This window comes from Mesorhizobium sp. M0715 (assembly GCF_040320355.1).
Classification (GTDB): Bacteria; Pseudomonadota; Alphaproteobacteria; order Rhizobiales; family Rhizobiaceae; genus Mesorhizobium.
Map to the genome: position 1 here is coordinate 1 of NZ_JAMYPL010000020.1, position 53290 is coordinate 53290.

The 53290-nt window shown below is 63.4% G+C and carries 63 protein-coding genes, 1 tRNA gene and 1 pseudogene (1 of these 65 cut by a window edge); 34 read left to right on the forward strand and 31 right to left on the reverse strand.

Features of this window, described 5'->3' with window-relative positions:
- Positions 1-82 precede the first annotated feature (82 nt).
- The 10 genes from NKI21_RS22040 to NKI21_RS22085 all read right to left on the reverse strand — a co-directional run bounded on the left by NKI21_RS22040 (position 83) and on the right by NKI21_RS22085 (position 8203).
- A complete protein-coding gene (locus tag NKI21_RS22040; protein WP_352867313.1) occupies positions 83-469 on the reverse strand; it encodes an ABC transporter permease family protein in 387 nt (128 codons plus the stop codon).
- Between the two features lie 82 nt (positions 470-551).
- Entirely contained in the window at positions 552-1586 is a 1035-nt protein-coding gene (locus NKI21_RS22045; RefSeq protein ID WP_023810153.1) for an amino acid ABC transporter substrate-binding protein, read from the reverse strand.
- A gap of 86 nt (positions 1587-1672) precedes the next feature.
- On the reverse strand, positions 1673-2623 hold the full coding sequence (locus tag NKI21_RS22050; protein ID WP_352867316.1) for a LysR substrate-binding domain-containing protein: 951 nt from the start codon (positions 2621-2623) through the stop codon (positions 1673-1675).
- Positions 2624-2718: 95 nt separating this feature from the next.
- A complete protein-coding gene (locus NKI21_RS22055) occupies positions 2719-3468 on the reverse strand; it encodes an SDR family NAD(P)-dependent oxidoreductase (protein ID WP_127271850.1) in 750 nt (249 codons plus the stop codon).
- Positions 3469-3479: 11 nt separating this feature from the next.
- Positions 3480-4190 (reverse strand): SDR family oxidoreductase, encoded by a 711-nt coding sequence (locus NKI21_RS22060; protein WP_352793502.1) that lies wholly within the window; start codon positions 4188-4190, stop codon positions 3480-3482.
- A gap of 289 nt (positions 4191-4479) precedes the next feature.
- Entirely contained in the window at positions 4480-5268 is a 789-nt protein-coding gene (locus NKI21_RS22065; protein WP_164761873.1) for a FadR/GntR family transcriptional regulator, read from the reverse strand.
- A gap of 50 nt (positions 5269-5318) precedes the next feature.
- A complete protein-coding gene (locus NKI21_RS22070; protein ID WP_023810158.1) occupies positions 5319-5666 on the reverse strand; it encodes a RidA family protein in 348 nt (115 codons plus the stop codon).
- 31 nt (positions 5667-5697) lie between these two features.
- Positions 5698-6504 (reverse strand): SDR family NAD(P)-dependent oxidoreductase, encoded by an 807-nt coding sequence (locus NKI21_RS22075; RefSeq protein ID WP_128303177.1) that lies wholly within the window; start codon positions 6502-6504, stop codon positions 5698-5700.
- On the reverse strand, positions 6497-7309 hold the full coding sequence (locus NKI21_RS22080) for a shikimate dehydrogenase family protein (RefSeq protein WP_127290682.1): 813 nt from the start codon (positions 7307-7309) through the stop codon (positions 6497-6499). The genes NKI21_RS22075 and NKI21_RS22080 overlap by 8 nt, the downstream gene beginning before the upstream one ends.
- Positions 7310-7312: 3 nt before the next feature.
- Positions 7313-8203 (reverse strand): 2-hydroxy-3-oxopropionate reductase, encoded by an 891-nt coding sequence (locus tag NKI21_RS22085; RefSeq protein WP_023810161.1) that lies wholly within the window; start codon positions 8201-8203, stop codon positions 7313-7315.
- Positions 8204-8313: 110 nt separating this feature from the next.
- Here NKI21_RS22085 and NKI21_RS22090 point away from each other — a divergent pair, with 110 nt between their 5' ends.
- Complete coding sequence (locus NKI21_RS22090; protein ID WP_128303178.1) at positions 8314-9078, forward strand: HpcH/HpaI aldolase family protein; 765 nt, start codon at positions 8314-8316, stop codon at positions 9076-9078.
- A gap of 15 nt (positions 9079-9093) precedes the next feature.
- Positions 9094-10311 (forward strand): NAD(P)/FAD-dependent oxidoreductase, encoded by a 1218-nt coding sequence (locus NKI21_RS22095; RefSeq protein ID WP_352440886.1) that lies wholly within the window; start codon positions 9094-9096, stop codon positions 10309-10311.
- Here NKI21_RS22095 and NKI21_RS22100 read toward each other — a convergent pair.
- From NKI21_RS22100 to NKI21_RS22110, 3 genes and pseudogenes are all read right to left on the reverse strand, one after another.
- Positions 10308-11073: pseudogene (locus NKI21_RS22100) on the reverse strand (IS5 family transposase). The gene NKI21_RS22095 and the pseudogene NKI21_RS22100 sit on opposite strands and share 4 nt — an antisense overlap.
- Before the next feature lie 194 nt (positions 11074-11267).
- Positions 11268-12110, reverse strand: a complete 843-nt coding sequence (locus NKI21_RS22105; RefSeq protein ID WP_128303180.1) for an SDR family oxidoreductase — start codon at positions 12108-12110, stop codon at positions 11268-11270.
- 105 nt (positions 12111-12215) lie between these two features.
- Complete coding sequence (locus tag NKI21_RS22110; protein WP_127290690.1) at positions 12216-12599, reverse strand: DUF1330 domain-containing protein; 384 nt, start codon at positions 12597-12599, stop codon at positions 12216-12218.
- Positions 12600-12747: 148 nt separating this feature from the next.
- Here NKI21_RS22110 and NKI21_RS22115 point away from each other — a divergent pair, with 148 nt between their 5' ends.
- Positions 12748-13638, forward strand: a complete 891-nt coding sequence (locus NKI21_RS22115; protein ID WP_128303181.1) for a LysR family transcriptional regulator — start codon at positions 12748-12750, stop codon at positions 13636-13638.
- Between the two features lie 213 nt (positions 13639-13851).
- On the opposite strand, the gene NKI21_RS22120 is transcribed toward NKI21_RS22115, so the two are convergent.
- Together NKI21_RS22120 and NKI21_RS22125 are read right to left on the reverse strand one after the other, a co-directional pair.
- A complete protein-coding gene (locus NKI21_RS22120) occupies positions 13852-14298 on the reverse strand; it encodes an alcohol dehydrogenase catalytic domain-containing protein (protein WP_128303255.1) in 447 nt (148 codons plus the stop codon).
- Positions 14250-14339: transfer RNA gene (locus NKI21_RS22125), tRNA-Ser, on the reverse strand. The genes NKI21_RS22120 and NKI21_RS22125 overlap by 49 nt, the downstream gene beginning before the upstream one ends.
- Before the next feature lie 359 nt (positions 14340-14698).
- Between NKI21_RS22125 and NKI21_RS22130 the strand changes: the two genes are divergently transcribed.
- The 5 genes from NKI21_RS22130 to NKI21_RS22150 all read left to right on the forward strand — a co-directional run bounded on the left by NKI21_RS22130 (position 14699) and on the right by NKI21_RS22150 (position 18577).
- Positions 14699-15403: a hypothetical protein gene (locus tag NKI21_RS22130; RefSeq protein WP_352867325.1), complete on the forward strand. Its 705-nt coding sequence runs from the start codon at positions 14699-14701 to the stop codon at positions 15401-15403.
- A 307-nt stretch (positions 15404-15710) separates the two neighbouring features.
- The gene (locus tag NKI21_RS22135; RefSeq protein ID WP_127290698.1) at positions 15711-16034 is read left to right on the forward strand and encodes a hypothetical protein; all 324 of its coding nucleotides are present in this window, start codon (positions 15711-15713) and stop codon (positions 16032-16034) included.
- Positions 16035-16135: 101 nt separating this feature from the next.
- On the forward strand, positions 16136-16801 hold the full coding sequence (gene msrA, locus NKI21_RS22140; RefSeq protein WP_128303184.1) for a peptide-methionine (S)-S-oxide reductase MsrA: 666 nt from the start codon (positions 16136-16138) through the stop codon (positions 16799-16801).
- A gap of 208 nt (positions 16802-17009) precedes the next feature.
- Positions 17010-17999 carry a BMP family lipoprotein gene (locus tag NKI21_RS22145; protein WP_128303185.1) on the forward strand — a complete coding sequence of 330 codons (990 nt, stop codon included), beginning with the start codon at positions 17010-17012 and terminating at the stop codon, positions 17997-17999.
- 116 nt (positions 18000-18115) lie between these two features.
- Positions 18116-18577, forward strand: coding sequence for a GNAT family N-acetyltransferase (locus tag NKI21_RS22150; protein WP_128303186.1), 462 nt, complete (start codon positions 18116-18118; stop codon positions 18575-18577).
- Here the strand turns inward: NKI21_RS22150 and NKI21_RS22155 are convergent.
- Complete coding sequence (locus tag NKI21_RS22155) at positions 18572-18979, reverse strand: hypothetical protein (protein ID WP_128303256.1); 408 nt, start codon at positions 18977-18979, stop codon at positions 18572-18574. The two genes, NKI21_RS22150 and NKI21_RS22155, sit on opposite strands and share 6 nt — an antisense overlap.
- 22 nt (positions 18980-19001) lie before the next feature.
- Positions 19002-19208, reverse strand: a complete 207-nt coding sequence (locus tag NKI21_RS22160; RefSeq protein ID WP_206517192.1) for a SlyX family protein — start codon at positions 19206-19208, stop codon at positions 19002-19004.
- Between the two features lie 229 nt (positions 19209-19437).
- On the opposite strand from NKI21_RS22160, the gene NKI21_RS22165 reads away from it, so the two are divergent.
- Genes NKI21_RS22165 through deoA form a run of 6 tightly spaced genes read left to right on the forward strand, consistent with a single transcriptional unit; the run spans position 19438 to position 25687 of the window.
- Positions 19438-20970, forward strand: coding sequence for an ABC transporter ATP-binding protein (locus NKI21_RS22165; RefSeq protein ID WP_128303187.1), 1533 nt, complete (start codon positions 19438-19440; stop codon positions 20968-20970).
- On the forward strand, positions 20967-22106 hold the full coding sequence (locus NKI21_RS22170) for an ABC transporter permease (protein ID WP_127266923.1): 1140 nt from the start codon (positions 20967-20969) through the stop codon (positions 22104-22106). Before NKI21_RS22165 ends, NKI21_RS22170 begins: the two co-directional genes overlap by 4 nt.
- A gap of 1 nt (position 22107) precedes the next feature.
- Positions 22108-23079 (forward strand): ABC transporter permease, encoded by a 972-nt coding sequence (locus NKI21_RS22175; protein WP_127266924.1) that lies wholly within the window; start codon positions 22108-22110, stop codon positions 23077-23079.
- A 56-nt stretch (positions 23080-23135) separates the two neighbouring features.
- Positions 23136-23528, forward strand: a complete 393-nt coding sequence (cdd, locus tag NKI21_RS22180; RefSeq protein WP_023812575.1) for a cytidine deaminase — start codon at positions 23136-23138, stop codon at positions 23526-23528.
- Positions 23529-23558: 30 nt separating this feature from the next.
- Entirely contained in the window at positions 23559-24368 is an 810-nt protein-coding gene (locus NKI21_RS22185) for a purine-nucleoside phosphorylase (protein WP_127259901.1), read from the forward strand.
- On the forward strand, positions 24368-25687 hold the full coding sequence (deoA, locus tag NKI21_RS22190; protein ID WP_352440883.1) for a thymidine phosphorylase: 1320 nt from the start codon (positions 24368-24370) through the stop codon (positions 25685-25687). Before NKI21_RS22185 ends, deoA begins: the two co-directional genes overlap by 1 nt.
- A gap of 83 nt (positions 25688-25770) precedes the next feature.
- Here the strand turns inward: deoA and NKI21_RS22195 are convergent, their stop codons facing one another.
- The 3 genes from NKI21_RS22195 to NKI21_RS22205 all read right to left on the reverse strand — a co-directional run bounded on the left by NKI21_RS22195 (position 25771) and on the right by NKI21_RS22205 (position 28309).
- Complete coding sequence (locus NKI21_RS22195) at positions 25771-26334, reverse strand: TIGR02281 family clan AA aspartic protease (protein ID WP_352440882.1); 564 nt, start codon at positions 26332-26334, stop codon at positions 25771-25773.
- A 224-nt stretch (positions 26335-26558) separates the two neighbouring features.
- Positions 26559-27188 carry a uracil phosphoribosyltransferase gene (gene upp, locus NKI21_RS22200; RefSeq protein ID WP_023812571.1) on the reverse strand — a complete coding sequence of 210 codons (630 nt, stop codon included), beginning with the start codon at positions 27186-27188 and terminating at the stop codon, positions 26559-26561.
- Between the two features lie 146 nt (positions 27189-27334).
- A complete protein-coding gene (locus tag NKI21_RS22205; RefSeq protein ID WP_352440881.1) occupies positions 27335-28309 on the reverse strand; it encodes an adenosine deaminase in 975 nt (324 codons plus the stop codon).
- A gap of 134 nt (positions 28310-28443) precedes the next feature.
- Between NKI21_RS22205 and ubiE the strand changes: the two genes are divergently transcribed.
- From ubiE to coaBC, 5 genes are all read left to right on the forward strand, one after another.
- Complete coding sequence (ubiE, locus tag NKI21_RS22210; protein WP_127328341.1) at positions 28444-29220, forward strand: bifunctional demethylmenaquinone methyltransferase/2-methoxy-6-polyprenyl-1,4-benzoquinol methylase UbiE; 777 nt, start codon at positions 28444-28446, stop codon at positions 29218-29220.
- A gap of 70 nt (positions 29221-29290) precedes the next feature.
- The gene (gene ubiB, locus NKI21_RS22215; RefSeq protein ID WP_352440880.1) at positions 29291-30865 is read left to right on the forward strand and encodes a 2-polyprenylphenol 6-hydroxylase; all 1575 of its coding nucleotides are present in this window, start codon (positions 29291-29293) and stop codon (positions 30863-30865) included.
- Between the two features lie 76 nt (positions 30866-30941).
- Positions 30942-31202 carry a FitA-like ribbon-helix-helix domain-containing protein gene (locus tag NKI21_RS22220; protein ID WP_023812567.1) on the forward strand — a complete coding sequence of 87 codons (261 nt, stop codon included), beginning with the start codon at positions 30942-30944 and terminating at the stop codon, positions 31200-31202.
- Positions 31199-31606, forward strand: a complete 408-nt coding sequence (locus NKI21_RS22225) for a type II toxin-antitoxin system VapC family toxin (RefSeq protein ID WP_127290735.1) — start codon at positions 31199-31201, stop codon at positions 31604-31606. The genes NKI21_RS22220 and NKI21_RS22225 overlap by 4 nt, the downstream gene beginning before the upstream one ends.
- Before the next feature lie 25 nt (positions 31607-31631).
- A complete protein-coding gene (coaBC, locus tag NKI21_RS22230) occupies positions 31632-32864 on the forward strand; it encodes a bifunctional phosphopantothenoylcysteine decarboxylase/phosphopantothenate--cysteine ligase CoaBC (protein ID WP_128303195.1) in 1233 nt (410 codons plus the stop codon).
- A gap of 85 nt (positions 32865-32949) precedes the next feature.
- Here coaBC and NKI21_RS22235 read toward each other — a convergent pair whose 3' ends face one another.
- From NKI21_RS22235 to NKI21_RS22245, 3 genes are all read right to left on the reverse strand, one after another.
- On the reverse strand, positions 32950-33528 hold the full coding sequence (locus NKI21_RS22235; RefSeq protein WP_128303196.1) for an invasion associated locus B family protein: 579 nt from the start codon (positions 33526-33528) through the stop codon (positions 32950-32952).
- A gap of 35 nt (positions 33529-33563) precedes the next feature.
- Entirely contained in the window at positions 33564-33719 is a 156-nt protein-coding gene (locus NKI21_RS22240; RefSeq protein WP_164892878.1) for a hypothetical protein, read from the reverse strand.
- A gap of 170 nt (positions 33720-33889) precedes the next feature.
- Positions 33890-34198, reverse strand: a complete 309-nt coding sequence (locus tag NKI21_RS22245) for a hypothetical protein (protein ID WP_164892879.1) — start codon at positions 34196-34198, stop codon at positions 33890-33892.
- A gap of 130 nt (positions 34199-34328) precedes the next feature.
- Between NKI21_RS22245 and NKI21_RS22250 the strand changes: the two genes are divergently transcribed.
- Positions 34329-34805 carry an NUDIX hydrolase gene (locus NKI21_RS22250; RefSeq protein ID WP_023812561.1) on the forward strand — a complete coding sequence of 159 codons (477 nt, stop codon included), beginning with the start codon at positions 34329-34331 and terminating at the stop codon, positions 34803-34805.
- Positions 34806-34809: 4 nt separating this feature from the next.
- Here the strand turns inward: NKI21_RS22250 and NKI21_RS22255 are convergent, their stop codons facing one another.
- The 5 genes from NKI21_RS22255 to NKI21_RS22275 all read right to left on the reverse strand — a co-directional run bounded on the left by NKI21_RS22255 (position 34810) and on the right by NKI21_RS22275 (position 40019).
- Complete coding sequence (locus NKI21_RS22255; RefSeq protein WP_352867338.1) at positions 34810-35661, reverse strand: citryl-CoA lyase; 852 nt, start codon at positions 35659-35661, stop codon at positions 34810-34812.
- Positions 35658-36842 (reverse strand): CaiB/BaiF CoA transferase family protein, encoded by a 1185-nt coding sequence (locus tag NKI21_RS22260; protein ID WP_023812559.1) that lies wholly within the window; start codon positions 36840-36842, stop codon positions 35658-35660. The genes NKI21_RS22255 and NKI21_RS22260 overlap by 4 nt, the downstream gene beginning before the upstream one ends.
- 15 nt (positions 36843-36857) lie before the next feature.
- On the reverse strand, positions 36858-38381 hold the full coding sequence (locus tag NKI21_RS22265) for a tripartite tricarboxylate transporter permease (protein WP_023812558.1): 1524 nt from the start codon (positions 38379-38381) through the stop codon (positions 36858-36860).
- Positions 38382-38385: 4 nt separating this feature from the next.
- Positions 38386-38922 (reverse strand): tripartite tricarboxylate transporter TctB family protein, encoded by a 537-nt coding sequence (locus NKI21_RS22270; RefSeq protein ID WP_023812557.1) that lies wholly within the window; start codon positions 38920-38922, stop codon positions 38386-38388.
- A 122-nt stretch (positions 38923-39044) separates the two neighbouring features.
- Positions 39045-40019: a Bug family tripartite tricarboxylate transporter substrate binding protein gene (locus NKI21_RS22275; protein ID WP_128303197.1), complete on the reverse strand. Its 975-nt coding sequence runs from the start codon at positions 40017-40019 to the stop codon at positions 39045-39047.
- A gap of 183 nt (positions 40020-40202) precedes the next feature.
- On the opposite strand from NKI21_RS22275, the gene NKI21_RS22280 reads away from it, so the two are divergent.
- Entirely contained in the window at positions 40203-40973 is a 771-nt protein-coding gene (locus NKI21_RS22280) for an IclR family transcriptional regulator (RefSeq protein WP_023812555.1), read from the forward strand.
- 141 nt (positions 40974-41114) lie between these two features.
- Here NKI21_RS22280 and NKI21_RS22285 read toward each other — a convergent pair whose 3' ends face one another.
- Positions 41115-41648 (reverse strand): GNAT family N-acetyltransferase, encoded by a 534-nt coding sequence (locus NKI21_RS22285; protein ID WP_352440876.1) that lies wholly within the window; start codon positions 41646-41648, stop codon positions 41115-41117.
- 197 nt (positions 41649-41845) lie between these two features.
- Here NKI21_RS22285 and NKI21_RS22290 point away from each other — a divergent pair, with 197 nt between their 5' ends.
- The 4 genes from NKI21_RS22290 to NKI21_RS22305 all read left to right on the forward strand — a co-directional run bounded on the left by NKI21_RS22290 (position 41846) and on the right by NKI21_RS22305 (position 45484).
- Positions 41846-42301, forward strand: coding sequence for a DUF2214 family protein (locus NKI21_RS22290; RefSeq protein WP_352867344.1), 456 nt, complete (start codon positions 41846-41848; stop codon positions 42299-42301).
- Between the two features lie 135 nt (positions 42302-42436).
- Positions 42437-43414 (forward strand): tripartite tricarboxylate transporter substrate-binding protein, encoded by a 978-nt coding sequence (locus NKI21_RS22295; RefSeq protein ID WP_352440873.1) that lies wholly within the window; start codon positions 42437-42439, stop codon positions 43412-43414.
- A 77-nt stretch (positions 43415-43491) separates the two neighbouring features.
- On the forward strand, positions 43492-43965 hold the full coding sequence (locus NKI21_RS22300) for a tripartite tricarboxylate transporter TctB family protein (RefSeq protein ID WP_352867347.1): 474 nt from the start codon (positions 43492-43494) through the stop codon (positions 43963-43965).
- Between the two features lie 10 nt (positions 43966-43975).
- Complete coding sequence (locus NKI21_RS22305; RefSeq protein WP_023812550.1) at positions 43976-45484, forward strand: tripartite tricarboxylate transporter permease; 1509 nt, start codon at positions 43976-43978, stop codon at positions 45482-45484.
- 1 nt (position 45485) lies between these two features.
- On the opposite strand, the gene nth is transcribed toward NKI21_RS22305, so the two are convergent.
- The gene (nth, locus tag NKI21_RS22310; RefSeq protein WP_128303201.1) at positions 45486-46310 is read right to left on the reverse strand and encodes an endonuclease III; all 825 of its coding nucleotides are present in this window, start codon (positions 46308-46310) and stop codon (positions 45486-45488) included.
- 22 nt (positions 46311-46332) lie between these two features.
- Between nth and NKI21_RS22315 the strand changes: the two genes are divergently transcribed.
- The 9 genes from NKI21_RS22315 (at position 46333) to NKI21_RS22355 (ending at position 53103) form a co-directional block, all read left to right on the forward strand.
- On the forward strand, positions 46333-46827 hold the full coding sequence (locus tag NKI21_RS22315) for a DUF2244 domain-containing protein (RefSeq protein WP_352440870.1): 495 nt from the start codon (positions 46333-46335) through the stop codon (positions 46825-46827).
- Between the two features lie 124 nt (positions 46828-46951).
- Positions 46952-47827, forward strand: a complete 876-nt coding sequence (locus NKI21_RS22320; RefSeq protein WP_023812547.1) for a methylated-DNA--[protein]-cysteine S-methyltransferase — start codon at positions 46952-46954, stop codon at positions 47825-47827.
- A gap of 218 nt (positions 47828-48045) precedes the next feature.
- Positions 48046-48516 carry a hypothetical protein gene (locus NKI21_RS22325; protein ID WP_023812546.1) on the forward strand — a complete coding sequence of 157 codons (471 nt, stop codon included), beginning with the start codon at positions 48046-48048 and terminating at the stop codon, positions 48514-48516.
- 20 nt (positions 48517-48536) lie between these two features.
- Positions 48537-48929, forward strand: a complete 393-nt coding sequence (locus NKI21_RS22330) for a hypothetical protein (protein WP_352440934.1) — start codon at positions 48537-48539, stop codon at positions 48927-48929.
- The gene (locus NKI21_RS22335; RefSeq protein WP_352867353.1) at positions 48896-49408 is read left to right on the forward strand and encodes a hypothetical protein; all 513 of its coding nucleotides are present in this window, start codon (positions 48896-48898) and stop codon (positions 49406-49408) included. The genes NKI21_RS22330 and NKI21_RS22335 overlap by 34 nt, the downstream gene beginning before the upstream one ends.
- A complete protein-coding gene (locus NKI21_RS22340; protein WP_023812543.1) occupies positions 49383-49865 on the forward strand; it encodes a hypothetical protein in 483 nt (160 codons plus the stop codon). The genes NKI21_RS22335 and NKI21_RS22340 overlap by 26 nt, the downstream gene beginning before the upstream one ends.
- Before the next feature lie 152 nt (positions 49866-50017).
- Positions 50018-50923 (forward strand): ribokinase, encoded by a 906-nt coding sequence (locus tag NKI21_RS22345; RefSeq protein WP_352867356.1) that lies wholly within the window; start codon positions 50018-50020, stop codon positions 50921-50923.
- A gap of 1 nt (position 50924) precedes the next feature.
- On the forward strand, positions 50925-52376 hold the full coding sequence (locus NKI21_RS22350; RefSeq protein ID WP_352867359.1) for an amidase: 1452 nt from the start codon (positions 50925-50927) through the stop codon (positions 52374-52376).
- A gap of 112 nt (positions 52377-52488) precedes the next feature.
- The gene (locus NKI21_RS22355; protein ID WP_292633974.1) at positions 52489-53103 is read left to right on the forward strand and encodes a LysE family translocator; all 615 of its coding nucleotides are present in this window, start codon (positions 52489-52491) and stop codon (positions 53101-53103) included.
- Between the two features lie 158 nt (positions 53104-53261).
- Here the strand turns inward: NKI21_RS22355 and NKI21_RS22360 are convergent, their stop codons facing one another.
- A protein-coding gene (locus NKI21_RS22360) for a nucleoside hydrolase (protein WP_352440864.1) crosses the window boundary here: on the reverse strand, positions 53262-53290 show its final stretch. Its footprint extends 913 nt past the window's final position; the window shows 29 of its 942 coding nt (coding positions 914-942); the start codon falls outside the window, past its right edge; its stop codon occupies positions 53262-53264.

Sequence of the window (53290 nt, forward strand, 5' to 3'; positions counted from 1 at the left end):
GAAAGGGCTGAGCCCTGTGCAATACAGAACCCAGCCCTTAAATCTGCCGGCACCTTAAACCGTCCAACTTTAAGGGGTCAGTTCAGATCAGCGGGATGTTTCGGAAGATGTCCACATAGGTGCGGCCGAGCAGCCGGGCCAATTCGTTCGAGGATGTCCGCGCCAGGCCGACGATCGTTCCCACGATCGTCGCCAGCGTCAGGCCGACGGTTCCCAGAAACAGCGTATTGATGATCCCGATGAGGAAGTACCACCAATAAGGATCGTTCGCCGTGGCGGGCAGCAGCGAGAAGTTCAGGTCCCAGCCCGTCGACTTGAACAGGAAGTCGAATCCGGAGGTGATCCCCTGCGCCGCCAGGTTCTGTCTGGCGATCGCAATGCCGGCAAGCACCATCGCGGCGATCGAGCCGACATACAGGACCTGCAACAGTGCGTTGCGGACTTTTTGATTTCTCAGCAGGCTGACCATTCAGAAATCCTTCCCGAATTGCCGCGCGGTCCCGCCCGGTGGGAGCCGGGCGGGACCTGGAGTGGGATGCGTTCAGAACGGATCAATCGACAACCAGCGGGAACAGGACACCGCCATTGTTCCACAAATTGGTCAGTTCGCGATCCATCTTGTAGGGCGAGTCCTTGCCGAGATCGCGATCGAAGATTTCGCCGTAGTTGCCGACGTTCTTGATCACCTTGTAGGCCCAGTCGTCGGAGAGCCCGAGACCTTTGCCCATGCCTGGCGTGACGCCGAGGAATTTGGCGACCTGCGGTGAGGTCGGCTTGGCCTTTATCTCGTCGACGTTCTTCGAGGTGATACCTTCCTGCTCGGCAAAGATCAGCGTGCTCAGCGTCCAGTTGGCGATGTCGACCCAGTTGTCGTCGCCTTGCCGCATGATCATGACTTCAGGCTCGACGGCGAGCACGTCGGGCAGGATGACGTGGTCGTCGACCTTGCTCTTGGCGATGCGCGCAATGGCCAGTGTCGGACCCCACTGCGCATAAAGATCGCAGCGTCCCGAGAAATAGGCCTGCTCGAGCTCCTCGGTCTTCTCGATGAGCACCGGTTCGAGCTTGATGCCGAGCTTGGCCGTATAGGCAGCGACCTGCTGTTCCTGCGAGGTGCCGGCGGGAATGCAGATCGTGCCGCCTGCGGCATCCTTGAGCGACTTGAGGTTCAGCTCCTTGTGCGCCATCACCTTGGTGGTCCCGAGATAGTAGGACATGGAGAACTGCAGCCCAAGTTCGGTGTCGCGGCTGAGCGTGCCGCCCGAGGCCTTGATGATGATGTCGACATCGCCGGACTGCAAGGCCGGCCAGCGCTGGGCCCAGCTGATCGGAACGACCTTCAGCTTCGCCGGGTCGCCGAACACGGCCGCGGCTACCGCCTTGCAGAGATCGATGTCCATGCCCTTCCAGTTGCCCTTGTCGTCCACCTCGGCGAAGCCGAGATAGGAGCCGTCATGGCCGGTGCAGTTCAGCATGCCGCGTGCCTTGACGGTTTCGAGCGTCTTGCCGCCGGCGGCTTCCGCCGGCGCCGCAAAATGTACGAGGCCAAGGGCCAGGGCCGAAGCCCCCCATTTCATCATTTTCATGTTCCGTCTCCACTGTTGAGGTTGTTTGGTTTCTTGTTGTTGGAGGCCCGAAAAGCGTCTTTCAGGCCTCGGTCTCGAAGCCGCTTCTAGTCGGAAAGCGGGGCCGGTTTCGGTAACGAGGAAATCGTGAGGTCGCCGCGCCAGTCCTGCTGAGCCAGCCATCGGTGAAGTGCGGCGACCGCCTTCACACGCAGATGTCCGCGCGGGACGACAAGATAGAAGCCCGGGACTTCCTCCGGCTTCATATCGGCAATGGCATCGCGGCCGATCGGCGCGACCAGCGTGCCCGCCCGGAAATCTTCCTCGGCATCGATGACGGAAACCAAGCCCACACCTATGCCTTGCAAGGTCGCCCGGCGCATGGTCGCGGCGTCGTCGAAGCTGATGCTGCGGTCGCCATCCGTCAGTTCCACGCCAAGGTGGCGCAATATGTCCGGCCACAGACGCTTCGACTTGACGGTGTCGAGCAACGTGAACTGTGTCAGATCATGCGCCGACTTGATCCTTTCGCCGATCGCCGGCGTGCAGCAGATGATCTTCGGATCCGGCACCAGCAACGTGGTTTCATAGCCGGACCAGTTGCCGTAGCCCCACTGGACCGTCATATCGATATCGTCGCGCCCGAAATCGGGCAGGTCGACCATCGTCGTCAGGCGCAGATCCGCGCCCGGCAAGATTTCCCGGAACAACGAAAGCCGCGGCAGGAGATAGTGCGTGGCGAAGTATGGGCTCGCATTCAGGTTGATGCGGTCCCGATAGTTCGACTTGGTGACGCGGCGAACGCCTTCGGCAAACTCGTTGAAGCCGGCCTTGACATAGTGCGACAGAAGAATGGCCGACTCGGTCAGTTCGATCGACCGGCCCTTACGCTCGAACAGCGTTACCTGGAGCGTATCCTCCAGAAGCTTGATCTGCTGTCCGACGGCCTGCGGCGTGACCAGCAATTCATCCGCCGCCTGCCGAAAGCTCTTGTGCTGCGCGACCGCGTGGAACACGCGCAGAGCATTCAGCGAGGGAAGGCGCAGCTTGCCGGTCATCGAAAATCCCGTTCCTTTCCCTGCTTGTGGCCGGTCGGTCATGCACTGCCTCGGTCATGCACTGCCAGAGTTCAGTCGCCTGCGGCGAAAGAGGCTCAGGCGTATATGTAACCACCTGAAACAATTACGTTTTCACCGGTCATGTAAGTGTTCTTGGGGCTGCCCGTCATCAGCACCCATTCGGCAATTTCCTTTGGCTCGGCACCGCGGCCGAGCGGGCTCGCCTTGGCCAGTTCCTCCAGGAAGCCGAGCGCTTTTGCCTTCTCCGTCGCCATGCCGGCCGGCGCCACCGAATTCACCAGAATGCCGTCCTTCGCCACGTGATGGGCAAAGGATCGGGTAAGGCTGACGACGGCGGCCTTGGTCGCCGCATAATGAGCGTTCTGCGGATGCGCCTTGAAGGCGTCGACCGAGGTCAGGTTCACGATCCGCCCGCGGACGTGGCTCTTCGGCTCCTGCGATTGCATGTGGCGAACCGCCGCCACCATCATGTGGTAGGTGCCCTTGATGTTGATGCCGTTGGAGGCATCCCAGTCGGCGTCGGTGATTTCGAGGAGCGGGCGGCGAGGGTAGATCGCGGCACAATTGATCAGCGTGTCGACGCGCCCGAGTTTCGAAACGATCGCCTCGAATGCGGCGTGGCACTGTGGGCCTACCTGGATGTCGCAAAGGGCGGTCGCGGTAGGCAGTCCGCTGGCCTTCGCGGTCGCCAGCGCGGACTCGGCGGCTTCCTGGTTGATGTCGATGATGCCGATCTTTGCCGCCCCGGCCTCGACAGCCATCTCGGCTAAGAGGGCACCGAGGCCGGCACCACCGCCAACGATCAGAACGGAAAGATCTTTCATCCCGGTTTTCCTTACTTGGTACCGCTTGGCGAGGTTGGCCAAGTCGGCATGATGTCGAAACGGGTAACGTCGGCCCATGCGGGGAGCCCAAGCACAGCGACGACCATCCTGGCCACGTCATCCGGTTGCACCACTTTGCTGGCGTACATGGCTGCGCGCGCGTTGGCGTCGAGGATGTCCTGGTAGAGCTGCGTCTCGACACGGCCGGCAACGATCTCGGTGACGCGTACGCCTGATGGGGAGAGGTCGGCGCGCAGCGCTGCTGCAAAGCCTGATATCGCCGCCTTGGTCGCTGAATAGACGGCAATGTTGGAGTATGCCGCGTGGCCCGCTGTGGAGCCGGTGAACAATATATGCCCGGACTGCCGCTCGCGCATTTGCGGGACGACGAGGCGCGTGAGCAGGATTGCCGCGCTGAGGTTCACCTCGAGCGTGGTGTCGATGTCAGCGATCTTCATATCGGCGAAGTTGCCGAGCGGCGGCATGACCCCGGCATTGTTGATCAGCACGTCGATGGTGAGATCCGCCAGGGCCGCTTCCAGGGCCTCGCGGTCGGTGACGTCGACGGCAATCGGCACGATGCCGGACCGCTGTGCCTGCAGCTCCTTGAGCGCGGCCTGGCTGCGCCCGACCGCATAGACGTCGTAGCCGGCGTCGCTCAGCGCGATCGCTATGGCCCGCCCTATGCCGCTCGTCGCACCGGTGATGAAGGCTGTCGTCACGTGGGCTTTCCTGATTGTCTGTTTTCAGTTTGCGGCCCGGGCCGATGCCGCGAAACCAAGAAAACCAGCAAAAAGGAAAGATAAACTTTCGAAAACTTCGAACGCCTCCAAACCTCCTTGGGGTGCTCGTATAACCGCAGCAGCCGAAAACCCAGGGAAACGCTGGCAAGCTGGCGCCTTCAGCCCTTGGGAAACCCGCGCAGCCGGTGACGGAACAAAAAACACGGCTTTCGCAACGGATGTCTAATTTTCGGCCCAGGCGCGCCGATGCGATCGAATTCGCGAGGCCTCACCCGCCTGTCGAGACAGGCCTTTTCATGTCGGTGAAAAGTGAGGCCGCCGCCGCCTTCTGCTCGGCTTCGATTGCCTCCACGCCAGAGGCTCGGGCCAGGGCGCGCACCCGCCCGAGGCTGTTGTGCAGGTGCTTGCGCATGGCTTGGCGGGCGGCGCGGCCATCCTGCCTTTCGATGGCGTCGACGATTGTCTTATGTTCGCTGTGTATGCGCGCGTAGTAGCTGTCCTTGAGTTCGGGCGTGACCAGATAGCCGAGCTGGAAGCGCGGCACGATCATCGGCCCGAGATAGCTTAGGAAACCGTGGATGAATTCATTTCGTGCCGCCTTGGCGATCGCCAGGTGGAAATCATAGTCGTAGTGGATCTGGACGACGGCGGGATCGGCCTGCTGGGCGTCGACCTGTTCCATCAAGGTGCGGATCGCGCTGGCTTCCGCATCGGTGCGCCGTTCCGCGCACAATCCCGCCGACTCCACCTCGACGCTCAACCTCAGCTCGAGCAGCGCAATGGTTTCCGGCAAGGTCCTGAGCGCTTCGTCCGGTATCGAGAAGTTGCGCGGCGCCGGCGTCTCGCTGACGAACATGCCGCGCCCCTGCTGCGGCACCACCAGGCCTTCGGAACGTAGTCGCGCCACAGCTTCCCGCACCACCGTGCGGCTGACATCGTACTCGGCGCAAAGCTCCGCCTCTGTCGGCAATTGCGCGCCGGGCAGCAGCTGTCCGGAACGGATCTTCTCGGACAGGCTCTCCGCCACGACGGTGGAAAGCGGCTTGCGCTTCGTCATCAGTCTCCCTCTCGCCAGATTCGGGATGATGCCCGAACCGGCAGGACCATTCAAACCGCCGCGGTGACGATCAGTTCGACCAGCATTCCGGGCTTCGCCATCCGTCCTTCGCCCGATGAGCGCGCCGGTGCGTGCTCCCCGGGCATCCAGGCGTCCCACACCGCGTTGACTTCGTCGAAATCCCTGATGTCGTCCAGCCACATCTGCACATGAAGGATGCGGGTCTTGTCCGTGCCCGCCTTGCCAAGCAGCGCATCGATCTTGCCGAGCACCTCGCGCATCTGGTCGGCCGCGGACTGGCCGGGCCTCGCGACCTGGCCGGTGAGGTAGAGCGTGCCGTTATGGATGACGCCGTGGTGGATGCGGGTATCGAAGTCGAAGCGCTGGATGTCGCTCACTGGCCGGATATTGCTCACTGGATTATCCTTGTCAGATAGCCGGCGTTTGCCGGATGGGATTTCCCTGCAGATATTGTGCGTAAGGCGCCTGAACCAGCCAGCCGGCGTCGACCGGCAAGGTGACGCCGGTAATCGAAGCGGCGCGCTCCGAGCAGAGGAACAATGCCGCCTCGGCGACATCGCGCGGCTCGACGAAGCGTCGCAGTGCCGTGGTGGCCTGTATGGCTTCGGGGTTGCGTTCACCCTTGGCGATCTTGGTCTTCAAACCATCGGAAAGTGTATAGCCGGGCGCGACCGCATTGACGCGAACGCCATGCGGGCCGAGTTCGGCGGCGAGGATCTGGGTCAGGGCCAGGACCGCATGCTTTCCCGGCGTGTAGGCCGGCAGCGACAGCGGCGCGAAAGAGGCGAGCGAGCCGACATTCAGGATCGCGCCTCGCCGGGCGGCCGACATCAGCCGGCCAAACACCTGGCACCCCAACAGCGTGCCGCGATAATTCACCCGCCACATCTTCTCGTCCTCGTCCAGATCCTGATCAAGGACGTACTTGCCGCTCTGCAAGATGCCGGCGCAGTTGACGACGACGTGAGGCGTGCCGAACCCGTCGCTGACAATCCGTGCCAGAGCCTCGACTGAGCCGCTATCTGCGACATCTGTCTGGACAAACAGCGCACGCGGCGCGCCTGCCGCCTGGCAGGAGCCGGCCGCCTCATTGCCCCTCGTCGCATCCCGGCCGGAGACGACCACATGATAACCGTCTTCGGCGAAGCGCTGCGCGATAGCGCGTCCGATGCCGGACGTGCCGCCGATGACGACGGCAGTCGGTGTCTCAGCCATGGCCACGGTCCTTGCCTTCGATGTCGAAGAATTCGGACATCGCCCGGACCTGGAAATCCATCATCGGGCGTCCCGGTTGAACGCGGCAGCCGACCCCCTTGGCCGCCCGCAGCAGAGCGGTTTCCGCAGGCTCCATGATAATGTCCACGACCGTCATATCCGGGGTCAGCCGGCTGACGTCAAGCGGCAGCGGATCGCCGGCATGCATGCCGACAGGTGTGGCGTTGATCGCCATATGCATGCCGGAAGGCTCGGCCTCTCCGACCTGGATGCGGCATTTCGGGAACGCGCGGCCAACCAGCGCCGCCAGTTTCCCGGCACGCGCCGTATCGATGTCGGTAAGGCGGATTTCGTCGGCGCCGGCTTCCGCGAGACAATAGGCTAGCGAGGCACCGGCGCCACCGGCACCGACTTGAAGAATGCGGCGGCCGGCGATCTGATGTCCGTTTGCCTTGAGCGCATCGATGAAGCCGACGCCGTCGAAATTGTCGGCATACCAGCTGCCATCCGGCAGCCGTCGCACCGAGTTGGCGCTTTCAACCCGCGCGGCGCGGTCATGGGCGGCGGAGCATTTGTGGTAGACGGCAACCTTGTACGGCACCGAAATGATCACGCCCCTGATATTCTCGGCTGCCGTGATGCCGGCCCAGAAGGTCTCGAAATCCTCCGGGCGGCAGCTCAAGGGCACCATGAGGCTGTCGAGGCCCTTCTGCTCGAAGATCTCGTTGAATATGCCGGGGCTCTTGGCATGGGCCACGGGATGGGCCAGCATCACGAAGATCTCGGCCTTGCCGGTTCCGCGCATCGGTTACTCCTTTTCTTTTGACAGTTCGTGGCCGCTCAGGATCTCCAGCGCCCGGACGAGAGACGAGTGATCGGCCTCGGCGCCACCTGGATGGCCTGAACAGGCATTCATCAGTTGCTGCGCCATGGCGGTGTTCGGCAGCGCCACGCCAAGGACGCGGGCACTGTCAAGCGCCAGGTTGAGATCCTTCTGGTGGAGCTTGATGCGGAAGCCTGGGGCGAAGGTCCGGTCGATCATGCGCTGGCCATGCACTTCCAGGACGCGTGAAGCGGCGAAGCCACCCATCAGGGCGCCGCGCACCTTCGTCGGGTCGCACCCGGCCTTGCTGGCGAAGACAAGCGCTTCGGCCACGGCCTCGATGTTGAGCGCGACGATGATCTGGTTGGCGATCTTGCAGGTCTGCCCGGCGCCATTCTGCTCGCCGATCGAAGTGACGTTCTTGCCGAGTGTCTCAAAGATCGGCAGCGCCCGCTCGAACTCGGCGGCCGGGCCGCCGACCATGATGGTGAGGCTTGCCGCCTTGGCGCCGACCTCGCCGCCCGAGACCGGGGCGTCGAGGTAGCCGGCTCCCTTCTCTCGCAGTTTCGCCGCGAACGCCGCCGTGGCGATGGGGCTGATCGAGCTCATGTCGACGACCAGCTTGCCGGCTGACAGTCCTTCCAGGACGCCGTCCTCGCCCAACAGGACGCGTTCGACGTCAGGCGTGTCGGGCAGCATGGTGATGATGATCTCGGACCGCCGTGCCACTTCGGCGGCGGACGCGACGACCGATGCGGTCAGGCCCTGCGGTAGAGGGGAGCGATTGAGAACGGTGACGATCTCATGCCCGGCATCGGCCAGGTGGCGCGCCATCGGTGCTCCCATGACGCCAAGCCCGATGAACCCGATCCTCATTCTCCAGCTCCCATTCGAAAGTCCGCACATCCCATCTTGCACCGTTTTGTAGCCATATGATATAGGACATCATACAAATTTCAGTCCAGATGATTGGAGATGATCGCAAGATGCAAGAACGCCTCAACACGCTGAAAGCTGCCACAGCGGCTGGCCAGGCTCACATCGGCATCTGGTGCTCGCTGGCTTCGGCGCTCACCACGGAGATCGTCGCCGGCTCCGGAGCCGATTGGGTGCTGATCGACGGCGAGCACAGCCCCAACCATCTGCGCAGCATCATGGCGCAGCTTCAGGTGATGGGCGGCTTCGACAGCGAGGCTGTCGTCAGGCTGCCCTCCGACGATCCCAATCTGATCAAGCAGGCGCTGGATATCGGCGCACGCAGCCTGATGATCCCCAATGTACGGACCGCCGATCAGGCCCGCGCCATCGTCGCGGCAATGACCTATGCGCCCGGCGGATTTCGCGGCTTCTCGGTCGGTCACCGCGCCAACGCCTTCGGCCGCATCGCCGGCTACCACGCCAAGGCGCGTGAGCAGCAGCTTCTCGCCGTGCAGATTGAGGATGAATTGGGCGTGGCGAATGCCGCCGAGATCGCGGCGGTCGACGGCGTCGACGTTCTCTTCGTCGGTCCCGGCGATCTTTCCACCAATATGGGCGCGATGGGCAATCCCGGCGCGGCACATGTCCAGGAGGCAATCTCGTCCGTGCGTCAGGCCGCAACGGCGGCAGGCAAGGCAAGCGGCATCCTGGCGCCGGCGAGGGCCGATGCCGACCGCTACCTTGCCGAAGGCTTCACCATGGTTGCCGTCGGTTCGGACCTTGGCCTTCTTGCGCGGGGCTCGGATGCCCTGATCGCTTTGTTCAACCAGTAGCTTGGAGTCGGAGCCATGGCGATCCCGCCTTACAAAGCGCCATCGCGCAACGCCTACGACATCGTCATCGTCGGCGGAGCGGTTGTCGGCTCGTCCACGGCCTACTGGCTGAGCCAGGCGCTGGGCAGCGGTGCATCGATCCTCGTGGTCGAGCGCGATAGCAGTTACGAGTTTTCATCGACAGCGCTGTCCACCAGCGCGATCCGGCAGCAATATTCCAATCCGATCAATGTGAAGATCAGCCAGTTCGGCATCGAGATCATCCGCACCTTCCAGGAGCGCATGGCACCCTTCTACAAGGACGAGCCGGCGCCCGATCTCGGCTTTCGTGAGCACGGCTATCTCTACTGCTGCTCCCCGGACGGCGTCGAAGCGGCCCGCGAGCGCGTCGACCTGCAGCGAAGTCTCGGGGCTCACACTGTCTTCCTCAAGCCGGGCCCGCTGAAGGATCGCTTTCCCTGGCTCAACGTGGATGATCTCGGCGGCGGTTCCTGGGGGGCCCGGGAAGAGGGCTGGTTCGATTCCATGGGGCTGATGAACGGTTTCCGCCGAGCCGCCCGCGCCAGCGGTGTCGAGTATATCGATAATGCCGTGACGGAGCTTGGCATCGCCAACGGGCGGGTCATCTCAGTGCGCCTCGCGACCGGCCAGACGATCGCCTGCGGAACATTGGTCAACGCCGCGGGTCCGCGCGCGCAACAGGTGGCAGCCATGGCCGGCCTGTCGATCCCGGTCGCGCCGTACAAGCGCTACAGCTTCGTCTTCGCCAGCGCCAATCCGATCCCTGGCCGGATGCCTAACGTCATCGACCTTTCCGGTACATTCGTGCGCCCGGAAGGCGAGCTTTTTCTCACCGGCAACACCCCGCAGGGCGACGGGCCGGCCGGCTACGACGACTTCGAAATGCAGTATGAAGAGTTCGACGAATATATCTGGCCGGCGCTCTGGCATCGCGTCCCGGCCTTCGATGCCCTCAAGGTCCAGACCAGTTGGACCGGCCACTACGAGTACAACATGCTCGACCACAACGGCATCGTCGGCTTCCACCCGCAGGTGACCAATTTCATGTTTGCCAACGGCTTCTCGGGGCACGGGCTGCAACAGTCGCCAGCCGTGGGCCGGGGAGTTTCAGAACTCATCGTTCACGGGGCTTTCCAGACGCTCGATCTGTCGCCGTTCTGTTACGAGCGCATAGAGCGCAACGAGCCGTTCCTCGAGGAAGCGGTGATCTAGGACGTAGACTCATTACCGCGTAGCCAGATGCGGATTGCGACGAGTTTGAGCGCGGTAAGATAGTTCTCAGCCAACTTGTCGTAGCGGGTTGCGATGCGGCGGAACTGCTTGGCTTTGTTGAAGAAGCGCTCAACCAAGTTGCGGCCTTATACAAGAAGGGGCTGAAGCAGATTGGGTCCTTGCGGTTGGCCTTGGGCGGGATGTTGGCCCATGCTTTTCGCTTGCTGACCGCATTACGCAAGGCGTTGGCATCATAGCCCTTGTCGGCGAGTAGCATGGCACCCTCCGGCAGATCCGTGATCAGGTCCGCTGCCGAGGCAATATCACTCATCTGACCTGCCGTGAGCATCAATTTGATCGGCATGCCTTTGGCGTCGACAAGAGCATGGATTTTGGTTGTCAGCCCGCCTCGGGAACGACCGAGACAATGATCTCGATCCCCCTTTTTTGCCGTCGCGCCCTGCTGGTGGACGCGAGCAATAGAGGTGTCGATCATCTGCACCTTGCCGTCATGGACTTTGATGATAGCCTCCATGAGGCGGTCCCACACGCCTGCTTTCCGCCATCGGACGAAGGGATTGTAACAGGTGGTGCGTGGACCATACCGCTCTGGTAGATCCCGCCAAGGCGCACCGGATCGCAGCACCAGAAGATGCCGTTTAGCACGCGCCGATCATCGACACGCGGCACCCTTCGTGGCCTTTTGGGCAAAAGTGGCTCGATCACGTGCCATTCGGAGTCGGTCAGGTCATATCGGCTCATGCAGAGTCTGGAATCAGATTCCGCTGCAATAGGAGAGCCGCCAGTCGACAATCGACCTCTTAGCGGACGTATTTGATCAATCCACAGGTGGCCGTTTTGGGGCTGCCGCAGCCACGAAGTCTTCACCTCGGAATTGCAGTGCCAGTGGTGTTCAGCCACCAGCACCGCAAGTACGGATGTTCCGCAGGGGTCGCTTAGTTATGGCCATTCTCGTCGATGGCGAGGGAACTCGAGAGCTCGCGATAGGCATCGATCTGCTGCTGCAGAATGGCAATCTTCTGCTCTGCCGTCGCAATGGCATCGGCACCGGCAAGGAAACGATGGGGCAGCACGTCCCCAGCCGCGAGCGTGATCAGTGCGTGCGCAAGCTTTGCGGGGTCACCCCCTTGCTTGCCGTTTTGAGAACGCCAGAAAGCGATCTGCGCCGTCCGCCGTTCGTTGTAGTCCTCGACGGAAGGCGCGGCATAGTTGGTCGACTCTTCCGTGAGAAGCTCGGTGCGGAAAAAGCCCGGGTTCACGATCATCGTCTCGATGCCGAACGGCACGACTTCGGTCTGCAGCGCCTCCATCCAGCCGTCGAGGCCGAACTTCGAGGCTGAATAGGCCGTGCAGAACTCGAAGCCCATTAGCCCGGCCGTCGAAGAGATCGAAATGACCCTGCCGGACCGCTGCTTGCGCATCGCTGGCAGAAAGGCCCGCGTCACGTTCATGGGACCGACGAGGCTGGTGCTGAGCTGCAGTTGCATCTGTTCGGCGGTCAGCTCTTCGAAATACCCGGCAAAGAAACTCGCCGCATTGTTGACCAGCACGTCGATGCGGCCAAACCGGTCAAGCGTTGCCTGGGCAGCGGCTTCGGCGTCGGCCGCGCTCGTCACGTCCAGCTTGACGATAAGGACGTTCTCGGACTTTCCGACGGCCCTTGCGACCTTTTCCGTGTTGCGGCCGGTTGCCACCACCTTGTGGCCCGCCGCCAATGCGGCCTTGGCGATATCCAGACCGAGGCCCCGGCCTGCGCCGGTAATGAACCAAACACTCATATTGCGCTCCTGTTCTCTAGGCCGCAGCTCGGCCTCGAATTCGGACGCGATGGCCAGCAGGGGCTGACGCCGCCCATGCCGGTATCCATCCGCCAGCGGACTGCGTCACTGCGGAAGGCCGGCGCCTTCGGTGATGATGCGAAATCCTTCGGTCGATTTGGTGAAAAACTGCCGGGCCGCCGTGTATTCCGGCGAGTTGTAGTAGCGCTGGGCGTCAGCAAGGCTCGGGAACTCGGCGATGGCTATCACCGATCTCGAGCTTCCTTCGATGGCAGTGACATTGGGGTTGTAGACGATCACCCGGCCGCCATACTTGGTGACGAGCGGCGAGGCGGCTTCGATGTACTGCTGAAACACCGCCTTATCCTTGATGTCATAGCTGCCGATCATGTAGGCGCGGGGGACGGCGCCCGTCGCTTCCTGAGCAAAGGCGGCAGGGCTCACGATCATGGTGAGGGCGGCGAGCGCGCCCACGATTACCTTCTTCATTTTGTTCTCCTTCGGTGGCCAGTTGGACGGTAGGCATTGCGCGGAGAGTTGCTCCGGACCGTCTGGCCTTGAGGTCAGGAAGTTAGCTCCTTTAGCGGCATGCAATTAGATGGTATAATCTGCATGGGCTTAGAAGTGGGGTTGATGAATGCGTCGCGACAGTCTGGATGACTTCCTGACCTTCATCGCCGTCGCCCGCGAGCGCAGCTTCACCAAGGCGGCCGCCAAGCTCGGGGTGTCGCAGTCGGCTCTGAGCTATTCGATCCGGACGCTGGAAGAGCGCCTCGGCGTTAGGCTGCTGACCCGCACGACCCGCAGCGTCTCGCTCACCGAAGCGGGGGATCGTCTGTTCCGAAGCATCGCTCCCAAGTTCGATGAGATCGCAAGCGAAATTGCCGCCCTCAGCGCCCTGCGCGACAAGCCGGCCGGCACAGTCCGGATCACCACCGTGGAGCATGCCGGCGAGACTATCATCTGGCCTGCCATGGTCGGGCTCATGCGCGACTATCCCGACATCAGGGTCGAGATCATCCATGACTACGGCTTGGCAGACATTGCGGCCGATCGCTTCGACGCGGGTGTGCGGCTTGGCGAACAGGTGGACAAGGACATGATCTCGGCGCGCATCGGACCAGACTTCCGCATGGCGGTTGTGGCAGCGCCTTCATACTTCGTAAGCCGCTCCCGTCCGGTCACGCCTGAAGACCTTGCCGATCACGCGTGCATACCCCTGCGACTGCCCACAGGCGGGCTCGCACCGTGGGAGTTTCGCCAGGAGGGGCGGGAGTTAAAGGTGCGCGTTCAAGGACACGCAGCGTTCAACACCCTCGCGATGATCCGTCAGGCCAGCCTTGAGGGATTCGGGCTCGCCTACCTGCCCGAGGACCTAGTGACCTCCCCCCTTGAAGAGGGTCGCCTGGTGCGTGTTCTTGAGGACTGGTGCCCACTCCGGCCGGGATATCACCTGTACTATCCAAGCCGGCGCCAACCCTCGCCGGCTTTCGCACTCGTGCTGGAAACGCTGCGCTACCGCGACTGAGTACGGTTGAAATAAGGATCGTCAGACCTTGGCGACCATGGCGCCTATCCAAGCAGCTCGGTACAGGAAGTCGGCGTCCGTTTCCCACCGATCCCGGTCTCCCCAATTTATGAGTTCACGGCCTAGGGCGAGATGATCGACCGTTTTGCTGCCATTCTCCGGTATTCGGCCCTGTTCAGAATATGACAGCACCGGGGCAACACTATCACACCTTCAGCACAAGCGCCCTGGTTGTCCTCCTGGCCTCGAGATCGCGATGAGCGTCGGCAGCCTGCGCCAGTAGGCGCCGACCGGCGGGCATGCATAGGCAATGCGGTCGCCGACTGAAAAGCCTGAAACCTCCGGGCCGACCGCTACGATGAGACCGGCGGCTTCAATGCCCGGAACGCCCGGCGGCTGCAGGAGGTCGAAATAGCCGGTCCCTGCAATAGACGTCGATGAAGTTGACCCCAATGAATGCGTGACGGATCTGGACCTCGCCACGCGATGGCGGCGCCAAGCCGATCTCCGCAAGCTGCAGAACCTCGGGTCCTCCGTGGCGCTCGACGAGGATTGCCTTGGTCCGTGTGCCCTGGGCGCCGGCTCCAGGCAACTCCGGCTGGGGTGCAAATTGGCGGAGAGAGCGGGATTCGAACCCGCGTTACGGTCTCCCGTAAACACACTTTCCAGGCGTGCGCCTTCAACCACTCGGCCACCTCTCCGTCCATGCATGTCGCGTCGGCCGGTTTCGCCGTGCGGGTTGGGGAGATGCACCTCCCTTGGGGCTGAGGCGTGGAAATCCGCGCCGGCGCCGCCAACCAGCGAACGCCCTTCCCCGCACCTGAGCCGAAGCAACAGGCGCGGGGCTCATCTAGTCGATCCGGCGCCGAATGCCAAGCCATAACGGCAGTCTATTCGCTTTGCCGGCCACACAGTGTTTCACAAGGCGGCCGGCATGCCCGTTTTTACAGGCGCCGCCGCTGCAATGGTGTGCACAGGCAGGACCGCGGGGCCGGCCGCCCTTGACTTCCCCCGGAGTTGCCTGTCGGGTGCCGAGGCTTTGCGGGGGCATTGTGCGGACATGACATCGAGCAATGGACAGACGCCAGTCAGGCGGCCGGACAGCGGGCTGTCCTTCGTGCCGGTGGGCTGGCTTGTCTTCGTCATGGCGTGGTCGGTCTACGGCCTGATCTCCGTCTGGCCCGCGGTCGGCGCCACCGGCCTGCCAGACAGCGTGTTTTACCTTATCTATGGCGGGCTCGTCATCGATATCGTCACCATCCTGTGGGGGCTTTACCTGCTCGGCCTCGCCTTCGGCCGCTCGGCCCGCTTCCCGCGACGGTTCATCATCTGGCAGGTCGCCACAATCGTCTGGCTGGTGACCTGGCAGGCCTGTGCACTGACGATTTCGGATTTCGTCTTTTCGGGCCAGGCGCTTGCCATCATGGCTGCTCAAATCGCCATCGGCGTTCTCTGCATCTATCTGCTGCGCCGTGGATCCGAAGCCGATGCCGTTTATGTCAATCCGGAAACCGAAAGCCCATCGGCCTTCGTCTCGGTCATCGCCGCGCTGCTCGGCATCGTCCTGGGCGCGGTCATCGGCGCCGTGGGCGGATTCGCCATCGGCTCGGTGATCGCTGATGCCACCGAGATGAGCTGTTTCGAGGGCGCCTGCGGCTATTTTGCCGTGTTCACCGGCCTGGCCGGCCTCGTGATCGGCGCCGTTGGCGGCGGCATTTTCGCCGTCTGGCTTGTCCATCGGGGCAAAAGGAAGCCGGCCGTATAATTCGCGCAGAGCAAGGAATCCGGGTTCACCCGGTCTTTAAAGACTTCGCCGGCACGTCGGTTTGCAAGGCACCAAACGCAAAAACCCGCCTGTGCGGCGGGTCGTCGGCGCAAGTCAGCACCATGCCGAAATTGTTAGCATAGCTGCCCTCATATGTCAATGAAAAGCCACCCGGCCTGCTGTCGTCCGGCCTTCTGTTGACCTGAGTTTGGAACCTGCAAATTCGCGTATGGCGATTGCGATCCAGCCATGCGCATTCTATCTCTGAAAGGCCCCTCGATAGGGACCAGCCCGGAGGAGGGTTCTGATGTTTCGCTTCGTCTTTCGTCTTGCCGCAATGATCGCGCTGTCGATTTCCGTCATCATGGCGGTGCTCGACGCGACACGCACCGTGGCGGCCTCCGTTCTGGTGCTGACCCCGCTCAACACCAGTTGGCTGGCGGTCTCCCCCGACACGCGGGCCGCCTTCGAAACCTTCATCCGAACCAAGGCCAGCCCGCTGCTGTGGGACGGCGCCATCGCCTGGGTGCTGAACCAGCCGGGCTTCGCCGTGTTCGCGGTGCTGGCTTTCCTGCTCTATGCGATAGGCTACAGGCGGCCACCGCGTGCTGGGCAGTTCGCCGCCACCTAGAGCATCGGACCCAAAAGCGGTTGCCGGTTTTGGAAAATCCGATGCTCAAACAAAGCCGCCGTCATGCGGCATCTTATGTTTCACCCGGAGAGGAGCCGCGCATGTTCTTTCTCAGCGACATGCTGAATAAGAAGCTCAATCTGCCGAAGCCCTCCGAGGCCCTGCCGGGCCGCGCCAGGGCGATCCCGACCGCATCCAGGCACAAGGTCTTGAAAAGATCGCTCAAGGGTCCTTATCCCGAGAGGCTGGAGACGGCGATGTTCGGACTGGGCTGCTTCTGGGGTGCGGAGCGGCTGTTCTGGCAGATCGAAGGCGTCTGGGTCACCGCGGCTGGCTATGCCGGCGGCTTCACCCCCAATCCGACCTATCAGGAGACCTGCACCGGGCTTACCGGTCATGCCGAAGTGGTGCTGGTGGTCCATGACCCCGAGATCGTCTCCTATGCTGGGCTTCTGAAGCTGTTCTGGGAAAGCCACGACCCCACGCAGGGCATGCGCCAGGGCAATGATGTCGGCACCGCCTATCGCTCCGCGATCTACACGAGCGACGAGGCGCAATTGTCGGCGGCGAGCGCCTCGCGCGATGCGTATGAGACCTCGCTGCGCGGTGCCGGCCACGGCAGGATCACCACCGAGATCGCGCCGGCGGCCGAATTCTACTTCGCAGAATCCGATCACCAGCAATATCTGGCGAAGAATCCTTACGGCACGTGCAACCTCAAAGGCACTGGCGTCGCTTGCGCCATCCCTGCCGCCGCCTCCGCCTGACACTTGGCGCAAGGACAAGCTGCGGTGCGGCTTGCCCGCACCAAGCTTTTCCAAAAGGTCAAAATTCCGCGTGAATTTTGTTTCGGGCCATGCCAGATTGCCGCCGAGCGGGAGGGAGTACACTCCTGGCTGACGTCGTATGCCTGCCGGAGAACCGGGCCGGCATGCGGCGCGTAACGGAAAAAATAACCGACAGGGTGTGGATCACATGAAACGTATCGTTCTCGGCCTCCTGGCCGCAACCGCAATGGTTCTTCCGGCTTTCGCCGCGGATGTCCAGCCGGCCATCCTCTATGATCTCGGCGGCAAGTTCGACAAATCCTTCAACGAGGCTGCCTACAACGGCGCCGAAAAATTCAAGACGGAAACCGGTACGGCCTACGTCGAATTCGAGGTCTCCAATGCCTCGCAGCGTGAGCAGGCGCTGCGCCGCTTCGCCGAGGACGGCCGCAACCCGATCGTCATGGCCGGCTTTGCCTGGACGGACGCGCTGGCCAAGGTCGCCGCCGAATATCCCGACCTGAACTTCGCCATCATCGACGACCAGGTCGATCTGCCGAACGTGCGGTCGCTGAAGTTCAAGGAACAGGAGGGCTCCTACCTCGTCGGCGTCCTGGCGGCCATGGCTTCGAAGTCGAAGAAGGTCTCCTTCGTCGGCGGCATGGATATCCCGCTGATCCGCAAGTTCGAATGCGGCTATGTCGGCGGCGCCAAGTCAGCGGGCGCGACCGACGTCATCCAGAACATGACGGGTGACACGCCGGCTGCCTGGAACGATCCGGCCAAGGGCGGCGAGATCGCCAAGACGCAGATCGACCAGGGCTCCGACGTGGTCTATGCCGCGGCAGGCGGCACCGGCGTCGGCGTGCTGCAGGCGGCGGCAGATGCCGGCAAGCTCGGCATCGGCGTCGATTCCAACCAGAACGGCCTGCAGCCGGGCAAGGTGCTGACCTCGATGCTGAAGCGCGTCGACGTCGCCGTCTACACCGCCTTCATGGACGGCAAGAACGGCACCTTCAAGGGCGGAGTCGAGAATCTGGGCCTCAAGGAAGGCGGCGTCGACTACGCCATGGACGACAACAACAAGGCGCTGGTGACGGAAGAGATGAAGGCGGCCGTCGAAAAAGCCAAGGCCGACATCATTGCCGGCAAGGTCGAAGTACACGACTATACGGCTGACAACGCTTGCCCCTATTGAGCGGCACGAACACACAGCCATGATCTGCAAACCGCCGGGCGCCAGCCCGGCGGTTTTGCCTTATACGGGTTCGAGCGAAACCTTCGCTCCGTGCCGGACACCGTTTGGGGATACGGATGCAGCCGACGATCGAACCCATGGGCGAGCACGACATAGCAGCTGTCGCGCAACTGCGCCTGGCTGCCTTTTTCGCGGGAACCGGAAGGACCCTCGGTGAAGATGCGGCAGGGCTTCGCGACTTGATCGCCGGTGACGGCTTCGAGGCGGCATTCGTGGCCCGGATCGGCGACACCCCGGTCGGGACATGCCTGCTGGTCCGCCACGAACTGGAGCCCGCACATGATCTGACGCCATGGCTGGCCGGGTTGGTTGTCGATGCAAGGTATCGACGCCGAGGCATCGCCACCGCGCTGGTCAAGGCAACGGAAGCCCATGCGGCGTCACGGGGCGTCGAGATGCTCCATCTCTACACGTGGGATGCGCGTGATTTCTACGCGGCTCTCGGCTGGAATACCGTTGAGATAAGCGGCTCGGACGGCGAGAAGATGGCGCTGATGTCGCGCCGGCCCCGCCTATAGCAGCTTCGCGACGACACAGCCCAGCGCGAACGCCACCATCAGCCCGGCGGCAACGAAAACTCCGCGCCGGCCGCCAAGCGCGTGCACGCCAATGCCGTATGGTGGCCGGGACAGGCTTCGGATCACCGTGCGCGGTTTGACCTCATTGCCGCCGAGCTCGACGCTGCGCATCTGAGGTAACTCGGCTAGGCGTTGGGTAACCAGTTCCCAATGCCTGCCAGGCAGCAGGCCGCGTTTTCCGTAACGGTCGAAGAAATACATCTGCTCGGCAAGTCGCACGACCGCGTCGCGGAAGGCGGGATCGACCTCCAGGTCACGTTCGGCCCGTTCGCGGTCTTTGTCGTTCATAAGACCGAGCACATATTCGCCGGCCCGCGCGATGCGATCGTTTTCACTGACCACGGCGTGCACCTTCCCTTTTTCCTCACCAGTGCGGCGGCTTGGTTACCGGCACTTCATCTCCTGTCTGCTCCTCCAGCGCCAGGAAGCGATCCGTCAGCGCGTCGAGCTTGCGCTGCATGCGCTCGATCACTTTCCACTGCTCGGCGATCTGGCCGGACAGTTCCTCGATGATCTTCTCCTGCTCGGCGGCGCGTATTTCCAGCGTCGTCAGCCGGTCAGCGGGCGTGATCATGTGAATTCCCCAGTCTCATCGCGATGTCGTTGACCGCGATGTCTTGCGCCGTAATGCGAATTCCGGCGCCGTCATACTAGCGAATGTGAAGGCCCCGGCCACGTTGCAAATTGACAAGCGCACCGGGATTTGTCGAGAGTGAACCGGCTCCGGCAATTGGCACGGGCGGAGCGTCATGCTAGGCGTTTTGACCAAGCGATAAAAAAATAAGAGTGGGACAGGCTGCATGGCGCAAGCCGCAATCGAGTTGATCGGCATCAACAAGAGTTTTGGTGCGGTGCGCGCCAACCGGGACATCAATCTTGAGATCGGTCGCGGCACGATCCACGGCATTGTCGGCGAGAACGGAGCTGGCAAGTCGACGCTGATGTCGATCCTCTACGGCTTCTACCAGGCCGACAGCGGCGAGATCCGCGTTGGCGGCCAGCCGGCCTCGATCAAAACCCCCAATGACGCCATCGCGCTCGGCATCGGCATGGTGCATCAGCACTTTATGCTGGTCGACAATTTCACGGTGCTGGAGAACGTCATCCTCGGCGCCGAAAGCGATGCGCTGCTGAAGAAGAGCATCGCCAAGGCGCGCTCCGAACTGGAGCGGCTGGAGCGTGAATACGGGCTGGAAGTCGATCCCGATGCAATCATCGAGGAACTGCCGGTCGGCCTGCAGCAGCGGGTGGAGATCCTGAAAGCACTCTATCGCGGCGCCGAGATCCTGATCCTCGACGAGCCTACGGGCGTGCTGACACCGGCCGAGGCCGACCATCTGTTCCGCATCCTCGGGCAGTTGAAAGACCAGGGCAAGACGGTGGTGCTGATCACCCACAAATTGCGCGAGATCATGGCCATCACCGACACCGTGTCGGTGATGCGCCAGGGCACGATGGTGGCGACGCGCGAGACCAGGAAGACCACGGTCGAGGAACTGGCCGAGCTGATGGTCGGGCGGCGCGTGCTCTTGCGGGTCGAGAAGGGCGAGGCCGAGGCCGGCGCCGTCAAGCTCGCGGTCAAGAACCTGACGGTGAAGGATACGCGCGGCGTCACCATGGTCGACGACATCTCCTTCGATATCAGGGCCGGCGAGATCGTCGGCATCGCCGGTGTTGCCGGCAACGGACAATCCGAACTGCTCGAGGCGATTTCCGGCATCAGGCGTGCCGTGTCCGGCTCGGTCATGCTCGACGGCAAGCCGATCGACCTGACCGGCGCCGCCGACCCCGGCGAACTGCGCGACCGTGGCCTCGCGCATGTGCCGGAGGACCGCCATCACGTCGGGCTGGTGCTGGCCTTCGAGGAGAACGAGAATTCGATCCTCGGCTATCACGATGATCCCCGTTATTTGAAGGGGCCGTTCCTCAACATCGATGCCATCCGCAACGATGCCAGGGACAAGATCGCCAAATACGACATCCGCCCGGCCGACTGCCGGCTGAAGACCGCCAATTTTTCCGGCGGCAACCAGCAGAAGATCGTGCTGGCGCGGGAGATGGAACAGGACCCTGGTGTTCTGATCGTTGGCCAGCCGACACGCGGCGTCGATGTCGGCGCCATCGAATTCATCCACAAGCGCCTGATCGCCATGCGCGACCAGGGCAAGGCGGTGCTGGTGGTGTCGGTCGAGCTTGACGAGATCCGTTCGCTGTCCGACCGTATCCTGGTGATGTTTGCCGGCCGCATCGTCGGCGAGCGCGGCCCCGAAGCGACCGAGGGCGAGCTCGGCCTGCTGATGGCCGGCATCGAGCACCAGGAGGCCGCCGAATGAGCGCGCCTTACGCCAAACTGCCGGCCTGGGCCGACTATGGCCTGATCCCGCTGATCAATCTGTTCGTCGCCTTCGTCGTCGCCGGCTTCGTCGTGCTTCTGGTCGGCGAGAATCCGTTGCGCGCAGCCGTCATCCTGGTCGAAGGCGCCTTCGGCAAAGGCACCGGCATCGCCTTCACCCTCTTTTATGCCACCACCTTCATCTTCACCGGGCTTTCGGTGGCGGTGGCCGCGCATTGCGGCCTGTTCAACATCGGCACCGAAGGGCAGGCCTACATCGCCGGCCTCGGCATCGCCATCGTCTGCCTGAGCTTCGACAGCACACTGCCATGGTGGCTGACCTTCCCGCTGGCGATCATTGCTGCGGCGACGGTCGGCGCATTGTGGGCGCTCATCCCGGCCTATCTGCAGGCCAAGCGTGGCTCGCACATCGTCATCACCACCATCATGTTCAACTTCATCGCCGCCTCGATCATGGTTTACCTGCTGGTCGGCCCGTTGAAGCCAGCCGCCTCGCAAGCGCCGCAGACGCGCAACTTCCTCGCCGGCGCGGAATTGCCCAAGCTCAACTGGATCATCGAGCTGTTCGGCGCCAAGATCCGTTCGGCGCCGCTCAACGTCACCTTCCTGCTGGCGCTGGTCATGGCCTTCCTGGTCTGGCTGCTGATCTGGCGCACCAAGCTCGGCTATGAAATGCGCACCTACGGTCACAGCCCGAAAGCGGCACGCTATGCCGGCATTTCCGAAACCCGCATCATCATCACCGCCATGATGATCTCGGGCGGGCTGGCCGGCATGATGGCGCTCAATCCGGTGATGGGCGATCAGCACAATGTCGCCATCGACTTCGTTTCCGGCGCCGGCTTCGTCGGCATCGCCGTGGCGCTGATGGGCCGCCTGCACCCTGTCGGCATCGTGCTGGCGGCGATCCTGTTCGGCATGCTCTACCAGGGCGGCGCCGAGCTCGCCTTCGAGATGCCGGCAATCAGCCGCGATATGATCGTCATCATTCAAGGCCTGGTGATCCTGTTTGCCGGTGCCCTCGAGCACATGTTCCGGCCCTACATCCAGGCGCTGTTCGCCTCGTTCAGTCCGCGATCGGTCGGTATGGAAGCGGTCAAGGGGAAAGGTGCCTGAGATGGATGTGTTCAACGCGATCATCCAGACACTGGACTCCACCATCCGCCTCTCGGTGCCGCTGCTGCTGGCCTGCCTCGCCGGCCTCTATTCGGAACGCGCCGGCATCTTCGACATCGGCCTCGAAGGCAAGATGTTGGTCGGCGCCTTCGCCGGTGCGGCCGCCGCTTCCGTGTTCCATTCGGCCTTTCTCGGCCTCGGCATGGCCATCCTGATCTCGGTCGCCTTCGCCATGATCCACGGCTTTGCCTCGATCACCCATCGCGGCAACCAGATCGTCTCCGGCGTGGCGATCAATTTCATCGCCGCCGGCTCGACCATCATCCTCGGCCAGGCCTGGTTCCAGCAGGGCGGGCGCACGCCGGCGCTGCAACCGGGCGAGCGCTTCGAGGCCATCACCTTGCCGGGCGCCGAGGCCATCCGCGGCGTGCCGATCATCGGACCGATCTATGCCGAGCTCCTGTCGGGCCACTCGATCCTGGTCTATCTTGCCTTCCTGATGGTGCCGTTCACCTGGTGGGTGCTGTTTCGCACCCGTTTCGGCCTCAGGCTGCGCGCCGTAGGCGAGAACCCGGCCGCCGTCGATACTGCCGGCATATCGGTCGCCTGGCTGCGCTACAGGGCGCTGATCTGCACCGGCATCCTCACCGGCATTGCCGGCGCCTACCTGTCGATGGTGCAAAATGGCGGCTTCGTGAAGGACATGACCGCCGGCAAGGGCTATATCGCGCTGGCAGCCCTGATCTTCGCCAAGTGGAAGCCGGTCAACGCCATGTTCGCCTGCCTTCTGTTCGGCTTCCTGGACGCGGCGTCGATCCGCCTGCAGGGATCACCGCTGCCCATCATCGGCAAGGTGCCGGCGCAGTTCATGCAGGCGCTGCCCTACATCCTCACCGTCATCCTGCTCGCCGGCTTCATCGGCAAGGCAATCCCGCCACGCGCCGGCGGCGTGCCTTATGTCAAGGAACGTTGAGCGGCAGGTCGGCTTTGCGCCGGGTTTTGAACACGATCATCGGAGAGAACACCTGAATGTCGCATGATCTGTTCGAGGCCGCCAAGGCCGCCATGGCCAGGGCCTACGCGCCCTATTCGAAGTTTCCGGTCGGCGCTGCCTTGCGAACCGAAGACGGGCGCGTCTTTACCGGCGCCAACATCGAAGTCGCCTCTTATCCGGAAGGCTGGTGCGCCGAGACCACGGCGCTCGGCCACTACATTATGGGCGGCGGCGGCAAGATCGTCGAAATCGCCGTCATCGCCGAACGCATGGCCAAATGCTCGCCTTGCGGCGGCTGCCGGCAGCGGCTGGCCGAATTCTGCCGGCCGGAAACAAAGCTCTATCTCTGCGACAATGCAGGTGTGGCCGAGACCGTGACCATGGGCGACATGCTGCCTTACGGCTTCCGCGGCGATATTTTGAAATGAACAACGGGCTCAAATGAACAGCTGGCAGCGATGACGGAAAAAGCCCTGGATCATCTCGTCGAAAGGCTGGACGGCCTGGCGCCGGCCACGGCACTGGTGCTCGGTTCGGGCCTCGGCGGTCTGGTCGACCAGATCGAGGACCCGATCCGCATCTCCTATGCCGACCTGCCCGGTTTTCCCAGAAGCGGTGTCACCGGGCACGCCGGCGAAGTGGTGGCAGGGCTGTTTGCCGGCGTGCCGGTGCTGATGCTTTCGGGCCGCGCCCATTACTACGAGCACGGCGTTGCCGCGGCGATGCGGCCGGTGCTGGAAGTGCTTGCCGGCATCGGCATCACGAAGCTGATCCTCACCAATGCCGCCGGCTCGGTCGATCCGGACATGCCGCCGGGCTCGGTGATGCTGATATCGGACCACATCAATTTCTCGGGCACCAACCCGCTGATCGGCGAACCAAGCGACCGGCGTTTCGTCGGCCTGACTGAAGCCTATGATGCCGGCATCCGCCAGGCCATCGAACGGGCGGCAAATGCGACCGGCACCACCCTGCACAAGGGCGTCTATATGTGGTTCTCCGGCCCATGCTTCGAAACGCCGGCCGAGATCCGCATGGCGCGCATCATGGGCGCCAATGCGGTCGGCATGTCGACCGTACCGGAGGTCATTCTCGCCCGCTTCCTCGGACTGCGCGTCGCCGCCTGTTCGGTCATCACCAATTTGGCCGCCGGCATGACCGGGGCCGAGCTTTCGCACCAGGAGACCAAGGACATGGCACCGGTAGGCGGCGCGCGGCTGGCGACGATCCTGCAGCGCGTGTTTCGCGACGGACTGCTGGAGATCTGATGCTTCCCCAGGAAATCATCCGCCGCAAGCGCGATGGCCTCAGGCTGTCGGAAGAGGAGATCGCCGGCTTCGTCGCGGGCGTGACGTCGGGCGCCGTCACCGATGGCCAGGCCGGCGCCTTCGCCATGGCGGTGTTCTTCAACGGCATGAACCGCGACGAGGCCGTGGCGCTCACGCTGGCGATGCGCGATTCCGGCGATGTGCTCGACTGGTCGGACCTGCCCGGCCCGGTCACCGACAAGCATTCGACCGGCGGCGTCGGCGACAATGTCTCGCTGATGCTGGCGCCGATCGTCGCCGCCTGCGGCGCCTATGTGCCGATGATCTCGGGCCGTGGCCTTGGCCACACCGGCGGCACGCTGGACAAGATGGATGCCATCCCCGGCTACATCAGCCAGCCCGACGTCGCGCTGTTTCGCAAGGCGGTGCTCGAAACAGGCTGTGCCATCATCGGCCAGACCGCCGACCTCGCGCCCGCCGATCGACGGCTCTATGCGATCCGCGACGTCTCCGGCACGGTCGAATCGGTGCCGCTGATCACCGCTTCGATCCTGTCGAAGAAGCTGGCGGCCGGGCTGCAATCGCTGGTGCTCGACGTCAAGGTCGGCAACGGCGCCTTCATGGAAAAATCGCGCGACGCCACCGCACTCGCCAACAGCCTGGTTGAGATCGCCAACGGCGCCGGACTGAAGGCTTCGGCGTTGATCACCGGCATGAACGAGCCGCTGGCGTCGGCCGCCGGCAACGCCGTCGAGGTGCGCAACGCCGTTGATTTCCTCACCGGTCGGTTTCGCGACCGGAGGCTCGAGGATGTGACGCTGGCGCTGGCTGCCGAAATGCTGCAGTCGGCCGGGCTGGTGTCGTCCAACCAGGATGGCATGCGGCGCGCCACCGAAACGCTCGCCAGCGGCCGCGCCGCCGCCACTTTCGCACGCATGGTGGCCGCGCTTGGCGGCCCCGCCGATTTCATCGAAAAGCCGGAAAAGTATCTGCCGGCGGCGGCGATCGAATTTGCCGTCAAGGCCACGGCAAACGGCTTCGTCACCGGCATCGCCACCCGCGATATCGGGCTCGCCGTGGTCGGCCTGGGAGGTGGGCGCACGCGGCCGGACGACCAGATCGACCCCGCGGTCGGCATCACCAGGCTGTTGCCGGTCGGTGCGGAGGTTGGGATCGGCGAGCCGCTGGCGCTGGTCCATGCCCGCTCATTGGCGGATGCCGAGGCGGCGGCGGCAACCGTGCTTTCGGCCTATACGGTCGGCGGCTCCAAGCCGCCCGCCGACAAGTCGGTCATCCGGCGGATTCTGCCGCGCGGCTAAAGCAATTCCAGGAAAAGTGTGAAACGGTTTTCCCGGGAAAAGCGCATAGCGCTTTCCCTTGGGAATTGCGGAAACGAACAGCCTTACTGGACGAGCAGCAGCGTGCCGTTCTCGACCTGGTATTTGTCGAGCCGCTTGAGAAAGCTCATGCCGATCAGATTGGTGCGCAGCGCCCTGTCGTCGAGCACGATGGTCTGGACGTCATTGACCGTGATGTTGCCGATCTGCAGGCGGTCGATCATGGCCACGGCCGCCTTGATGGTGCCGTTGGCGGTGTTGACCTCGCGGTTGAAGTCGGAAGCGTTCAACGACAGGCCGATTCTGCGCGCCGTCGAAATGTTGATGGCGACCAGCGTGGCGCCGGTGTCGATCATGCCGTCGACCTGGCGTCCGTTGAACTTGAAAGCCGATGAGAAATGTCCGCGCTCGTCAGCCGCGACGACCACCTTGCGGCCCATCGGCAGCGGTGCCGCGGGCTTGTTGGGCACCGATGCCAGATTGACGTCCGGTTGGGCTTCGACCGCTTGTTTGCCCGGCACCGCCGACCTCAGCAGGTTTTCGACGAGTTGCGGATTGGACTGGTACACAATCGGTATCGATGCCGATGAACCGGCGAAAACGGCGAGGATCAGAAGTTTGCGCAGCATGGATCGGCCTCGCCGCATGACCCCGAAAATCGGGATCGATTTTCGGAAAGGCTCATGCGCAAAATCAAAGTGCTACAGCGTCCTTTGCGCGTCCGAAATGGACGCGCGGCGCCGTAGTGACAGCCGATCGTTAAGCCCGGATGGTGTTTGCCGCTTTAACGCGCGCGAAAACCGCGCCTTTGCGTAAATATTTGGTAAATCGTACCAGGTGACTTTGCCTGATATTACTTGGTCCCGTACATGCGGTCGCCGGCGTCACCGAGGCCCGGCATGATGTAGCCCTTCTCGTTGAGCTGGCGGTCGATCGAAGCGGTGAAGACGGGAACGTCCGGATGCGCCTTGATGAAGCGCTCGATGCCTTCGGGCGCCGCCAGCAGGCAAAGGAAACGGATGTTGGTGGCACCACGCTCTTTCAGCTTGTCGATCGCCGCGATCGCCGAATTGGCGGTCGCCAGCATCGGATCGACGACGATCACCAGCCGGTCGGCGAGGTCGCTCGGCGCCTTGAAGAAATATTCGACCGCTTCCAGCGTTTCGTGATCGCGGTAGAGACCGACATGGGCGACGCGGGCCGCCGGAACCAGGTCGAGCAGGCCTTCCAGCAAGCCGTTGCCGGCGCGCAGCACCGAGGCGAAGACCAGCTTCTTGCCCTCAAGCGTCGGCGCTTCCATGGTTTCCATCGGCGTCTCGATGGTCGTCGTCGTCAGTTCGAGGTTGCGGGTGACCTCGTAGCCTAGCAGCAGCGAGATTTCGCGCAGCAGCCGGCGAAAGCCGGCCGTCGAGGTTTCCTTCTTGCGCATGATGGTCAGCTTGTGCTGGACAAGCGGGTGGTCGACGACGGTGACGCCCTTCATGGTGTTCTCCTGATGCCTGCGCCCGAAAATGCGCGCATAGCCCTTTCGGACGCGCCGCGCTTCAAGCTGCCTGGGCGAACCCTAGCGGCAATGCGCCGGCCAAGGAACCGCTTGGCCCGCACCGACCACAGCTTTGTCGGCGGAAATCAGCGTGCCGCGCTGCTCAACCGGGCAAGAAGTGCCGTCTTTGTCTTTCTGTCGACGAAAGCGGCCTCGATGGCGGTGCGGGTAACGGCGGCCAGCGCCTTTTCGTTCATCGAGAAATGCTCGGCGGCAATCTCGTATTCCCGCTTCAGCGAGGTCCAGAAATAGGGCGGATCGTCGGAATTGAGCGTCACCTTGCAGCCGGCCGCCTGCAGGGCCGGAAACGGATGATCGGCGAAACTGTCGAACACCTTGAGCGCGATGTTGGAACCGGGGCAGCATTCCAGCACGACGCCCTCGTCGGCGATGCGCCGGACCAGGTCCAGGTTCTCGATGGCGCGCACGCCATGGCCGATGCGCGACGGACGGATATGATCGAGCGCCGCCTGGACCGTCTCCCAGCCCGTCAGTTCGCCGGCATGGATGGTGATGCCGAGCCCGGCTTCGCGAGCGATCTCGAAAGCCCTGACATAGTCCTCCATATCGCCGATGCGCTCATCGCCGGCAACGCCGAAACCGGTGACCAGCGGATGCCCGCAGCGCGCCGCGAAGCGCGCCGCCTGCTCGATGGACTCGACGCCGACATGGCGCACGCCGGTAACGATCATGCGGCCTTCGATGCCGGTCTTGGCCTTGGCGCGGGCCATGCCTTCGCCGAGCGCGTCGGTATAGGCTTTCGGCGACAGCCCGGCCTTTTTCGCGTGGTCCGGCGAGGTGAACACCTCGGAATAGATGGCGCCATCGCGAGCGAGACTGGTCAGATAGTGGTCGGCCAGCCGCGCATAATCTTCCTCGGTCCGGAACAGATCGGCGGAAAAATCATAAGCCGCCAGGAAGGAGGTGAAATCGTGCCAGACGAAGGAACCGTTCTGGATATAGAGCGAGGTGTCCTTGCCGTATTTCTGCGCCTGGCGGACGACGAGTTCGGGCGCCGCTGCCCCTTCGATGTGGCAGTGCAGTTCCGCTTTCAAAGGCATTCAATCATCCCGTCGGTCCGTCCAGGTCTCGAAAACCCGCCACCTGGAAGCGCGGCTGAACACCGCGCCTTAAACAATAGCGCCCGCATCATCGATCGGCTATGGTCCCGCCGGTTTTATGACGGATCAAAAAAATGTCAGTTGAGAGAACCACGGCCGCGGGCGGCATGGAAACCTCCTATGGTTTCAAGCGTGTAGGGGCTGGCGACAAGCAGTCCCTGGTCAACGATGTTTTCCACAAGGTCGCCAACCGCTACGACCTGATGAACGATCTGATGTCGGCCGGCCTGCACCGGCTGTGGAAGGACGCCATGGTGACCTGGCTCAATCCTCCCAAAAGGATCGGCTGGCGCGTGCTGGACGTTGCCGGCGGCACCGGAGACATCGCCTTCCGCATCGTCGATGCCAGCCACGGCAATGCCCATGCCACCGTGCTCGACATCAACGGCTCGATGCTGGCCGTCGGTCGCGACCGGGCTGAAAAGAAAGGCCTGTCCGGCAACACCGATTTCGTCGAGGCCAATGCCGAGGAACTGCCCTTCCCTGATGCCACATTCGATGCCTACACCATCGCTTTCGGCATCCGCAACGTACCGCGCATCGAGGTCGCCTTGGGCGAAGCGTTTCGCGTGCTGAAGCCCGGCGGGCGCTTCCTGTGCCTGGAATTTTCCGAGGTCGAGATGCCGCTGCTCGACAAGGCCTATGAAGCCTGGTCGTTCAATGCCATCCCCAAGATCGGCAAGATGGTCACTGGCGACGGCGAACCCTATTCCTATCTGGTCGAATCGATCGCCAGGTTTCCCAATCAGCAGAATTTCGCGACGATGATTTCCCGCGCCGGCTTCGACCGCGTTTCCTTCCGCAACTATTCCGGCGGTATTGCAGCACTTCATTCGGGCTGGAAGCTTTGAGGCCGGACCGCATTTCTCATAATCGACGCGTGCTATGCCGGTTCAAAGAGCCGGCAGGATTGGCGCTGCCATGAGCAATGTCAGTGCAGGATTCCGGCTCGTAAGGGCCGGCTGGGTTCTGGTCCGCGAGGGTGTCGTCGCCGCCTTGCCGGGTGAGGAGCTGTCGGGCCTGCCGAAGTTCGGCTGGCGGATGGCGCGGCTGTTCACCCGCCGCCGCGCGCTGGCCTATGAGCGCAGCGACCGGCTGGCCAAGGCGGTCGTCCGGCTCGGTCCATCTTATGTAAAGCTCGGCCAGTTCCTGGCGACACGGCCCGACGTCGTCGGCAACGACATGGCGCTGGATCTCGCCATGTTGCAGGACAAGATGCACACCTTCCCCAGGGCCGAGGCCATCGCGGCGGTCGAGGCTTCGCTCGGGCGCAAGGTCGGCGATCTCTATACGCAATTCGGCGACCCGGTCGCCGCCGCCTCCATCGCCCAGGTCCATGCCGCCGACGCTCTCCATGACGGCATTGCCACCAAGGTGGCGGTCAAGGTGATCCGGCCAGGCGTGCGCCGCCGTTTCTTCCAGGATCTCGAAAGCTATTTCCTCGCCGCTCGCCTGCAGGAGAAATACATCCCGTCGTCACGCCGGCTGCGGCCGGTCGAGGTCACCCAGACGCTGGCGCAGACCACCAAGATCGAGATGGATCTTCGCCTCGAGGCGGCGGCTCTCTCGGAGCTCGGCGAAAGCACCAGGGAGGACCCCGGCTTTCGCGTGCCGTCCGTCGACTGGGAGCGCACCGGCCGCGACGTCTTGACCATGGAGTGGGTCGACGGCGTCAAGATGAACGACATTGCCGGCCTGGAAGCCGCCGGCCACGATTTGAAGGCGATCGCAGCCAATCTTATCCAGTCGTTCCTGCGCCACACCCTGCGCGACGGCTTCTTTCATGCCGACATGCATCCGGGCAATTTGTTCGTCGAGGCAAACGGCACGATCGTCGCCGTCGATCTCGGCATTGCCGGCAGGCTCGGCAAGAAGGAGCGCCGCTTCCTCGCCGAAATCCTCTACGGCTTCATCACGCGCGACTATCTGCGTGTCGCCGAGGTGCATTTCGAGGCCGGCTATGTGCCGCGCCAGCACAATGTCGCGGCCTTCGCGCAGGCGATCCGGGCCATCGGCGAGCCGATCCATGGCCAGCCGGCCGAGACCATCTCGATGGCCAAGCTTCTGACGCTGCTGTTCGAGGTCACCGAACTCTTCGACATGGCGACGCGGCCCGAATTGATCCTGTTGCAGAAGACCATGGTGGTGGTCGAGGGCGTAGCGCGCACGCTCGACCCGGCCTTCAACATGTGGAAGACGGCCGAGCCGGTGGTCGGCGACTGGATATCAGGCAATCTTGGGCCGCGTGGCATGATGATCGATGCGCGTGACGGCGCCAGGGCGCTGCTCACGCTGGCCCGCCAGATTCCCGAGCTTGCGGCGCGCACCGACCGGCTGTCGCGCGAGATCGACCTGATGGCCGAGCACGGCCTGCGCTTCGACGAAACCACCGCCCACGCCATTGGCAAGGCCGAGGCGCGCTACAGCCGCTCCGGCCGCTGGGCACTGTGGGTCATCGCGCTGACGCTCGTCTATATCGCCTGGAAGATCATCTGAGTGCATGCAATGACAGCAATGCTGTCATTGCATGCACGCTGCTTGTTGCCTATATTAAGCGGCATGGAGCAAGACCATGAGCACGATAACAGTCCGCAACCTTGACGACAACGTGAAGCAGGTGCTCCGCGAGCGCGCCGCCGCGCGCGGCGTTTCGATGGAGCAGGAAGTGCGGGATGCCTTGCGTGAGGCGGCAATCCCAAAAACCAGGCTTGAGAATGGGGCGTGGCGACTGAAGGCTTCCCGTGACGAAATCTTGGCGCTCGGGCGGAAGCTGGAACGCCCTTTTGATCTCAAAGCGATTACTGACCATATGTGGGACGAGGGACTTCTGTGACAGTCGCGGTCGATACCTCGGCGTTGATCGCAATCCTTGGCGCGGAGCCGGATGCCGCTGCATTCGTCGACGTTTTCGGTACCTCATCTGTTGCACTGGTAAGCGCAGCGACGCTGCTGGAGGCGCATTGTGTCGCGAGCCGGTCGAGTGATGGCGTTAACGTCAACGAACTCAAACTGCTAATCGATCTTCTCGAGTTGACGGTAGTTCCTTTTGATTTAGCGCAGCTTGAAGTCGCACGGCTTGCCTACTCTCTCTATGGCCGTGGATCTCATCATCGTGCTGATCTCAACATGGGCGACTGTTTCGCTTACGCCTTGGCCAAGACGCGAAACCTGCCGCTGCTTTTCAAGGGTAATGATTTCATCCATACCGATATCGAACCGGCGCTGAAGCCGGCATGACACTGGACAGGAACTGGTCTCAGGCATGAGCCTCTCCGGCAAGCGCATCCTGCTCATCATTGGCGGCGGCATCGCCGCCTACAAGGCGCTCGATCTGATCCGCCGGCTGCGCGAGCGTGGTGCGGCGGTGCGGGTGATCATGACATCGGCGGCACAGGAATTCATCACCACGCTGTCGGCCGGCGCGCTCTCCGCCGACCATGTCTTTACCGAACTGTTCGACCGCCAGGACGAGCACGATGTCGGCCACATCAGGCTGTCGCGCGAGGCCGATCTGCTGGTGGTGGCGCCCGCCACCGCCGACCTGATGGCCAAGCTCGCAAACGGCCACGCCAACGATCTGGCCTCCACGGTGCTCATCGCCACGGACAAGCCGGTGTTGATGGCGCCGGCCATGAACACCAGAATGTGGGCGCATCCGGCCACCCGCCGCAATCGCGCGACGCTGCAGAAGGACCGCGTCACCTTCGTCGGTCCGGCCAGGGGTGAGATGGCCGAAAGCAATGAAGCCGGCGAAGGCCGCATGGCCGAGCCGCTGGAGATCGTCGCCGCCATCGAGGCACTGCTCGACGTCGGCCCGAAGTCGCTGTCGGGGCGCAAGATCATCGTCACCTCCGGCCCGACGCATGAGCCGATCGACCCGGTGCGCTACATCGCCAACCGTTCGTCCGGCAAGCAGGGCCATGCCATAGCGGCAGCGCTGGCCAGGCTCGGCGCCGATGTGCACCTCGTCTCCGGCCCTGTCGGCATTGCCGATCCGGCTGGCGTGAAGACCATCCATGTCGAACGTGCGCAAGAGATGCGGGACGCGGTGGAACAGCTCCTGCCCGCAGACGCGGCGGTGTTCGTCGCCGCCGTGGCCGACTGGCGAACCGAGAATTCAGCCGGTGAGAAGATCAAGAAGGTCGCCGGCGAAGGGCCGCCGGTGCTGCGCATGGTCGAGAATCCCGACATTCTCGCCGGCGTCGGCCATCACAGCCAGCGACCCGGCCTGGTTATCGGCTTCGCCGCCGAGACGCAGGATCTCCTGCGCAACGCCGAGGCCAAACTCAAGAAAAAAGGCGCCGATCTCATCGTCGCCAACGACGTGTCGCAGGGAAGCGGCGTCGGTTCTTCGGGCGTGATGGGCGGCGATCGCAACCGGGTGCGGATCGTGTCAAAGGCTGGCGTCGAGGAATGGCCGGAGATGAGCAAGGATGATGTGGCGGCGCGGCTCGCCGCCCTGATCGCCGAAAGGCTTAAAACGATCGTCGTTTGAGCTGAAAGACGTTCTGCTGCAGTGACGCACCGCCCTGCCGCGAGACGGCATTCAGGCGGCGCGCTTTAAGTCCTGCGGCTCTACATCAATTGGTCAAAAGCTCGGCGGTCCGGGCAAGCGCGCCGGCGAAGCCGTTGAGCGGAATGGAAAAGCTCACCGCTTGTCCGGTGTCTGCCGCGAAAGCGTCGATCTTCAGTGTGGTGCCTGATTTCAGCAGTGGCGTGACAGTCGCATCGAACACCACCGGCACCAGACAGCCGACGACCTGGCAGGTGTTGAACGCCAGGCTGCCGTCCAGCTTCTGATCGTCGATGGTCAGGCTGACCCCCTTGGCCAGCGCCAGGCCGAACGGCAACGCAAGCGTGCCCGTGGCATCCTCGCCGGTCTTGCTCGACAGCTCTATCGCCAGCAGCCGCTGATTGCTTTGCTTGTTGAATTGCTGATGCGACAGGCTGCAGGTCTTGGCCGTGCCCGATATCTGGCAATTGACCGTCCAGTCGCCGTGGGTTTCAGACAGTGCCGACGCGCCGCCGGGCAACTGCGGCGCATCCGCGGCAGCGGGTGCCGCGACCGCCCTGTCGCTCTTGGTTTGTGCCGCCACGGCCGCCACGCCGACGGTGCAGGCAACACCCAGCATCGCCACGAAATGCGCGTACTTCCTCATCAAGATCCCTCCCGCCCGGCTCCGCCTCGGGCCAGCTAGAAACTGACCTTGAGAGACGCGCTGATCGCGTTCTGTTTAACCGTTTCGCCGAAGGCGCCATTATACCTGACGGACATGCCGACGCCATTGACGCCATTCAGCTCAAGGCCGGCGCCGACCCGATAGAGCGGCGAATCGACGGCCTCCGTCAAGTGCAATGCGGGGTTGCCAGGCAGATTCTCCGCCGCCGCGAAGCGACCTTCGGGGGTGACAAGCAGATTTGGTCGCTCGACCCGCTGGCCATGGCATCGCCGCGCAAACGTCCTATATCAGTGGGCAGAGTTTTTTGCGCGGGAATGAGCGAATGTCGGCACTTCGGCCATCAACGATCTTCACAGTGGCAATGCTGGCCACGGCAGTGCTGGCGGGCGTTTGCCTGCCGGCTTCCGCACAAGCGCTCAATTCCGCTACCGGCAACAATGCGCTGATCCGGCAGAACGACCTGCAAATCCTGCAAAACAGGATACAGCGGCAGCAATATCAGCAGCAACAGCGGCAGTACCGCGCCCAGGACCGCCAGATCGTTCAGCAACCGCCCCCGGTCGTGCAGCAGCTCAAGCCAAGCTGCCAGACCCAGATAATCGGCACCACCGCCGTGAGCAATTGCCGCTGACAACAAGGCCTTTTTCATTTATTTAGCCGACTTAGGTATTTCGAGTGTCTTTCGGCATATGCGAAAGTTTTGGCGGCACATGCGAAAGTTTTGGTTTTGCAACGACGCCTTGTCGCGCTATGCGGCATTGCATCGACTGGATTGACGAATGGCAGCCACCAAGAAGAAAGCCGTACGCAAGGCAAAAAAGGGCGAAAGAATCCGCCAGGTGGCGGCTGTTCCCTTTCGGCTGATCGCGCGCGGCGACATCGAGGTCATGCTGGTTACGTCGCGCACCACCAGGCGCTTCATCGTACCCAAGGGCTGGCCGATGAAGGGCAAGAGCGGGCGCAAGGCGGCCACCATCGAGGCGCAGGAGGAAGCCGGCGTACTCGGCAAGACGCTGAAGCAGCCGGCAGGCACCTATTCCTACTGGAAGCGGCTGGCCAATCGCTTTGTCCGCGTCGACGTCATCGTCTATCTGCTCGAGGTAACGGAGGAACTGGCCGATTGGCAGGAAGCCAAACGACGCCAGCGGGCCTGGCTGGCACCAGCCGATGCGGCCATGCTCATCGACGAGCCGGATCTTTCAACGTTGGTGAAGACGCTGAAGCTTCCCCAGCCTATGCAGGTGGACAAGGCGTAAAGCCTCACTCGCCGGGGTCATCGCTTTCGGGAAACGGCCGCACCGGCGTGCCGGTATAGGCCCACAGCCACTCGCGCGGCAGCGGCCCCTTGTTTCGCTCGGCCTGCTGCGACTGCTCCCAAGCATGCGCCAGGATGCCGACCGAGCGCGACAGCACGAAAAGCCCTCGCGTCAGCGGCGGCGGAAAACCGAGTTCGCCATAGATGACGGCGGTGGCGCCATCGATGTTGAGCGGTATTTTTTTCCCCTTGCGGCGTTCGACGTCAGCCTCGATCGCAGCGGCGATGTCGGCGAAACGTCCATTGACGGCACCGCGTGCGGCGAATTCGCGGATCAGTTCCAGCAAGCGCGGCGCGCGCGGGTCGACGGGATGGAAGCGATGTCCGAGTCCCGGCACATAGCCCTTCTCCTCGGCGAAGAACCGGTCGAGCCGCGCCGAGACCGCCTCATTCAGCGTCATCCCGGCATCGATCGCCACGGCAATGTCACCATAGAAGGAAAGCGCCTGCTCGCCGGCGCCTCCATGCACGTCGCCGAGAACGTTGATGGCCGAGGCCATGGCGCTGTTGATACCGACGCCGCAGGTTGCAGCCATGCGCGCGATGGCGATCGATGGCGCCTGCGGTCCGTGGTCGACGGCGGCACCGAGCGCAATGCCGAGCAGCGCGGCCTGATCCTCGCTGGGCAGTTCGCCGCGCAGCATCAGCCAGATGACAGCCGGGAAGCTGACGCGGCCGATCAGATCCTGGATCTCATAGCCGCGCAGCCGGATGACACCAGGCCGCATCTCGATGATGTCGGTCTGCCACCATTCCTCGCCGCGCTCACGGCCTGTCTCCTTCTCCGTGCCGCTCATGCGCTTGCCTTTGTGTTGACGCGCGGTGGCAGGTCGGCGAACACCTCGCCCATATGTTCGCCGAGCGCCGGCGGCGGCTTTGTCGGCAAGGGCGCCTCCCCATCGACCATGAAGCCGCCGCGCAGAACGGTCAGCGGTTTGTCCATACCAGCCACATCGTCGAAATTCGCGGTCACCTGGCGTTCGAGGACTTGCGGCTCGGCCAGCACTTGCGGGATCGTCAGCACCCTGCCGGCAGGCACGCCGGCGCGATTGAGCATCTCTTCCCAGGCCGCAGCCGGCGCGCCCGCCAGGGCGTGCTCGATCTCGACTTTAAGCGCCGCACGGTTGCGCTTGCGCGTCTCGCGCTCGGCAAAGCGGGCATCCAGGGCCAGTTCCGGCCGGCCGATCAGCCGGCACAGCGTCACGAACTGTTCCTGCTTGTTGGCGGCGATATTGATGAGCCCGTCGCCGGTGCGAAACGCACCGGAGGGTGCCGCCGTCATGTTCTCATTGCCCATCGGCTTGGGGTCGATGCCTGCGGTCAGATAGTTGGAAACCGGCCAGCCAAGCGCGGAAAGTGTGCATTCGAGCATCGAGACGTCGAGAAAGGCACCCTCGCCGCTCGTCTTCTGCCGCACCAGCGCCGAGGCGATGGCGAACGCGCCGACCAGTCCGCCAAGCGTGTCGGCCACGGGATAGCCGACCCGCAGCGGCGCCGTTTCCGGTGTGCCGGTGATACTCATGATCCCCGACAGGCCCTGGATTATCTGGTCATAGGCGGGATTGTCGCGCATCGGCCCGGTCTGGCCGAAACCCGATATCGCGCAATAGACGAGGCCTGGACGCACCGTCTTCAGCGCCTCGTAGCCAAGCCCCAGCCGATCCATCACGCCCGGGCGGAAATTCTCCACCAGGGCATCGGCGCTGGCCACCAGATCGAAAAAGCGCTCGCGATCGGCTTGCTTCTTGAGGTCGAGCACCACCGACCGTTTGCCGGCGTTCTGCGCCAGGAACGATGCGCCCATGCCGGCGCTGTTCAGCTTTGGCGAGCCGCCGAGCTGGCGGGCCAGGTCGCCGCCTTGCGGCGCCTCGACCTTGATCACATCGGCGCCAAGCAGCGCCAGCTGATAGGCGCAGTAGGGACCGGCCAGCACATTGGTCAGGTCAAGGACGCGGATACCGGAAAGCAGTTCTGTCATGGCATCATGGATCGATCAGGCATCGCCGGGCACATGCTCCGGTCCGCGCCGACGCCGATGCTCGATGAAGGCCCAGATATGCGGGCCGGCGAGGCCGATGAAGGCGAGCGTCAGCAGCGTCAGCGACAGCTTGTGGGTGTAGAACACCGACCAGTCGCCATTCGAGATGGTCATCGCCCGGCGGAACTGGGTTTCGGCGAGCGGCCCAAGGATCATGCCGATAATGACAGGCGCGGTCGGGAAATCGAACCGCCGCATCAGGAAACCGGCCGCTCCCAGCAGATAGAGGATGACGAGGTCGATGGGCGACTGCGAAATACCATAGGTGCCGACCGTCGCGAACACCAGGATGCCGGCATAAAGCTGCGGCGCCGGGATTTTCAGCAACCGCACCCACAGCCCGATCAACGGCAGGTTGAGGATGACCAGGATGACGTTGGCGATGAACAGGCTGGCGATCAGCCCCCAGACGAGATCGCCCTGGGTCGTGAGTAGCAGCGGTCCGGGATTGATTCCGTAGCTCTGGAAGGCCGACAGCATGATCGCCGCGGTCGCGGAGGTCGGCAGGCCAAGCGTCAGCATAGGCACCAGCACGCCGGCTGCCGAGGCATTGTTGGCGGCCTCGGGGCCGGCAACGCCTTCGATGGCGCCGACCGTGCCGAACTCCTCCTTGTGCTTCGACAGCTTCTTTTCGATGGCGTAGGACAGGAATGTCGGGATCTCGGCGCCGCCGGCCGGCATGGCGCCGATCGGGAAGCCGATAGCAGCGCCGCGCAGCCACGGCTTCCACGAACGCCCCCATTCGGCCGCCGTCATGTAGAGCGAGCCCTTCAGCGGCACGATCTCGTCCTTGCCTGCATAGCGGCGCGAGGCCATGTAGAGCGTCTCGCCGACGGCAAACAGGCCGACCGCGGCAATGATGACATCGACGCCATCGAGCAGTTCGTTCGTGCCGAACGTGAAGCGCGGCTGGCCGGTCTGCAGGTCGACGCCGATCATGCCGATGACGAAGCCGGCGAACAGGCTGGTCAGGCCGCGCACCGACGACGAGCCGAGCACCGCCGAAACGGTGATGAAGGCCAGCACCATCAGCGAGAAATATTCGGCCGGACCGAAGGCCAGCGCGAATTTGACCACCACCGGCGCCAGGAAGGCAACGCCCATCGTGCCGATCGTGCCAGCGACGAACGAGCCGATCGCCGACGTGGCGAGCGCCGCACCGCCACGGCCGGAACGCGCCATCCTGTTGCCTTCCAACGCAGTGACGATGGTGGCGCTTTCGCCGGGCGTGTTGAGCAGGATCGACGTCGTCGAACCGCCGTACATGGCGCCGTAGTAGATGCCGGCGAACAGGATGAAGGATGCCTCCGGCGCCACCTGATAGGTGATCGGCAAAAGCAGCGCGATGGTCAGCGCCGGCCCAAGACCGGGCAGCACGCCGATGGCGGTGCCAAGCGTGGTGCCAAGCAGGCACCACAGAAGGTTGACCGGGGTGAAGGCGACCGAGAAGCCATGTGCGAGATGTCCGAGCGTTTCCATGGCGTCAGCCCCTCAACACGGTGATGAACGCATCGATGACCGTGTTCAGCTGGTTCTCGATGAAACCGGCACCGATGTTGACGCCAAGCGCCCTGGCGAAGCCGAAATAGGCGGCCAGCGCCAGGATCAGGCCGAGCACTGCGTCACGCAGTGTGCGCTTGCTGCCGAAGCCGTAGCAGACCAGAACGAACATAATGACCGAGGCGGCGGTAAAGCCGAGCGGCTGGATCAGCACCAGGTTTGCCACCAGCCCGATAACGACGATGCCCATCGCCTTCCAGTCGGTCGGCGTTTCCTTTTCTTCCTCCGGCTGCCAGCCGCCGCGCAGCGCTGCGAGGATAAGCAGCAGCGAAAGCACGATCATGCCGGTCATGGTGATATAGGGAAAGACGGTCGGCCCGACCTTGGAATAGAGCGGCGACACCGGGATCGCCAAGGTCTGCCAGGCTACGGCCCCGGCGCAGGCGAGAAGCCCGACGCCGATCAACAATTCGGGCATGGCAAGGCGCGGCGCCGCCGCCTGAGGGTCGCTGGTGCTCATCGGTGTCCTCCCAAGGTGGCCGGCATCCTCCAGCCGACCGCATCCGCAGTTTCGCCGCATCATATGTCCATGCGGCAGGCGAGATGGGAAGGGGGCGGCACTCTAACCGCCCCCTGAAGACATCAGGCGAGGCCGAGATCCTTGAGGATCGCGGTGATGCGGGCCGTGTCCTCGGTGAGGAATTTTGCGTAGTCGTCGCCAGTCAAAAGGATGGGCGTCCAGTTGCGGTTTTTGCACTCGGTTGCCCATGCATCGCTCTTGGCCATGGTCTCGATCATTGTGACCATCGCCGCCTTGTCGGCGTCGGAAATGCCCGGCGGTGCGAAGACGCCGCGCCAGTTGAACAGCTCGACATCGATGCCGGCCTCCTTCAGCGTCGGCGCATCGATGCCGTCCTGGCGCTTGTCTGCCGAGATGGCGAGCAGCCGCAGCGCGCCCGCCTTGACCTGCTCGGAGAACTCGCCAAAGCCGGAGATGCCGGCCGCGACCTGGTTGCCGAGCAGCGCCGACAATGCCTCACCGCCGCCGGCGAACGGCACGTAGGACAGGTTTGTCGCCGGCACGCCGACCGTCTTGGCAATCAAGCCGAACAGGATGTGATCCGAACCGCCGGCGGAGCCGCCGGCGACGGGAACTTTTGTCGGATCGGCCTTGAGCGCGGCGACGAAATCAGCGGCCGTCTTGAACGGCGACTCCGCCGGCACGACCAAGGCCTCGAACTCGCCGGTGAGGCGGGCGATCGGGGTGACTTGCGTCAGATTGTTCGCGGCCTTGTTGGCAATGATGGCGCCAACCATGACCATGCCGGCAACCATCAGGGAATTGCCTTTGCCGTTCCACTGGCTGATGAATTGCGGCAGCCCGACAGTGCCGCCGGCGCCGCCGACATTGGTGATCTGCGAACCCGAGATGAGCTTTTCACTGCGCAGCACCTGGTCGATCGTGCGCGCCGTCTGGTCCCAGCCACCACCGGGTGCGGCAGGCACGAAGAGCTGTATCTGGGGCGCGCCTTCGGCGAAAGCGGGAGAAAGATGCGACGTCATCAGCCCGGCACCCACGGCTGCGGTGCTCATCAAAAATCTGCGTCTGTTCAGCATGGGGATTCCTCCAAATCACGACACCTCCTCCGGTGCCCGCCAAAACGCGCCTGCATCCAGACCCGTCATCGATTTCAAGCAGATGTTACGGAGTTCTGTCAACGGAAACGATATTCTACTGGACAGAACGATTTGGCGGCGCGACAGAGTCGCGTGCTCGGCTTTCTTCAAATTGGAACCGCCATGGACTCGCCAAGCAAATCGGCAAATGGGGAAATAGATCGCACCTCGGCGGACGGTGTTGCCGCGCTTGATCGGGCCATTGCCATCCTCGATGCCTTCACCACGGATGACCGGTCGCTCAGCCTGGCCGAAATCGCGGCGCGCACCGGCCTCTACAAGAGCACCATCCTGCGGCTTGCGAATTCTCTTTTGCGCGGACGATTGCTCGAGCGCCTCGACAACGGGCGCTACCGCGTCGGACCCGCGACCTTTCGGCTCGGTGCGCTCTACCAGCGTTCGGTCGTGGCGGTCGATATCCTGCTGCCGATCATGCGCGATCTTTCCGAGCGAAGCTGGGAGAGCGTTGCCTTCTATGTTCGCTCGGGCGATGTCCGCACCTGTCTCTACCGCGTCGAATCCAAGCACCCGATCCGCTACACGATACGCGAAGGCGACGTATTGCCTTTGCTGCTGGGCTCGGGCGGCCGCGTGCTCGCAGCGTTTTCGGGCCAGCAGGGCGAACCCTACGAGACCATCCGCAAGACCTGCAACTGCCTCGCCGTGGGCGACCGGGACCCCGAGACGGGGGGCGTGTCGGCGCCGGTGTTCGGCCCAGGAGGCGTCCTGCTCGGCGCCTTGACCCTGGCTGGGCCCAGCACGCGCGTCGACGCGGCATTTCTGCAGCGCATGAAGCGTCCGCTGCTCGAGGCGGCGGCCCGCGCCACCCGCGCCTTCGGCGAGGACGCCTCCATGCTGGAGCGGGCAAGCCTGGCAGCGGACGCCATGCCGTAGAATGCGTCCCGGTTGGAAGGCTCGCTCCGATCAATTTGACCAGAACCACACGGCGGTTCTTGGCGGGGCCCGCCTCGTCATCATTGCTGGCGACAGGCGCCATCATGCCGGCGCCGGCAGCGGGCAGCCTCGCCGCTCAGGTCACCGCGCCAGCAGGATTGTCGGAGTGTCATGATAGGTGGTCTTCACCACTTCCCGGTAACCGCACTTGGCAGCCACCCTCAGCGAAGCGCCGTTTTCCGGATCGATGATGCAGACGGTCTTCTCGCGCCCGAAAATCACTTCGCCCCACGCCAGGACGCGGGCAACCACCTCGGTGGCGAAGCCCGCCCCGTGCACGGCCGGAACCAGCGCCCACCCGGCCTCGGGAATGCCTTCGATCGATGGTTCCATGTCGCGCTTCAGATCGTGAAACCCGGCCTCGCCGATGAAGCGCCCGGTCGCCTTCTCCTCGATCGCCCAGAAGCCATAGCCGAGCAGCGACCACAGGCCGGCGTGACGCAGGAAGCGCATCCAGCTCTCTTCGCGCGTGCGCGGCTTGCCCCCGATGAAACGGGTGACCACTGGATCGGTCCACATCGCGGCATAGGCGTCGAAATCGTCCAGCCGGTGTGCCCGCAGGATGGTGCGCTTCGTTTCGATGACAGGGGCGCTGGTCGCTTGTGGATTGTTCATGGGATCTGCCTCGCACGGATCGCCAGCGCTTAGCAAATCGCCGGTGCGGCGCAAGGGGCCAGGGCAACACGGCCCATCCAGGCGCCGCTATGGGAATTTTGTGAGACGGTGTTATTTTTCACGGCAGGCTGATTCAACACCTGCCAGCGCGACCTTTTTCAGGCGCGCATTGGCGCCGTCAAACCCAGGGAAAGAGCATGGACACCACCGATCTTGTGCTTGCGACCTTCCATCATCTGCTGGTGTTTTCGCTGGCGGGAATCATCGGCGCCGAATTCGCCCTGATCCGCGGCGATCTGGGTGCTGCGACGCTCAAGAGGCTCGCCGGCATCGACCGCCATTACGGCGTCATCGCCGCGCTGATCATCGTCGTCGGCATCGGCCGCGTCTTCTATGGCCTCAAGGGCTGGGAATTCTACGTCTACAACTGGGTGTTCTGGGCCAAGATAGCGGCGTTCGGCGCTGTCGGCCTGCTGTCGATCATCCCGACCGTCCGCTTCATATCCTGGAACAGGCAGGTGAGCGGCAATGCCTCGTTCCAGGTGCCGGCGGCCGAGCTTGCGTCCGTGAAGACTTACATCCGCGCCGAAGCTTTCATCTTCCTGCTGATCCCGGTCTTTGCCGCGGCGATGGCGCGCGGCTACGGCTACTAGGATGGCGATCATCAGCAGTTTGCCGCTTGAGTCCGGTTGCAATCTGTTAATTTGCGCTAGTTGTTGCTCCATCTGCAGGGTGTTGAGAGGACCCCGCGCAGCGGTTGGAGATTTACGTATTGGGAGGAGATCACAATGAGAAGATTTGTCGCCACTCTGGCTGCTGCCGCGGCCGTCACGCTTTATGGATTCACTGCCGGCGCGCAGACCTATCCTGAACGCACCATCACCGTTGTGGTGCCGTTTGCGGCCGGTGGCCCGACCGACACGGTCACGCGCCTCGTCGCCGAAGCCATGTCGAAGGATCTCGGCCAGCAGGTCATCGTCGAGAATGTCGGGGGCGCCGGCGGCACGCTGGGTGCCGGCCGCGTCGCCAACGCCGAGCCTGACGGCTATACGCTGCTGCTCCATCATATCGGCATGGCGACAAGTGCGACGCTGTACAGAAAGCTCGCCTACGACACGCTGAACGCCTTCGAATATGTCGGCCTCGTCACCGAGGTGCCGATGACCATCGTCGGCCGCAAGGACCTGGAGCCGACCGATCTCAAGGGATTGGTGGAGTACGCCAAGGCCAACAAGGATTCCATAACCGTCGCCAATGCCGGCATCGGTGCGGCCTCGCATCTGTGCGGCATGCTGTTCATGAGCGCCATCAAGACGCCGCTGGTCACCGTACCCTACAAGGGCACCGGCCCGGCCATGACCGATCTCCTCGGCGGCCAGGTCGACATCATGTGCGACCAGACGACCAACACCACCAAGCAGATCCAGGGCGGCACCATCAAGGCCTATGCCGTCACCTCGCCGGAGCGCCTCGATGTGCTGAAAGACGTGCCCACGACGGTGGAAGGCGGCCTTCCCGAAGTGCAGGTCGGCATCTGGCACGGTCTCTATGCACCCAAGGGCACGCCGGCCGGGATCACCGAACGCCTGTCGAAATCGCTGCAGGTCGCGCTGAAGGACCAGAACGTCGCGGCCCGCTTCGCCGAACTCGGCACCAAGCCGTCGCCCGAGGCCGATGCGACGCCCGCCGCACTGAAGGCCAAGCTGGAAAGCGAGATCGCGCGCTGGAAGCCGATCATCGAAGCCGCCGGCCAGTACGCCGACTGAGGTTTGAACAGGGGCGCCACCAGCGCGCCCCTGTTCGCTCGGCATCCGCTAGCCACTGCGGGCTTGGGAGAACCATCATGAAACCTTTCGCGATCGACAGGGCCAACGGCCTGTGCGCCGCCCTGTTCATCGGTTTCGGCGCATGGTTCGCGCTGCAATCGCTCGGCCTCGAAATCGGCACCGCCTTGCGCATGGGTCCAGGCTATTTTCCGCTGGTCCTGGCGATCGTGCTGATCCTGCTTGGCGCCGTCATTCTCGTCCAGGCCTTACGCGTCGGGGGCGAAGCAATCGGGCATATTGCGTGGCGCGGCATGCTGCTCATCCTGCCTGCTCCGATCTTCTTCGGCCTGACGGTGCGCGGCCTCGGCTTCATCCCGTCGATCTTCCTGACGGCGTTGATCGCGTCGTTTGCCAGCCGCCGCATGAAGCCGGTGACCGCGCTCGTGCTGTCGGCCGGCCTGACATTGTTTGCGTACCTCGTCTTCAGCTACGCGCTCGGCCTGCCGTTCCGCCGCTTCGGCCCGTGGCTGGCCCCATGGTTGGTGTCGTGAGGCGATGAGCATGGATCTGCTCGACAACCTCGCGCTCGGTTTTTCGACGGCGACGTCGCTGACCAACCTCGGTTTCTGCCTGATCGGCGTCCTTCTCGGCACGCTGATCGGCGTCCTGCCCGGCATCGGCGCCACCGCGACCATCGCCATGCTTTTGCCGATCACCTTCCAGATCGGCGACCCGGTTTCCTCCCTCATCATGCTCGCCGGCATCTATTACGGTGCCCAATATGGCGGCTCGACCACCGCCATTCTCATCAACATGCCGGGCGAATCCTCGTCCGCCGTCACCGCGATCGACGGCTACCAGATGGCCAGGAACGGCCGCGCCGGAGCGGCCCTCGCGATCGCGGCCATCGGCTCGTTCTTTGCCGGCACGGTGTCGACGTTCCTCGTCGCCATCTTTGCCCCGCCGCTGACGGCGATCGCGCTGAAATTCGGCGCGGCCGAGTATTTTTCGCTGATGATCGTCGGCTTGGTTTCGTCCGTCGCGCTCGCCCACGGCTCTATTGTCAAGGCGCTGGCCATGGTCGTGCTCGGCCTGCTGCTCGGCATTGTCGGCACCGACATCTACACCGGCACGCCGCGCTTCACGCTTGGAATCCGGGAATATGCCGACGGATTGAATTTCGTTGCGGTGGCGGTCGGCGTCTTTGGCGTCGCCGAGATCCTGCGCAACCTCGAAAACGAGGATGAGCGTTCCGTGATGATCCGCAAGGTCACCGGCCTTATGCCGACCCGCGAGGACTTTCGGCGCATGGCAGCGCCCATCGTGCGCGGAACAATCATCGGTTCGGCGCTCGGCATCCTGCCGGGAGGCGGCGCGATCCTGGCAGCTTTTGCGTCCTACACGGTCGAAAAACGCGTCTCGAAAAACCCGCAGGAGTTCGGCAAGGGCGCCATCGAAGGCGTCGCCGGACCGGAATCGGCCAACAATGCCGGTGCGCAGACCTCCTTCATCCCGATGCTGACGCTCGGCATTCCAGCCAACCCGGTCATGGCGCTGATGATCGGCGCCATGATCATCCAGGGCATCGTGCCCGGCCCCAATGTCGCGACCGAACAGCCGGCGCTGTTCTGGGGCATCATCGCCTCGATGTGGATCGGCAATCTGATGCTGATCATCCTCAACCTGCCGCTGATCGGGCTTTGGGTGAAGCTGCTGACGATCCCCTACTACGTGCTTTTCCCGATCATCATGGCGTTCTGCTCGATCGGCGTCTACAGCGTCAACAGCAACGTCTACGACCTCTACGCCGTCGCCTTCTTCGGCTTCCTCGGCTACCTCCTGACCAAGCTGCGCTGCGAACCGGCACCGCTGCTGCTCGGCTTCGTGCTCGGCCCGCTGCTCGAGGAAAACCTGCGCCGCGCCATGATCCTCTCGCGCGGCGACCCAAGCACCTTCGTGACGAGACCGATCAGCGCCGGCCTGCTGCTCATCGCGCTCGCCGTGCTCGTCATCGTCTTCCTGCCGGCGGTCAAGAAAAAGCGCGAAGAGGTGTTTGTGGAGGAGAGTTGAACTACGTCGTCGTTCCGCTTCGGTCCTGGATCTCTTCGACAGGATCGAGCGGTGCGATCGGCACCAGCGGTGCTGGCACATCGGTCGTCTTGACCTCGGCCTTGCAGATGTCGGCGATGACGCAGGCCGGGCAATCCGGCTTGCGCGCCTTGCAGACGTAGCGGCCATGCAGGATCAGCCAGTGATGTGCATGGCGCATATATTCGTCCGGAATGATCTTCAACAATCCCTGCTCGACCTGTTCCGGTGTCTTGCCGGGCGCCAGCCCGAGCCGGTTGCCTATGCGGAGAATGTGCGTGTCGACCGCCATCGTGTGCTGGCCGAAGGCCATGTTGAGCACGACATTGGCTGTCTTGCGCCCGACCCCGGGCAGCTTGACCAATTCATCGCGACTGTCGGGTACCTCGCCGCCATGGTCGCGGATCAGCGCCTGCGACAGCGCAATCACATTCTTCGCCTTGTTGCGCCACAGCCCGATGGTGCGGATATATTCGCCGACCCTTGCCTCCCCCAGCGCCAGCATCTTGTGCGGCGTATCGGCGGCCTTGAACAGCGCCCGCGTCGCCTTGTTGACGCCGGCATCCGTCGCTTGCGCCGACAGCACCACCGCGACCAGCAGCGTGAAGGCGTTGACATGTTCGAGCTCCCCCTTCGGCTCGGGCCGCTGGACGGAAAAGCGCCGGAATATCTCGTTCACTTCGGCCGGGCTGTAGCGTGACGCGCTTCGCACCGGCCGCGGACGCGGCTTGGCGTTCGACCCATCGCGTCGTGCGGGCAACAGCTCTTTTTTGGACAGGGAAGAATCTTTGGACTTGGGACTTGCCATTTCCCTCCTATAATATCCCCTCATGAGCGACACAAACGCCTCGTTTCAGGCCGACGAGCCATTCTTTCAGGCGCTACTCACCCCGCACCGGTCTCTGGGCCGGACAGGCTTCTTCATCCTGATGGGCGCGCTGCTGTTCGGCTGGCTGGTGACAGGCGCGTTTTTCCTGTCGCGCGGCGCCTGGCCGGTGTTCGGCTTCTTCGGCCTCGACGTGGCCGCCGTCTACATCGCCTTTCGCATCAACTATCGTGCCGCTCGTGCCCGCGAAGAAGTCTCGGTCTCGCGCACCAGCCTCGACATCCGCAAGACAGCCCCCTCGGGGAAATCGGAAGCGCATCGCTTCAATCCGTTCTGGGCGCGGTTTTCGGTGGCCCGTCACGCCGAGATCGGCATCACAGGGATGACGGTGGAAGGCCAAGGGCAGAACGTGCCGATCGGATCCTTCCTGGACCCCGATTCCCGCGAGAGTTTTGCCACCGCCTTTTCGCGGGCGCTGGCGACCGCCAAGGCACGCTGAGCCAGCCACGAGCGACTCCAGGGCTCGAATCCTGTGTCCATCTGGGTATGCGCCGCAAGAAAGCAAGTTTCGGGTGGCGATCGACGCCCCGAGGGGCGATATTCCGGCTCAAGGAGACAGTTCCATGAGCACACACACCGCGGTCCTCAAAAAGGACATCACGCCTGAAGGCAGCGACTACGAAATCGTGCGCCGTGCCATCGAGAAGATCAGTCTCGACTATCGTGATCAGCCTTCCCTTGAAGAACTGGCCGAGGAGGTCGGCGAGACGCCAACCGGCTTGCAAAAACTCTTCACCCGCTGGGCCGGCCTGTCGCCCAAGGCCTTCCTGCAGGCGGTGACACTGGACCATGCGCGCAGGCTGCTCGATTCCGGCATGCCGCTGCTCGAGACCTCGTTTGAACTGGGCATGTCCGGCCCGGGCCGGCTGCATGACCTGTTCGTCACGCATGAGGCGATGTCGCCGGGCGACTACAAGACACGCGGCGCCGGGCTCATCATCCGCTACGGCTTCCATTCCTCGCCGTTCGGCACCGCCCTGATCATGGCCACCGAGCGCGGACTCGCCGGCCTCGCCTTCAGCGACCCCGGCGAGGAACGCGCCGCCTTCGCCGACATGTCCAGCCGCTGGCCGAACGCCATTTATGTCGAGGACATGATTGCTACCGGCCCCTATGCCGCCCGTATCTTCGACCCGGCGCTGTGGCGCCCCGACCAGCCGCTGCATGTCGTCATGATCGGCACCGACTTCCAGGTTCGCGTCTGGGAGGCGCTGCTCAAGATCCCGATGGGTAAGGCCCGCACCTATTCCTCGATTGCGGCCAGCATCGGCGCACCGTCCGCCAGCCGTGCGGTCGGTGCGGCCAACGGCGCCAATCCGCTCTCTTTCGTGGTGCCTTGTCACCGCGCCATCGGTAAATCAGGCGACCTCACCGGCTATCACTGGGGCCTGACCCGCAAGCGCGCCATTCTGGGCTGGGAAGCCGGGCAGGTATCGTAATATCGGTTTTTTTCGATATTAGGAAGAAAACCATGGGTATGCCGGCGTTATTAAGTAAGCGCGATTTCCACTGTGGTTTTCGCCTTTGCAACCGAGGACAACCTCCGGTTCCTGTAATTGTTATTTTGAGCCTTTATTTTAGGTAACTCTAAATTAACCACGATAAAGTGATGATACCCCATGTTAATCCGGACGATCCGGCTTGATAGGAGGTCCCGATGACGTTGTTTCGCGCCGTCTGCGGCGCAGCTCTGCTGGTTGCCAGCATCGACGAGGCCGCGCTGGCCACGACGCAGAATGTCATATTCAATGGTACGATCGCGCCCACCTGCACACTTGTCGTTGCCACCAACGGCACGATGACGGCCAGCCCCGATCTCCAGTCCCTCAGTTCGCACAACAGCGGCGGCTCGGCTGGAACCGTGACGCTGACGACGACCGGAGGTGTGTCGCTGAGTGTCGACCCGGTCACCACCATGACGGTGCCATCGGCAGACAGCACGTCGACGACCTGGACGCCCACCTACTCAGCCGCCGGCGCGCATGCGATCGGTGAGACCGGCTCGGCAAGCAGCATCACCACCCCCGGCGCCGACCTCGTTTCGGTCCACCTCGCCGGCACCAAGGGCGGCAGCAATCGCTTCGCCAACGGCAATTATCAGGCAACGGTAACGCTGCGCTGCGAATGACGCGAGCGAAGGAGGGGGTCGTGAAACATGCTCGAATCCTGGCGACGGCACTGGCCGTCGGATTGGCGCCCATTGCCGCCAAGGCCCAGTCGATGTCGCCGATGCGTGGCGAGATCAACAGCTTCACCGATGTCTTCGCGGTTCGCGTGTTCCCCGCCAATCCCTACGACCGGAAGATCCGGGTCGAAATCCACGTCTACGATCAGGATTTTCAGCCGGTAGATGCCAGAATCTCTCCAAATGTCTTCCAGCTGGCTTCCCAGGCCTCCCGGTCTGTCCTCGTGGTTGTGCCTTTTGACGGCGCCACCGAGCGTAAAGTGCGTATCTGTACCGAAAGCATCCCCTTTCCCAATCAACAGACGCAGATAAGGGCACAGATATGCGGAAAGTTTTTTGGGCGCCGCAAATCCTGACATTCGCGCTCGCGGCTGCGTCGGCGGCTATCTCGCCGGTACTGGCCGAGGATGTCTACAACCTCAATCAGAACGAGAGCGGCTTCAACCTGCCCGGCGTCACCTTGCCTCAGGGCCAGGACGAGGTCCATGCCGCGGACGGTACCACTTGCCGTTCCGCCGTCTCCGGTTCCGGCGCTTATGTCGATCTCGGCGTTATCAGAGGCAACAGCCAGTCGGACAACAGCGTTGCCACCTATGGTCGGGTGGTGATCCCGATCGGGCGCACGCCGAAGCGCGTCGATTGCAGCCGTCTCTATGAGCTTGAGGTCGAGCGCCTGCAGTTGGAACTGAAGCTCCTCAAGATGGGCCTCGGCGCCGACGGCCAGACGGCGAGCATGGCTGCCAGCACTTCTACGGCCGCGTCACCGGGGTGGGCCAACGAAGGCTGGAGCATCAGGACCGGAAGTGGTGATGGCAAGAAAAAGAAGAAGCAGTAGTCGCGCGCTGCTTGCGATGGCAGCACTTGCCGGTTCCTGCCTTCCGGTGCAGGCGGCGATCATCGGCACCTGCACCATCATGGTCGGGGCGTCCGGAACGATGAAGGCCAATCCCGCCATCAGCATACTGGGCTCCAAACAGGCAGGCGGATCGAGCGCCAGCGCCACCGTGGTGGCAAGCTCCCTGTTGTGCTCGATACTTAATTTGCTTGACTGCTATTCGGTTTCGGCGCCGGCGCCTGCCGCATTCTCGTCCGCGCCGAGCGGCGGCGGCACCAACGTGACCTTCGCTTCGGTCTTCCGCCTCGATGGCTCGGGGGCAGATGTCAACGGAAGTGTGCCGCAGAGGGTTGCCAACGGCACCCACACGATGCAGGTCGACCTCACCGCCACCAGGTCGAGCGGTATCTTTCCCGCCGGCAACTATCAGGGCACGGTCACCCTGCGCTGCGAATAAGGCCACGACACCCCAAATCGGGCTGGACCATGCGCGTGGTCTGGCAAGCCGCGGCCTTACAGGTTAGCTTCCGCGCAATCGGAACGACCTGGGTTCGCTTGGACGCACAAGGATGCTCCGACATTTGAATTTGCGTTGCCAGGAGGCCTTGCTTGATTATCGTCATCGGTTCGATCAACCTCGACCTTATTGCCAAGGTCGACCGCTTGCCTAGCCCCGGCGAGACGGTAGGCGGCTCGGCCTTCACCACCGCGCCCGGGGGCAAGGGCGCCAACCAGGCGCTGGCCGCCGCACGCGCCGGCGCCTCGGTGCGCATGGTCGGCGCCGTCGGCAGGGACAGCTTCGCCGCCGAGGCACTGGCATTGCTGCGCGACGGCAAGGTCGACCTGTCCGGCGTTGCCGAGACTCACGCCTCGACCGGCACGGCACTGATCATGGTCGCCGACGACGGCGAGAACATCATCGCCGTGGTGCCGGGCGCCAACGCTTCCGTAGTGCCCGGCGATCTCTCCAAGGCCTTTCTGAAAAAAGGCGCCGTCGTGCTGCTGCAAAATGAGATTCCGCTGGGCACCGTCGATGCCGCCCTCGACCAGGCAAGGGCGGCCGGCGCCATCACCGTGCTCAACACCGCCCCTTTCCAGGGGCAGGCAGCCGGCTTTCTCGACAAGGCCGACTATGTCGTCGCCAACGAAACCGAGTTCGACCTCTACGGCGAAGCGCTGTCGCTGCAAGGCCGCGACCGGGCGGCCCGCATGCGCGACTTTGCCGGAAAGACCGGCCGCACCGTCGTCGTCACGCTCGGCGGCGACGGCGTGATGGCGGCGACACCGAGTGATTTCCTCACCGTTCCGGCACGCAAGATCACCCCTGTCGACACGGTCGGGGCCGGCGATACGTTCTGCGGCTATTTCGCCGCCAGCCTGTCGTCGGGCCTCACGCTCGAACAGGCGCTGGCGCGCGCCGGCGCGGCCGGCTCGCTGGCCTGCCTGAAGCCTGGCGCCCAACCGGCGATCCCGCTCGCCAAAGACGTCGATCAGGCGCTGCAGGAAACCCGTTAAAATGCTGCGTCCTCAAACGAAGCATGCCGTGCCGCCGGCAAGCGACATCTGCCGCCTTTCCGCGGTCGAACTCGCCCGCGCGATCCGGGAGAGAGAGCTTTCCGTGCGTGAGGTGGTGGCGGCATTCCTCGATCGCATCGAGGCGGTCAATCCGCTGGTCAACGCCATCGTCTCCTTGCGCGATCGCGCCGATATCCTGCGCGATGCCGATGCGGCCGATGCCAGCCTGTCGCGAGCCGAAGCGGCAGGTCCGCTCTTCGGCCTGCCGATCGCCATCAAGGATCTCGCCTCGACCACGGGCCTCAGGACCTCCTTCGGCTCGCCGATCTTCGCCGATTTCGTGCCGCAGGAAGACGACTTCTTCGTCGAGCGCATCCGCAATGCCGGCGCCATCATCATCGGCAAGACCAACGTCCCCGAATTCGGGCTTGGTTCCAACACCTATAATGCCGTGTTCGGGCCGACGCTGAACGCCTTCGATCCGGCCCTGACCGCCGGCGGCTCGAGCGGCGGCGCGGCGGTGGCCCTGGCGCTCGACATGGTGCCCGTCGCCGATGGCAGCGACTTCGGCGGCTCGCTGCGCAACCCGGCCGCCTGGAACAATGTTTTTGGCTTCCGCCCGTCGCAAGGACTTGTTCCCGGCGGACCCGATTTCGAAGTCTTCCATGCGCAGATGGGCGTCGACGGGCCGATGGGCCGCAACGTCCGTGACATGGCGCTGCTGCTCGATGTGCAGGCCGGTTACCACCCGCACGCGCCATTGTCCTACGAGAAACCCGGCTCGTTCCTCGAAGGGCTTGGAATACCGGCAACTGGTGGCCGCATCGCCTGGCTCGGTGACCTCCACGGTCATCTGCCGGTTGAAACAGGCATTCTCGGCCTGTGCGAGGCGGCACTTGGCCGCTTTGCGGAAGCGTCCTTCACGACCGAACCCCTGCTGCCGGATTTCGATTTCGAAGCGCTGTGGCAGGCCTTCGTGACGCTGCGCCAGGCCAGCAGCGGCTGTGCGCTCAAAACCCACTATGACGATCCCGCGAAGCGCCGGCTGCTCAAGCCGGAAGCCATCTGGGAAGTGGAGAACGCCATGCGGCTGACGGCGCCGCAGATCCGCGCCGCCTCCGTGACCCGTACATCGTGGCATCGCATGCTGCTGTCGATCTTCGACCGCTATGACCTGATTGCGCTGCCGACGGCGCAGGTCTTCCCCTTCGACATGGGCACACATTGGCCCCGTGAGGTCGCCGGACGCGCAATGGACAGCTATCACCGCTGGATGCAGGTTTCCGCCTTCGCGACCTTGGGCGGCTGCCCGGCAGTCAACGTGCCGGTCGGCTTCGACGACAAGGGTAGGCCGATGGGCATGCAACTGATCGGGCGGCCACGCGGCGACCTCGCCGTGCTGAAGGCGGCGGCCGCCTATGAGGCAACGCTGCCCTGGCCGGCCGGCGCCTGAATCGGGCGGACTGGCGTGTCGCAGGGCGCCGCGTAACGGCTTGCACCGGCTGCGCTGCTATGCATGATTATCATCGGTTGCGCCGCATCGGCGGCATTCCTGGGGAAAAACCATGTCGCTGGAACTCTACGCTGCCTATGTCCTCGCTTGCATCGTCATCATCCTGGTGCCCGGTCCGACGGTCACGCTGATCATCGCCAACAGCATTCGCCATGGCTCGCGCGCCGGCCTCGCCAATGTCGCCGGCACGCAGGCCGGGCTTGCCGTGATGATCGCCATCGTCGGCATCGGCCTCAACACGCTGATCGCAGGCATGGGCCACTGGTTCGAGTGGGTTAGGCTGATCGGCGCGGCCTATCTGATCTGGATGGGTGTGCAGATGTTCCGTTCCAAAGGCACGCTGAACGCCGATGGAACGGCCAGGAAACCGCGCGGCGGCTTCTTCCTGCAGGGCCTGCTGGTGGCGCTCAGCAACCCCAAGACGTTGATCTTCTTTGGCGCCTTCTTTCCGCAGTTCATTTCGCCGCAAGGCAACTACTCGCTGCAGATCGCCATCATGGGCCTGACCGCCATGATCTTCGCCGCCTTCTCGGATTCGACCTATGCGCTGGCCGCCGGCCGCGCCGGGCGCCTGTTGTCGGCCGGCCGCATAAAACTTTTGTCGAGGATCAGCGGCAGCTTCATGGTCGGCGGCGGCCTGTGGTTGGCGTTTTCAAAGGCGAAGTAAGGTGCGCCTCTTCCCTCGCCCCGTTTACGGGGAGAGCGTGGTCGCGAAGCGATCGGGTGAGGGGCAACGCCGGGTCTGCAGACAAAATATTAACGTTTGTGCCGCCCCTCATCCCCCTGCCGGGACCTTCTCCCCTTAAACGGGGAGAAGGGAAGCTTTTAAAGCCGCCCCAGCCTCTCCACCAGCA

What these genes read in the sequence shown, in the direction of transcription:
- NKI21_RS22205 (WP_352440881.1), bottom strand. Translation starts at nt 28,309, where the DNA reads ATGCCTTTGAAAGCGGAACTGCACTGCCACATCGAAGGGGCAGCGGCG.
- NKI21_RS22335 (WP_352867353.1), top strand. Translation starts at nt 48,896, where the DNA reads ATGCGGAAAGTTTTTTGGGCGCCGCAAATCCTGACATTCGCGCTCGCG.
- NKI21_RS22270 (WP_023812557.1), bottom strand. Translation starts at nt 38,922, where the DNA reads ATGAGCACCAGCGACCCTCAGGCGGCGGCGCCGCGCCTTGCCATGCCC.
- NKI21_RS22340 (WP_023812543.1), top strand. Translation starts at nt 49,383, where the DNA reads ATGGCAAGAAAAAGAAGAAGCAGTAGTCGCGCGCTGCTTGCGATGGCA.
- NKI21_RS22095 (WP_352440886.1), top strand. Translation starts at nt 9,094, where the DNA reads ATGGCGATCCCGCCTTACAAAGCGCCATCGCGCAACGCCTACGACATC.
- nth (WP_128303201.1), bottom strand. Translation starts at nt 46,310, where the DNA reads ATGGCAAGTCCCAAGTCCAAAGATTCTTCCCTGTCCAAAAAAGAGCTG.
- NKI21_RS22185 (WP_127259901.1), top strand. Translation starts at nt 23,559, where the DNA reads ATGACGGAAAAAGCCCTGGATCATCTCGTCGAAAGGCTGGACGGCCTG.
- NKI21_RS22105 (WP_128303180.1), bottom strand. Translation starts at nt 12,110, where the DNA reads ATGAGTGTTTGGTTCATTACCGGCGCAGGCCGGGGCCTCGGTCTGGAT.
- NKI21_RS22275 (WP_128303197.1), bottom strand. Translation starts at nt 40,019, where the DNA reads ATGCTGAACAGACGCAGATTTTTGATGAGCACCGCAGCCGTGGGTGCC.
- NKI21_RS22130 (WP_352867325.1), top strand. Translation starts at nt 14,699, where the DNA reads ATGACATCGAGCAATGGACAGACGCCAGTCAGGCGGCCGGACAGCGGG.
- NKI21_RS22065 (WP_164761873.1), bottom strand. Translation starts at nt 5,268, where the DNA reads ATGACGAAGCGCAAGCCGCTTTCCACCGTCGTGGCGGAGAGCCTGTCC.
- cdd (WP_023812575.1), top strand. Translation starts at nt 23,136, where the DNA reads ATGTCGCATGATCTGTTCGAGGCCGCCAAGGCCGCCATGGCCAGGGCC.
- NKI21_RS22150 (WP_128303186.1), top strand. Translation starts at nt 18,116, where the DNA reads ATGCAGCCGACGATCGAACCCATGGGCGAGCACGACATAGCAGCTGTC.
- msrA (WP_128303184.1), top strand. Translation starts at nt 16,136, where the DNA reads ATGTTCTTTCTCAGCGACATGCTGAATAAGAAGCTCAATCTGCCGAAG.
- NKI21_RS22145 (WP_128303185.1), top strand. Translation starts at nt 17,010, where the DNA reads ATGAAACGTATCGTTCTCGGCCTCCTGGCCGCAACCGCAATGGTTCTT.
- NKI21_RS22055 (WP_127271850.1), bottom strand. Translation starts at nt 3,468, where the DNA reads ATGAAAGATCTTTCCGTTCTGATCGTTGGCGGTGGTGCCGGCCTCGGT.
- NKI21_RS22085 (WP_023810161.1), bottom strand. Translation starts at nt 8,203, where the DNA reads ATGAGGATCGGGTTCATCGGGCTTGGCGTCATGGGAGCACCGATGGCG.
- NKI21_RS22290 (WP_352867344.1), top strand. Translation starts at nt 41,846, where the DNA reads ATGGACACCACCGATCTTGTGCTTGCGACCTTCCATCATCTGCTGGTG.
- NKI21_RS22220 (WP_023812567.1), top strand. Translation starts at nt 30,942, where the DNA reads ATGAGCACGATAACAGTCCGCAACCTTGACGACAACGTGAAGCAGGTG.
- NKI21_RS22350 (WP_352867359.1), top strand. Translation starts at nt 50,925, where the DNA reads ATGCTGCGTCCTCAAACGAAGCATGCCGTGCCGCCGGCAAGCGACATC.
- NKI21_RS22050 (WP_352867316.1), bottom strand. Translation starts at nt 2,623, where the DNA reads ATGACCGGCAAGCTGCGCCTTCCCTCGCTGAATGCTCTGCGCGTGTTC.
- NKI21_RS22260 (WP_023812559.1), bottom strand. Translation starts at nt 36,842, where the DNA reads ATGACAGAACTGCTTTCCGGTATCCGCGTCCTTGACCTGACCAATGTG.
- NKI21_RS22325 (WP_023812546.1), top strand. Translation starts at nt 48,046, where the DNA reads ATGACGTTGTTTCGCGCCGTCTGCGGCGCAGCTCTGCTGGTTGCCAGC.
- NKI21_RS22265 (WP_023812558.1), bottom strand. Translation starts at nt 38,381, where the DNA reads ATGGAAACGCTCGGACATCTCGCACATGGCTTCTCGGTCGCCTTCACC.
- coaBC (WP_128303195.1), top strand. Translation starts at nt 31,632, where the DNA reads ATGAGCCTCTCCGGCAAGCGCATCCTGCTCATCATTGGCGGCGGCATC.
- ubiB (WP_352440880.1), top strand. Translation starts at nt 29,291, where the DNA reads ATGAGCAATGTCAGTGCAGGATTCCGGCTCGTAAGGGCCGGCTGGGTT.
- NKI21_RS22300 (WP_352867347.1), top strand. Translation starts at nt 43,492, where the DNA reads ATGAAACCTTTCGCGATCGACAGGGCCAACGGCCTGTGCGCCGCCCTG.
- NKI21_RS22135 (WP_127290698.1), top strand. Translation starts at nt 15,711, where the DNA reads ATGTTTCGCTTCGTCTTTCGTCTTGCCGCAATGATCGCGCTGTCGATT.
- NKI21_RS22110 (WP_127290690.1), bottom strand. Translation starts at nt 12,599, where the DNA reads ATGAAGAAGGTAATCGTGGGCGCGCTCGCCGCCCTCACCATGATCGTG.
- NKI21_RS22305 (WP_023812550.1), top strand. Translation starts at nt 43,976, where the DNA reads ATGGATCTGCTCGACAACCTCGCGCTCGGTTTTTCGACGGCGACGTCG.
- NKI21_RS22285 (WP_352440876.1), bottom strand. Translation starts at nt 41,648, where the DNA reads ATGAACAATCCACAAGCGACCAGCGCCCCTGTCATCGAAACGAAGCGC.
- NKI21_RS22170 (WP_127266923.1), top strand. Translation starts at nt 20,967, where the DNA reads ATGAGCGCGCCTTACGCCAAACTGCCGGCCTGGGCCGACTATGGCCTG.
- NKI21_RS22280 (WP_023812555.1), top strand. Translation starts at nt 40,203, where the DNA reads ATGGACTCGCCAAGCAAATCGGCAAATGGGGAAATAGATCGCACCTCG.
- NKI21_RS22045 (WP_023810153.1), bottom strand. Translation starts at nt 1,586, where the DNA reads ATGAAAATGATGAAATGGGGGGCTTCGGCCCTGGCCCTTGGCCTCGTA.
- NKI21_RS22235 (WP_128303196.1), bottom strand. Translation starts at nt 33,528, where the DNA reads ATGAGGAAGTACGCGCATTTCGTGGCGATGCTGGGTGTTGCCTGCACC.
- upp (WP_023812571.1), bottom strand. Translation starts at nt 27,188, where the DNA reads ATGAAGGGCGTCACCGTCGTCGACCACCCGCTTGTCCAGCACAAGCTG.
- NKI21_RS22075 (WP_128303177.1), bottom strand. Translation starts at nt 6,504, where the DNA reads ATGGCTGAGACACCGACTGCCGTCGTCATCGGCGGCACGTCCGGCATC.
- NKI21_RS22165 (WP_128303187.1), top strand. Translation starts at nt 19,438, where the DNA reads ATGGCGCAAGCCGCAATCGAGTTGATCGGCATCAACAAGAGTTTTGGT.
- NKI21_RS22320 (WP_023812547.1), top strand. Translation starts at nt 46,952, where the DNA reads ATGAGCACACACACCGCGGTCCTCAAAAAGGACATCACGCCTGAAGGC.
- NKI21_RS22250 (WP_023812561.1), top strand. Translation starts at nt 34,329, where the DNA reads ATGGCAGCCACCAAGAAGAAAGCCGTACGCAAGGCAAAAAAGGGCGAA.
- NKI21_RS22295 (WP_352440873.1), top strand. Translation starts at nt 42,437, where the DNA reads ATGAGAAGATTTGTCGCCACTCTGGCTGCTGCCGCGGCCGTCACGCTT.
- NKI21_RS22255 (WP_352867338.1), bottom strand. Translation starts at nt 35,661, where the DNA reads ATGAGCGGCACGGAGAAGGAGACAGGCCGTGAGCGCGGCGAGGAATGG.
- NKI21_RS22040 (WP_352867313.1), bottom strand. Translation starts at nt 469, where the DNA reads ATGGTCAGCCTGCTGAGAAATCAAAAAGTCCGCAACGCACTGTTGCAG.
- NKI21_RS22355 (WP_292633974.1), top strand. Translation starts at nt 52,489, where the DNA reads ATGTCGCTGGAACTCTACGCTGCCTATGTCCTCGCTTGCATCGTCATC.
- NKI21_RS22195 (WP_352440882.1), bottom strand. Translation starts at nt 26,334, where the DNA reads ATGCTGCGCAAACTTCTGATCCTCGCCGTTTTCGCCGGTTCATCGGCA.
- NKI21_RS22245 (WP_164892879.1), bottom strand. Translation starts at nt 34,198, where the DNA reads ATGAAAAAGGCCTTGTTGTCAGCGGCAATTGCTCACGGCGGTGGTGCC.
- NKI21_RS22080 (WP_127290682.1), bottom strand. Translation starts at nt 7,309, where the DNA reads ATGCGCGGAACCGGCAAGGCCGAGATCTTCGTGATGCTGGCCCATCCC.
- NKI21_RS22115 (WP_128303181.1), top strand. Translation starts at nt 12,748, where the DNA reads ATGCGTCGCGACAGTCTGGATGACTTCCTGACCTTCATCGCCGTCGCC.
- NKI21_RS22090 (WP_128303178.1), top strand. Translation starts at nt 8,314, where the DNA reads ATGCAAGAACGCCTCAACACGCTGAAAGCTGCCACAGCGGCTGGCCAG.
- NKI21_RS22175 (WP_127266924.1), top strand. Translation starts at nt 22,108, where the DNA reads ATGGATGTGTTCAACGCGATCATCCAGACACTGGACTCCACCATCCGC.
- ubiE (WP_127328341.1), top strand. Translation starts at nt 28,444, where the DNA reads ATGTCAGTTGAGAGAACCACGGCCGCGGGCGGCATGGAAACCTCCTAT.
- deoA (WP_352440883.1), top strand. Translation starts at nt 24,368, where the DNA reads ATGCTTCCCCAGGAAATCATCCGCCGCAAGCGCGATGGCCTCAGGCTG.
- NKI21_RS22315 (WP_352440870.1), top strand. Translation starts at nt 46,333, where the DNA reads ATGAGCGACACAAACGCCTCGTTTCAGGCCGACGAGCCATTCTTTCAG.